Source organism: Paenibacillus sp. Marseille-Q9583 (genome assembly GCF_976954365.1).
The window spans coordinates 1-57,671 of record NZ_CDRJTB010000020.1; the positions used below are offsets into that span (position 1 = coordinate 1).

Below are 57,671 nucleotides of genomic sequence, written 5' to 3' on the forward strand. Positions count from 1 at the left end.
AATGAAAGTGGAATCATCAACCTTTGTGCTATTCGGCGCTACAGGAGATTTGGCAAAACGTAAAATCTATCCTGCACTATATAACCTCTTTTTAGATGGTCAAATTTCAGGTCCTCTTTCCGTGATTGGATTAGGAAGAAGAGAAGTTTCGAACGAAGCCTTCCGTAAGCAAGTACTGCAATCCTTACAGACTTTTTCTAGACAACCAGCCGTTGACTCACCGCAATTGCAGGTGTTCTTGGAGGCTTTTGAATATAGCGTACTAGACGTAGGGAATACCGAAGATTACTCCAAGTTGCTGGAGCATGTTAAACGTCGCGAGCAGTTGTTCAATATTCCGGAGAATCGGATGTTCTATTTGTCTGTGGGTCCTGAGTTCTTCCAGGAAATCGCAGCTAATATTCACTCAAGCGGTCTGGGTTCCACGAAAGGCTGGAAGCGTCTGATTATTGAGAAGCCTTTTGGCACAGATTTGAAATCAGCAAGAGAGCTGAATGATAGCTTGAATGCCGTATTTACTGAAGAAGAAATCTTCCGGATTGACCACTTCCTAGGTAAACCGATGGTGCAAAATTTAGAAGTTCTGAAGTATTCTAATCCAGTGCTAAGAGCGCTGTGGAAAAATAGATATATCGCGAATGTTCAAATTACGGCGAGTGAGACTGTCGGCGTTGAAGAGCGGGCAGGCTATTATGATAAAGCTGGCGCACTTCGTGATATGTTCCAGAACCATATGCTGCAGTTGATGATGATGATGGCAATGCAACTTCCTAAAGGCAGTACACCTGAAGAAATCCGTGGGAAGAAAATATACGTCATGGAGCATCTTATTCCAATTAGCAAAGATGAGGTTAATAAACATGTTGTCCGTGGACAATATACAGAAGGTGAAATCAAAGGGAATCCTGTTGCAGGTTATTTGAATGAGCCAGGCATTAACCAATCCTCGCAAAATGAGACGTTTATCGCAGCGCGTTTATTTATAGATGATCCGCTCTGGAATGAAGTACCTTTCTATGTTCGTACAGGTAAGAGAATGAAGGAGAAATCCACACGTATTGTTATTGAGTTTAAAGAACCGTTTAATGATAGTAATAACTTGAATAAAGGAAATGACGTACCGAATTTACTGATTATCGAGATTGGACCGAATGAAGCCATAACGCTACAACTTAACACGAAAGATCAGCTGCAAAAAGGAAAGCTTGAGCCTGTCCGCGCTACTTATGAAGCGGGTACTTCAGATGTTCCGGAAGCCTACGAAAATCTAATCTTCGATGCACTTCGTGGAGATGCTACCTTCTTCGCTCACTGGAGAGAAGTAGAGCTGTCTTGGCAGTGGGTTACACCTATTCAGGAAGCGATGGAAGAGGGGCTTATGCCACTTCATACTTATGCTTCAGGTTCATATGGTCCAGATGCGGCTATGGAGCTATTGGGTGAGGATCGCTGGTGGTTCGATGAGGCAGATCAGGAGACAGAAGTTCTCTCTGCTCAGGCAGAAGTTGCAGCAACAGAGGAATCTATACGGCCAGGGGCGTAAGCCCCTGCCTGTTTTTTTTACCAATTTTGGAGAAATTACATCATAAGAATCTATATATCGGAGGGGAATTACATGAAAGTAGGATTAGTTGGATTAGGAAAAATGGGCTTCAATTTGGGCCAGAACTTGCTGGATCATGGACATGAGGTTGTTGCATTTGATTTGAATGCACCTGCTGTAGAGGAAATGAAAGCTAAAGGTGCTAGTGGAGCAGTAACGCTCCCTGAGTTGGTCCAACAATTGGAAACACCTAGAATCATTTGGATCATGGTTCCACATCAGGTTGTGGACTCTGTCATTGCTGAGATCACACCTTTGTTATCAAAAGGAGATATTGTCATTGAAGCGGGGAATTCGCATTATAAGGAATCTATTCGCCGATATGAGCAATTGAAGGAATACGGAATCAGCTTTATGGATGCAGGTACATCCGGAGGGATGGAAGGAGCACGTAACGGCGCTTGTTACATGGTTGGTGGAGATCCTGAAGCTTGGGAGGTTGTGGAGCCCATCTTCCGTGATACGGCTGTGGAAAGCGGATTTTTATATGCCGGTAAAGCTGGTAGTGGCCATTTTCTAAAAATGGTGCATAACGGTATCGAATACGGCATGATGGCTGCCATCGGTGAAGGCTTTGAGGTGCTGGAAAAGAGTGAGTTTGATTACAACTTTGAGGAAGTCGCCCGGGTGTGGAATCATGGTTCTGTCATCCGTTCTTGGCTGATGGAACTGGTTGAACGTGCGTTCTCGAAAGATGCTAAATTGGATGAGATCAAAGGGATTATGCACTCCTCCGGAGAAGGCAGATGGACGCTCGAAACCGCATTTGATCTGCAAGCTGCAACACCAGTGATCGCGATGGCGTTATTAATGCGCTACCGTTCACTTGAGACCGATACCTTCACGGGTAAAGTAGTGGCTGCACTTCGGAATGAATTTGGTGGACATGCCGTTGAAACGAAGTAATTAATGTTAATCATTAGCCCGAATTTCCTCGCAATTCATTCTGCGGTGAGATTTGGGCTTTTGTTTTGCAAAAATTAATAAATGGAGAGAATAGATCGAGTACGACTTTAGCCTTTTTAACATATTTTAGAGTTAGATGGGGAAATTACGATAAGGGGGAGTTGACATGCGAAGCGGAATTCGAGAAAGACTTCATTTTCTGTATAAATTTCTGCATGCGCCCCGACAATTAGGAAGTGTTACTCCCAGTTCGCGCTGGCTAGCGAAAACGATGCTCGACATCATTCCGTGGCAACAAATGCATAATATAGCTGAGCTGGGTGCTGGTACTGGAGCCATCACAAGATTTATTCCAAGCGGGGAAGAGACCGGGATGAATGTGCTCCTGTTTGAGAAGGATCCTGAATTTCGTCATCAACTAAGACTTAAATTCCCTGACCGTATTTTTTTTAACGATTGCCTGCGGCTAAGACTTGCGATTCATAATAGAAGTTTGGAGAAGTTAGATTGCATTGTAAGCAGTTTGTCTTTTAGGAATTTCTCAGCCTCAGATCGGACGCTTTACATTGAGCAAATCATATCTTCTTTAAAAGAGGGTGGCTGGTTCATCACTTTTGAATATTTTCCTCAAATGAAGAAGGAATTAATGCAGCGTTTTGATATTGTGAGTGTTAAATGGGTGCTGTTAAATTTCCCGCCAGCGCTTGTTTATATTTGTAGGAAGAAGGCTTCTACACAAGTAAAGCAATCAGATCATATTCATTCTTCCATAGATGTAAAATCAATTTCTCGGGTTTCTACGGAAAGATAAGGATGAAAAATATAACAAATGCCGTCACCCATACTCACTGGGGAACGGCATTTTTAAATTAGGCTCAGTATGTTACTACCTCTGTTAATAGAGAACCTCAATATTGTCCTCGTTCAGACGTTTTAGCCAAGCTTCAGAAGGCTTACGGTCAGTGATCAAGAAATCAATATGGCCAAGCTCAACCAGCTTTGTAAAAGCGGTTTTATCGAATTTGGTGTGATCCGCCAGGAGTATGACCTTGTTGGCTTGTCGTAGCATGTACTTCTTGAGTTCACACTCCGGTTCGTTGGAATCTGTGATGCCTCGTTCCATATCCATTCCTTTGCAACTGATTACCGCTGTATCCACATTGTATCTTTGAATGGTGTCATGGGCTACTGGTCCCACCAGGGACAACGATCGGTAACGAAGTGAACCGCCAGTAGAGATGATATCCATCCCTGAATTTGAGAACTCATGCAAAATATTAATAGAATTTGTGATGATGGTTAGATTGTTTTTGTTTCCCAGCAATTTTAGAAACTCAAAGGCTGTAGAGCTTGGGTCTACCATTAATGTATCTCCATCATTGATTAAATCGAGCGCCTTCAAGGCGATTCCCCGTTTAATATCTGTATTCAGGGCATTACGTGTAACAAAAGGCAGATCCTCATTCGTATGGCGATTCAGCATAGCACCGCCATAGGTACGACTAAGGATGCCGTCCTTCTCTAGCTTCTCCAAATCTCTGCGTATCGTCTCTTCAGTGACCTCAAACATTTTACTAAGATCGGAGACTAGAACACGTTTATCTTGATGGACGAGATCTATTATTTTTTTTCGTCTTTCGGCTGCAAGCATAGGAATCACCTTTCCAAAGCTATATTTTACAATCATAGCGCTTAATATCTGTGTTTTGCAATAAAAACAACTTAAAAACATCTGTACTTTCCCATAATATTCACAAAACAGATATAAAACAAACAAAAACAACATAAATAATATTTATAATGTTGACAACAAAGATTTAGAAGCATACGATAAAGAAGGAAATAATTCCCTTAGAGATTAATCGAGTTAATGTGATGCAAGGCCGGCCCAGCTGCTATTCAGAGGCCAGCCTGAGGCGCAGCAGACGGAATACAACGATTATTGAACTCATTAGGAGGCTGGTCAAGCAATGAGCAAGCATGTGTATTACCTTCCATCGATCAATATTATGGGCAAGGGATGCTTACAGGAGATTCTATATGAATAATCATATCGCCGTTGATATTGGTGCCTCTAGTGGGCGGTTAGTACGCGGAATACTGCAAGAGGGCGTCCTCACCTTAGAGGAGCTTCATCGGTTTAGCAATCGTTTTATAGAACAAGAGGATTCTTGTTTCTGGGACATAGATTATTTATTCGAGCAGATTATTATAGGGCTTCAGAAAGCCAAGAAGCAAGGCATTACAGCGTGTACGCTGGGTATAGATACATGGGCTGTAGATTATGTTCTTGTGGATGCAGAGGGAACCCGTATTCAAGAGGTTTACGCTTATCGTGATCGTAGAACTGATAAGGCTATGGATGAGGTAGCTAAGCATTTTTCTCCTCAAACTATATATGAAAAGACTGGTATTCAACAGTTATCATTTAATACGTTGTATCAGCTTTATGTTCACAGTGAAGAAGAAATAGCCCAAGCGGATCAAATCTTACTCGTGCCTGATTATCTGTATTACAGATTAACGGGTCGCAAGATCAATGAGGTTACTAACGCATCTTCAACTCAGCTATTGAATCTAGAGAGTCAAGATTTCGACAATGACCTGTTGGATTTTCTGAATATTAAAAGAGATCAATTCGCTACATTGACTGAACCTGGAGTAATTATTGGCCCCCTCGATGAAGCACTAATTCAGGAATATGATCTTCCGGATTGCCAACTGATCTGTGTAGCCACGCATGATACAGCTTCTGCAGTGCTGGGTGCTCCTCTTCAAAGAGACTCAGCGTATATCAGCAGTGGAACATGGTCATTGCTCGGTGTTGAACGAACTCAGCCACTCAATTCTATGATGGCCATGAAGGCCAATTACACCAATGAATGGGGCGCATACGGAACCTATAGATTCCTCAAAAATGTTATGGGCCTTTGGCTCATCCAAGAGGTTCGCAGGCTAATGGACGATCGTTATAGCTTTGCGGAACTAGCAGAGCTTGCGCATGGAGAAGAAGGCTTCCGGAGCCTGATCTCCTGTAATGATCCAAGATTTCTCAATCCTTCAAATATGATAGAAGAGATTCGTAATGCCTGCGCAAAGAGCGGGCAGCCTGTTCCTGAGACGCCAGGTCAGTTGGCTCGCTGTATTTTTGACAGCTTGGCATTATCGTACCTTACTTACTTGGAAGAACTAGAAGAACTAATAGAAAGCCGAATCGAGGTTCTGCAGATTGTGGGTGGTGGTGCTAACAACAGCCTGTTATGCCAACTGACTGCTGATGTTATAGGCAGAGAAGTTAAAGCTGGCCCAACGGAATCCACAGCACTTGGTAATATAGTGGTGCAGATGATTAGCACGGGAAGCATAACTGATATTAATGAAGCGAGAGATATTATCGCTGAATCGTTTGCAATAAAGTCGTTCACACCACGCCCGACCGTTCATCTTGAAGACATTCTAATTCGCTGGAAAGAGCTTCAGTTGTCCAAAATACAACATCAAATCTAATTAAACTTACGCTATATGATTTTAGGAGGAACTATTGCATGGATCAGAGTATTATCACTAGCTATAATGAAGCCAAAAAATTATACGCAGCCCACGGGATTGATGTGGAGAAAGTGCTGGAGCGGCTCGCGCAAATTAAGATTTCCATCCATTGCTGGCAGGGCGATGATGTACAAGGGTTTCTTTTTAAAGATAAAGAACTAAGCGGGGGAATAGCAGTAACAGGAAGTTATCCCGGTCGAGCTGGCACGCCAGATCAACTGCGTCAAGATTTAGAAAAGGCATTATCTCTTATTCCAGGCAAGCACAAAGTAAATTTACATGCGATCTATGCAGATACAGATGAAAAAGTTGATTTAGATGAATTGGAGCCACGCCATTTCCAATCTTGGGTAGACTGGGCGAAGGAGCAGGGGCTGGGACTTGATTTTAACCCTACTTGTTTCTCACATCCTAAAGCTGCAGACGGTTTTACGCTAAGTCACTCGGACGATGAGATTCGTAACTTCTGGATTAAGCATTGTAAGGCTTCTCGGACGATTGCCGAGCATTTTGGTAAAGAATTGGGTCAACCTTGCGTGACTAACTTTTGGGTACCAGACGGATATAAGGATACACCAGTCGATCGTTTAGCTCCAAGAGTGCGGTTAAAAGAGTCGCTGGATGAGATTTTTAGTATGGAAATAGATCCTCTCTATAATATTGATGCTGTAGAAAGTAAATTGTTCGGAATAGGTTCTGAGAGTTATGTGGTTGGTTCGCATGAGTTCTATATGGGCTATGGTTTAACTCGCAGCAAAGCCATCTGTTTGGATGCCGGACATTTCCATCCTACTGAGATGATCTCAAATAAGCTATCTTCGATTCTTATGTTTAGTGAGCAGCTGCTGCTGCATGTAAGCAGACCCGTCCGTTGGGACAGTGACCACGTTGTAACTATGGACGACGAGCTGCTCGAAATCGCCCGTGAATTGGTACGTGGGGATTTACTCTCCCGAACGAATATCGGACTTGATTTCTTTGATGGCAGTATTAATCATATCGCTGCTTGGGTGATTGGGACACGCAATACCATTAAGGCGTTACTTCGCGCAATGCTCGAACCGGTGGAAGAATTGAAGCAAATCGAGCGGATAGGTGATTACACTTCACGACTAGCGCTTACGGAAGAATTCAAATCGTATCCGTTTGGGGCCGTGTGGGATTACTATTGTGCATCACAAGATACACCCGTTCGGGAGCAATGGCTGGCTAAAGTGAAGTGTTATGAACAGGAAGTCCTGTCTGCAAGATAGAGTGTTAGAGTGGATGTGGAGAGCGACATATACAAAGGAGAGATTGACATGAGTACATCTGTATTAGAATCCAAAGGGTATATTGCCAGTAGTGAGGCTCCATTTATTCAGGAAATGTCAGAGATTACCCGTCATATGTGGGAGCTTGGCTGGGATGAGCTGAATGGCGGTAATGTCAGCTATCTGCTGGATGAGAATGAGGTTGCTAAATATATTAACGTTCTAGAGCCACTACGCACCATTAAACTTACCTTCCCTGTAAAAGAATTAGCCGGCAAATACTTCATCGTGACAGGTTCTGGCAAGTATTTTAGAAATGTGATCAAAGACCCGGAAGCCAATCTCGGTGTGCTTCGTGTTAGTGCCAATGGTGAAAGCGTAGAAGTGTTATGGGGATTGCGAAACGGGGCTGTACCTACTAGTGAATTGGCTTCCCATTTCATGAGCCATATTGAGCGACTGAAGGTGGACCCTACGCACCGTATCGTACTGCATACACATGCTACGAATGTTATCGCGATGACCTTCACGCATGATCTGGATGAATTGAAGTTTACGAAGACGCTTTGGGAAATGTGCACAGAGTGCCTTGTTGTTTTCCCGGATGGCGTTAGTGTCATTCCATGGATTGTTCCTGGCAGCAGTGAAATCGGCCGTGAAACAGCAAAGAAAATGAAGGATCACCGCCTAGTCATCTGGCCGCAGCACGGGATATTCGGCACGGGCTCCACTATGGATGCAACCTTTGGTCTAGTAGAGACTGTAGAAAAGGCTGCTACGATCTACAACCTGATTGGTGGAAGAGAAATGAAGCAAAAGATCACAGATCAGCAACTGTGGGATTTAGCTAAGGCGTTCGGAGTAACTCCAAAAGCTGGTATTCTTGAGGTTTAAGAAGTTCGTAATGGGATGAAAACCGGGCATTCGCAGATTTTGCGGGGGTCCGGTTTTTTTATGATTTTTTCCTACATAAAGATCTTAAAAATTTGCATTTTCCATCTTCTGGGGAGATAATTAGCCTTACTTAAAGTAATCAAATAATCAATTGGAGGTAATATGTATGAACACTGAGCTATTATTTTCACCTATTCAAGTGGGGAATCTTTCGCTGTCAAACCGAATTGTCATGGCGCCGATGACTCGGGTATACTCACCGGATGGTGTACCAGGAAGTAATGTTGCCGCATATTACCGTAGACGGGCAGAAGGTGGAGTAGGGTTGATCGTTACCGAGGGTACAGCTATTAATCATCCTTCGGCAGTCAGCCACGCCAATATTCCCAATATACATGAAGAAGCAGCTTTAGAGGGCTGGAAGCAGGTAGTAGAAGAAGTTCACGCAGCTGGAGGTAAGATCATACCTCAATTATGGCATGTGGGAATGGCGCGAACTATAGGGGAAGGTCCTAATGTTGAAGCCCTTCCAATTGGCCCTTCGGGTCTGAATTTAGCAGGAGAACCTGTGACAGAGCCACTGACTACAGCTGAAGTTGAAAGCTTAGTCTCAGCATTTGCTCAAGCAGCAGCGAACGCGAAAAAAGTGGGTTTTGATGGTATCGAGATTCATGGTGCACATGGTTATCTGATAGACCAGTTCTTCTGGGAAGGAACGAACAAACGTACCGATCGTTACGGTGGCGATTTGGTTGGTAGAACTACATTTGCAGTAGAGGTTATTGAAGCGTGCCGTAAAGCGGTTGGGCCAGATTTTCCGATCGTGCTACGCTTCTCTCAATGGAAATTGGGTGCCTATGATGAGAAGCTGGCAAAAAATGCAGATGAGCTCGAAAGATTCCTTACTCCACTTAGCGATGCTGGCGTTGATATTTTCCACTGCTCCACTCGTCGCTTCAGCCAACCTGAATTTGAGGGATCTGAGCTTAATCTCGCAGGGTGGACCAAGAAAATCACGGGGAAACCATCAATTACGGTGGGTTCTATCGGTCTTCACAGTGATTTTTTTGCAGAAGACTCAGCTCAGAAGACAGAAGATAACATTAATGAATTAATAGAAAGAATGGACCGTGAGGAATTTGATTTGGTTGCTGTGGGCAGAGCATTAATTAGCGATCCGGCTTGGCCTGCCAAAGTTCAAAGTGGAGCAATAGAAGAGATCATTCCATTCACGGCTGAATCGACAAAAACTCTATACTAAAGGGATAGAACAGCGAGTTATGGACAGCTCTGTTTTTAGAATAATTTTCATTAAGCGCTAATATTATCATAGATATTAAAAAGCGTAATAGGTAAGGAGGATATGGGTTGATAGATATCACAGAAGTCTTCATAGATACTCTAGCACCGAACAGTGCAGCAATTAAGAACGGGCAAGGACTAGTTAAGAAGAGACGATTCGTACATTTGAATCAGTCGGAAGACGGCGTGGTTCTGTTTGGTGAATGTGGTGGTAGCGGTAGCAGCAACTATTATCCTTCTGCTGATTTTGTTGTTTCTGACAAACCGGTGATGCGTTGTACTTGTCCAAGTAGGCAGATTCCTTGCAAGCATGTCCTCGGATTGCTATACGCCTATGTAGGCAAGGAGACTTTCGTATCTGCAACGATTCCTGAAGATCTTGCTGTTAAACGAGAAAAGATGAGTAAGCGTGAAGAACGAAAATCTGAGCTTGCTGCGGAAGGGGCTATTGTTAAGCCCAAGAAAGTGAACAAGTCCGCACTTAAGAAAAAAGTTGGAGCTCAACTGGAGGGTTTGGCTGTACTGGAGAAATTGACCCAATCGCTTATACGTGCAGGACTTGGAACAATAGACGCTAAAGGTGTAAAGGATATTCAGGTGCACGTGAAGATGATGGGCAATTATTATTTAACTGGTGCACAAATTGAATTAAGACGATTAGCTTTATTGCTCTCTTCTTCTGACAATCGTGAGAAAACTTATTCATTAGCAATAGAGCAGCTAACCCGAATTCATGCGTTCATTAAGAAAGGGCGCGCTCATTTAACAATGAAGCTGGAAGATCCGGATATGTCTTTGAATCATGAATCTACGATTGAAGAATGGCTTGGTCATGCTTGGCAGCTAACGGAGCTTAAGGAATACGGTCTGATGAGTTCGGATGTAGAGCTGATCCAGCTTTCATTCCTCAGCTATGATGATGAAGCCAGACAGGAATATGTAGACCTCGGCTACTGGATAGAAAAATCTACAGGTGATATACATCGTACGCTCCAATATCGTCCTTATAAAGCAGCTAAATATATTCATGAAGAAGATAGCTTCACTGATGTTGCACTTATTCCTTCCTTCTATCGTTATCCTGGTGACCGGAACCGGAGAGTTCGTTTCGAGAATATGTCAACACGGCCTCTGACTAATCAGGATGTAGAGTGGATCGTTTCTAAGGCAGTTCATTCTTATTCCGACAGCTTCAAGCAGATAAAAAATCAGTTGAAGAATCCGCTAGCGGACAAGAATCCTGTGTTGCTGTTGCATGTGAATAAGATTAGCAAATCTCAGCAAGATCAGTTCGTCATTACGGACGAATCGGGCCAGCATTTGGCGTTAGACCAAATAGTAGCACTCGAGCAGGATACACTTGCACTGTTACAATACTTTACACTCGAAGAATTATCGGATACTACGATGCTGCTTATGTTTGAACATCAACTCGATACAGGACGATTGAAAGCACAACCGTTAACCCTTATCAAAGGGATGGAGATGATCCGTCTTTTATATTAAAAAAATTAAGAAAGTATAAGCTTCACATAAACTTTGGGAGGAATATCCATGAGTACAGCTTTACTACAAGAGCTTCATCAAGAAGTAAACCGGCTGTATATAGCTGGAAGTGAGCTCGCTGCTGAGGATTTCCGCTTAAAGCGGCTATTGCCACAGTTTCAACAGTTAGGTGAACGTGCTTCCATATTCAAAAGGTTAGGAGAGGGAATCGTTGCGGTCATTGAACCGGATCATTCCGAGGGATCTTCCTCTGCTCAGAACCTACAGGAGCTCAGTGTGCTGCTTAGCTCGGTGCTATATACACAGGGTGCGACTTCGCCTGATGGTGAACTGCTTGAGGTGGAAGTCCATCCGGTGAGATTGCCTACTCAGTTCTCATATCGTAAGCTGTCAGCGGTACAGACGGCATTAAAGACTCGCGGGGGAGGACGATATGAGATTATCAAGGAAGCTTTTGAGACAGGATTGTTTCAAGATCTTCGAATGATTCATCCCGCGTTAGCAGCCCTCCAAGATCCATATGTTGAGATCGCCGAGCTTGTGATGAAGCAGATACTGCCAGCTTATGGGCCTCAGATTATTCCGATCCTTATCGATCAATTTGATCCTGCTGGAGGAATAGTAGAGACGAGAAAGCTGTACGTGATCGCAGTATTAGGTGGTGATAGCGTTCAGGATCTGATCTATCAAGCTGCAGATTCAGGATCAGAAGATGTTCGAGCCATGGCTATTTCTCTGCTCGCAGGTCAGGGACAATATGAAATCCAATTACTGGCTTGGAGTACAGATAAGAAGAAAAAGATTCGCGAAGCTGCCTATAATGCGCTGGCTAAGAGCGACTCGGTAAATGCGGTGAACCGGCTGCATGAGGCATTTACGGGAAAAGATAGTGAACTAGTAGTTCCTGCACTGAGACAGTGTCAAGCCCAAGAGCTCACAAAACGACTTGTTGTAGAGTTATCAGAACTGCTTCAAACTGTCTCGGAGATTATGGGCGATACGAAGAAAAAAGACGGATTATGGATTAGGGTAGTCCAGTATCTTCGGGTTTTATCTTACAAACGCAGTCCTGAACTAGAGAAACTATATTTTAATGTTCTCGAGCAGTATCCATTATATATGAATCAGCTAAAGTGGAATTCATTGATCGAGGAAGCAAACTCCTATTTTAGACAGATAGATTCTATCGAAGCGAAACGTATATTACAACAGACACTTGAGCGTGATCTTGTCTACTATAGAAACAATAGAAGATATGTAAATGATGTTTTTAAAGACGCGTATCTCTACTTGTCACCAGAGCGTGTGTATGAACAATATGTTGAAGTTCTAAAGCATTATGCGCCATCTTCAACTAGCCATGCTTCTTCAATGGCGCAGCAACTGCTACGCACCATATCTGAAGTTGTAGTTCAACGATATCATGGAACTTATGATGCAGTTTGGAATTCAACTGTAGACCAGATTCAATATATGTATAAGGTCGAAATGCAGCCGCCCGAGGTACTGGCTATTCAATGGGATTCACGGTGGCTTGACGCTTTTATAGAGTTGGATCAATACGAACTGGTAAGCGCCTTTGCAAGGCCGGGACATGCCAAAGCAATGCAGTATTTGCTTCGTAAATTGACCGATAATCCTGAATTCCGCCATCGGTTTTCCAATATTCTCTTGATGGGCTTAGCACGTACAGGGATAAGTAAACAACGCTTGCAAGAAGCTCTCCTAGTAGCTTTGGAAGATGATAGAAATACAGAATGTCGATTAATTGAACCGTATACGTTTGAACAGCTATGTCAGCTTCCAGCGAGTTTTGCGAGTCGAATAATAACTGTTCTACCTCGATTTAGTGAGGTTGCAGAAGAACAACTTGAATATGTCATTCGTCTCATGCAAGGACCATCAAACCCAATAGAAGAGGTGTAGCTAACGATGAGTCAAGATCGATTACAAGATATTATGAGGCTTCCAGCAGAAAAATTGTTTGAGCATGAGTTGGAAGCGCTTCGTAAAGCGGACACTGGTAAGGTTCCAGCAGGATGGCAGATGTCGCCCCAATCTGTCCTGAAGTTTATCGTTGGCGGTAAAGCAGGGAGTACCGAGATAACACCTAAGTACATTGGTAACAAGCGATTAATAGAGATGGCGATAGCCACGCTGGTAACTGATCGTGCACTACTTTTAATCGGTGAGCCGGGTACAGCAAAGTCATGGTTATCTGAGAATTTATCAGCTGCTATTTATGGACAATCAGGACTTGTCGTACAAGGTACTGCGGGTACGAGTGAGGAGCAGGTGCGCTATTCGTGGAACTACGCAATGCTGCTTGCACAAGGCCCTACGCCGGAAGCGCTAGTGAAGAGCCCCATTATGCGAGCAATGGAGGATGGGGGCATTGCACGTTTTGAGGAGATATCTCGTTGTGCATCTGAGGTACAGGATGCGTTGATATCCATCTTATCGGAGAAGACGATATCCGTTCCTGAGCTAGGTAAGGAGATGAGTGCGCGCAAAGGCTTCTCGATCATTGCAACAGCTAATACGAGAGACCGTGGTGTAAATGACATGTCAACTGCCTTAAAGAGACGGTTTAATATTATTGTCCTTCCAGCCCCTGCGGATTTGTATACTGAAGTTGAGATTGTGAAGAAACGAGTTCGTGAAATTGCCTCTTCCTACGATTTGCAAGCGGCGCTCCCTGCAGACGAAGCTTTACATAAGGTCGTGACCATCTTCCGTGAGCTGCGTAGCGGGATGACATTGGATAAGAAGGAGAAGGTGAAGTCTCCGGCAGGCGTGATTTCCACAGCTGAAGCGATCTCGCTCTTAACGAATAGTATGGCGCTGGCTGCAAGCTTCGGTAATGGAGAACTGACGGACGAAGATCTGGCCGCAGGGCTGCAAGGTGCCATTGTGAAAGATGATGATAAGGATCAACTTGTCTGGAGAGAGTATCTCGACAATATTATGAAGAAACGTGGCGCAGATTGGCGGGGGTTATATACGGCTTGTAAGGAGATGAACTAGTGGATAGCGAAACTACTGGAGCAGGCGTGCATATTTTTGGGGTGCGGCATTTGTCTCCTGGTGGTGCGCAGCATCTATTGAGCTTCCTTCATGAAATAGAGCCCACAGCTGTGTTAATTGAGGGTCCATCGGATGCTACACCTGAGATTCGCCATGTCATCAACATGACAACCAAACCTCCTATAGCCATTCTAGCTTTTACGGAGGAAGTTCCTGTGCGTACAGCCCTATGGCCGCTTGCGCTATATTCCCCCGAATATCAAGCGATGAGATGGGCGGAGCAGCAAGGGGCTTATACAGCTTTTATAGATTTACCATCATCAGTGGTCATCGCGTTACAGGATATACGAACCAAAAGTAGAGATTCTGTTGAACAGAGCGAGGAATCTGAAGTTAACAATACAGTTGAGAAGGCTCCTGAAGAAGCATCTCTATATGATAGAGTAGCCGAGCTGGCTGGTGAGCTTGATTATGATATGTATTGGGAGCGCAATTTCGAACACAACACTAACAAGGGTGCATATCAGGAAGCAATTATTTCTTTCTCATCCCAAATGCGTCAGATTTCTGAAGAAAATGAGAGACATAACAACGTAATAGAATATGCACACAATACGATACGTGAAGCTTATATGCGTCGTCAGATTCAGGATACAATCGCTGCTGGCCATCAACCAAATAAGATCGTTGTTGTATGTGGAGCATACCATGCAGCGGCGCTTGCTGATCTGGCATCTAGTATGTCAGATGAGGAAATAGATGCTCTTCCTTCTCTAAATTCGAAGCTAACACTTATGCCCTACACGTACTATAAGTTATCTTCTTTGTCTGGCTATGGAGCAGGTAACCTCGCTCCTCATTATTATCAAATGATGTGGGAACGTATGATGAATGGCTCACTTGAAGACTTGCCGAATCATTATCTGTCTACCGTAGCCAGATACTTGCGTAATACGGGGACACACCGTTCCACAGCAGAAATTATCGAAGCCGTTCGCTTAGCTGAATCATTAGCTGCCCTTCATGGTGGAAGTGCTCCGACGTTAAGAGATCTAAGAGATGCTGCGCTGACCTTACTGGGGCGTGGAGAGCTTAGTGTGATCGCAGAAGCGCTTGCTCGTACAGATATCGGTACTGCTATTGGTGAGCTGGCAGAGGGCATCAGTCAGACGCCGATTCAAGATGATCTGAATCGGCAATTAAAGCGCTTGAAGCTTGAGAAATATAAAACCCCAGTAGCAAATGATCTTGAACTAGATCTCCGAGAGAACCGAAGAGTATCTTCTGAGGAAGCAGCTTATTTAGACTTAAATCGTTCCTTTCTTTTCCATAGGCTCAGATTACTTGGGATCGATCTAGTGAACATAAGAGCAAGTGGTCAGACTGGCGCAACGTGGGCAGAGCATTGGGTAATGAAGTGGTCTCCTGAGGTTGAGATCCAGGTCGTTGAATCTACGCTACTTGGGGAAACAATTGAGATTGCTTCAGCTTATGTATTGCAACAAAAATTAGATGGCAGCAGTACCATTGCGGAAGCGTCAGCACTTATTCGAACGGCTTATGAGTGTGGAATGATACACCAGATGGAAGCGGGACGGCAGACGCTTCAGCGTCTAGCTGTTGATACTCGAGATGTGGTGCAGATTGCTGCTTCCATTCATGAGTTATCTCTTCTGATTCAGTATGGCGATGTTCGACGGATCGATACCAAGCCGCTCATTCTTTTGCTTGAACAACTGTTCAGACGAGCCTGTCTGTTCTTGCTGGATGCGAGCCAGTGTAACGATGAGGCTTCAGGTGAGATGCTTAAAGCTATGAACATACTGAATCAGGCAGCTATTGCGCATAGTGAGGAAGTAGATGAGCTGTTGTGGATACAAGAGCTGAAACACTTGTCAGAGAGGGATGACTGCAATCCTCGTTTATCTGGAGTGGCGTGTTCTATTTTGTTGGAGCGTAATGCGATGACTGCACAGCAATGTTCAGAAGAAGTATCGAGGCGCCTGTCGCCAGGTATACCCGCAGAACTTGGAGCAGGCTGGTTCGAAGGGATGTCTATGCGTAATCGATATGTACTGTTGTCTCGATTAAGTCTGTGGGAACAATTGAATGAGTATATTAATTCATTAGATGATGAAGAATTTGTACGTGCATTAGTGTTTTTACGGCGTGCGTTCAGCACCTTTGAACCAAGAGAAAAGACGATGATTGCCGAACTTCTAGGGGAATTGTGGGGTGTGAACACCGAGCAGGCTGCTGAGATTCTGACGGGTGAGCTGAAGGAGGCCGAAGCGAAGATGATTGAGGATTTGAATGAATTTGACTTTGGAGATATATGACGATGAGTACATCCGTGGATTCAAGTGTTGTAGCTCGGTGGCGCCTTATTCTTGGACAGTCTGCAGAAGAGCAATTGACGGTTTCTAGCGGAAACACAAGTATTCACCTGTCTGAAGATGAACTCATTATGGACCAAGCTCTGGCTGCTATCTATGATGAGACGAGCGATATCGTAAATAGTGGTGCTGCTAACTCTTCGGCTACGGGACAAAGAGGGGCGGGATCAGGTAAATCTGCACCCCGGTTGGCAAAATGGTTAGGAGATGTTCGCAATTTCTTCCCAGAGGATATCGTATCGGTTATTCAACATGATGCGATGGAGCGGAAGGGCTGGAAGCAATTATTGTTTGAGCCGGAAGTTTTGGCAACAGTGAAGCCTGATATACAGCTAGTAGGTACACTGCTTTCGCTAAAAGGGAAGATTCCTGAGAAGACAAAAGATACGGCTCGCCTGTTAGTGAAGGCGGTTGTGGATGATCTTGTAAAGCGTATGGAGGAAGATCTGCGTCGGGCGGTGACGGGTGCACTGAATCGCAGAGAGCATTCTCCATTACCGTCACTTAGTGGTATAGACTGGACACGGACGATAAAACGCAATCTGAAGAATTATGATGCAGAGCGACAACAGATTATCCCTGAGAGATTCTACTTTTATGATCGGGCAAGACGCAGTAAGGAATGGACAGTCATTGTGGATATCGATCAGAGTGGTTCTATGGCAGAATCAATTATTTGGGCTTCAGTAGTTGGTTCTATTTTTGCAAGCATCCCATCGCTAAGTACCCGAGTAGTTGTATTTGATACAGAGGTCGTTGATCTGACAGAGCAATGTGCGAACGATCCTGTTGACATGTTATTCGGGATTCAGTTAGGTGGCGGGACAGATATACAAAAGTCTGTTGCTTATTGCGAACAGTTTATTGATCAACCGAAAAAGACATTATTTATCGTTATTTCGGATCTTTATGAAGGTGGGAACCAGGCAGGCTTAATCCGTCGTATGCGTCATTTGAAGGAATCTGGAGTTAGAACGATGTGCTTGCTGGCTTTATCTGATGAAGGCAAACCTTTCTATGATGAGCATGTGGCGAGATCTTTGACTCGCGATGGAACGCCCTGTTTTGCGTGTACACCAGCACTGCTGCCACAGTTAGTAGAAGGTGCACTAAAAGGACAGGATCTTACTGAATTAGCAAAGAAACTTGGTACAAAAGGAATATAACAAGAGTCGTCCTATTACAAGTTTCATAAAAAGTGTTATTCAGACAAGAACTGTGATTCATTACAGTTTTTGTGGCGTATATAAATATCATACCCCCCTTTATACAATATAATTTGGCCCTGTCGCTCGTCGGCAGGGTATTTTTTTATGGAAGTCTTTAGAAGAGCTATTATCATGACCTATTAAAATTTTCTTTTAGAGTATGTTCTGCTCTCACGCTGTGGTAAAATAGACCTGATTTTTTAAAAAAATACGCAAGTTAAGTTTTTGCTTGATAAACCTAAATCAGTGCATATTGGGATTGACATCTAAGATGGATGTAATGTTATAGAATGTGCTATAATTTTATATTAGGTTAAAACATCAATAAGCTACATTTTAGATAGAGGACGTGAAAACAGCATGACTAAGGGGAACCATAACTCACCGGACTTAAAATCCGGCAAGGGTTCGAAAGATTATTCTAGATATTTTGATTTTAGCGATGCGAAGGTAATTAGTGAAGAAGAAGGTAAGATTACTTATCGGATTAAAGGAAGAAACGTTCAAATTAATAGCCAGCCTGATTATAAAGAAGGAAAACGGCGTGGCAAGGAAGAAATAGAAGTGCATTATGATTTCGAGATTCCTGAAGAGATGCAGAATTTCGGAGTAGACAAATATTATCATATTACGACTTATGGCTGCCAAATGAATGAGCATGACACGGAAACGATGAAGGGCCTGTTGGAACAGATGGGCTACAAAAGCGTCGATGATCGGAATCATGCGGATCTCATTCTGCTCAATACTTGTGCGATTCGCGAGAATGCCGAGGATAAGGTGTTTGGAGAGCTTGGTCACCTTAAGAACTTGAAGATTGAGAAGCCAGGTCTTTTGCTGGGCGTGTGTGGCTGCATGTCGCAGGAGGAAGGCGTAGTTAATCGAATTATGTCTAAGCATGGATTCGTGGATATGATCTTTGGTACGCATAATATTCACCGTCTGCCACACCTCATTAAAGAAGCTGTATTCAGTAAAGAGCTTGTGGTGGAGGTATGGTCTAAAGAGGGCGATATTATTGAGAACTTACCGAAAAAACGTGAAGGCATGCGGGCTTGGGTAAACATTATGTATGGCTGTGATAAGTTCTGTACGTACTGTATCGTACCTTTTACACGAGGAAAAGAACGCAGCCGCCGTCCGGAGGACGTTATTGCTGAAGTAAGAGAGCTCGCGCGTCAAGGATTCAAGGAAGTGACTTTGCTGGGGCAGAACGTAAACGCATACGGTAAGGATTTTACAGACATCGATTACACCTTTGGTGACCTAATGGATGATATGCGTTTAATTGATATTCCGCGCATCCGCTTCATGACATCGCATCCACGTGATTTTGACGATAAATTGATTGAAGTACTCGGCAAAGGCGGCAACCTGGTGGAGCATATCCATCTACCGGTTCAATCGGGAAGTACTGCCGTACTTAAGAAAATGAGTCGCAAATATACTCGTGAAGCTTATCTGGAGTTAGTTCGTAAGATCAAGATAAGTGTGCCTAATGCGGTATTAAGTACCGATATTATCGTTGGTTTCCCTGGTGAGACGGATGAGCAATTCGAAGATACTCTTTCACTAGTGCGCGAGGTTGGGTATGATATGGCATATACGTTCATTTATTCACCTCGTGAAGGTACCCCTGCAGCTGCTATGGAGGACAATGTACCGATGTCAGTAAAGAGCGAACGTCTGCAAAGACTTAATGATCTCATTAAAGAGAATAGTCGGATCATTAATGACCGTATGCTAGGTGAAGTCGTCGAGGTACTGGTAGAAGGCGAGAGTAAGAATAACTCGGAAGTCCTTTCTGGCCGTTCCCGTGCGAACAAGTTGGTCCATTTTGAAGGTTCGAAGGAGCTTATTGGCACATTTGTAAAAGTGAGAATTACAGATACCAAAACATGGTACATCAAAGGGGATATTGTGGCAGAAGCTGCTGCTGTTCATTAATCATCACATACGAATGGGGAGATGGCTTGTGAGTACAGAGGAACAACGTTTGAATAAATATGGAATGAAGACTTATAATACCCGTGACTTGATCGTACGCGAGGATATTATGGGTAAAGCCAAAGAACTGGCTACATTGATCTCGACAAGTGAAGAAGTAAAGCATTTTCAGCAGGCTGAGCAAAAAATCCTGAACCACGAACGGGTACAAGGCCTGATTGCAACGATTAAGAAAAAGCAGAAGGAGATTGTTGCCTTCGAAAGCTTTAAAAATAAAGATATGGTAGCCAAGATCGAGCGTGAAATTGAAGTGTTGCAGGATGAAATTGACGGCATTCCAGTCGTGAACGAATTTCAGCAGAGCCAGAGTGACATCAATTATCTACTCCAGCTTGTCATTTCCGTGATTAGAGATACCGTTTCGGAAAAAATAAATGTGGAAGCCGGCACCGAGGCGCCTCCGACCACATGCGGATAACCCACACTCAGTTTAGGGGGCGGATGCAGATCCGCCCCTTTAAGTTTCACACCATACATAATCCTAATCTTTCTATGTCCAGTTATTGATTTTAGAAGTTAAGGTTTGGTACATTTAAAGATACGATTTAGTAAAATTATAGCTTCGGAAAAGGATGGGGCAAATATGAGCGAAAATGGGGAACAAACCTATAACGCCAAAAAATATCGTACACCGGACGGAGTTCCGGCCGACATCGTAATGTTTACACTGACCAAACGCGAACGTAAGACGGTCACGAAGACGCTTCCCTTACGTGAGCTTAAGGTAATGTTAATTAGACGAAAGAAATGGCCATGTGCTGGAATGTGGGCTCTCCCAGGCGGATTCTGTCAGGAGGATGAGTCCATTTATGCTGCGGCTACACGTGAACTCAAAGAAGAGACTGGTGTAGATGGTGGTCATTTGGAATATCTGGGCGTTTACAGTACACCAGGCCGAGACCCTCGCGGATGGATTATCAGTCATGCTTTTTTTGCCCTTGTAGAAGAATGGATGTTGGAGCAAAGACAAGCTTCGGATGATGCTGGTGAGGTAGGTTTATTTACATTGCAGGAAGCACTTGAAGAGCTGGAGCTCGCTTTTGACCACCATGATATTATCAAGGATGCATATTTGCGTATTCAACAACAAATGCTTCAGACTACGATCGCAAGACAGTTTTTACCTAGACATTTTACCCTTAGTGAGCTCTATCAAGTCATTCAAACGGTAGTGCCGGAATTTAAGGAACCGAATTTTATTCGTAAAATCACTTCAACACGTAGTCGTCAGGGTATATTAAAAGAAGTGAGAGATGAAGAGGGAAATGCGCTTAGTTCAAATCAATACTCCCAGCGTCCCGCTCAGCTCTATATGTTCACAGATCATGAGCCTTTGTTATCCATCTACACGTAGTGGCTTAAATCAGGAGAGGGGATTAATCTCATGAGAGCACTAATAGTGATCGACTTTACGAATGATTTTGTTAACGGAAATCTGCCGGTTGGCCAGCCAGCCGTAGATATCGAGCCTAGAATCAGCCAATTAACGTCGGAGTTTGTCCAAAGTGGCGATTATGTCGTTATGGCCGTGGATTTACATGAAGAGAATGACCCTTACCACCCGGAGAGCAAACTTTTTCCTCCTCATAATATACGAGGGAGTGAAGGACGTGAGTTGTTCGGAAGTTTGAAATCTGTGTATGAGCACAACCGCGATTCCATCTATTGGATGGACAAAACGCGTTATAGCGCTTTTAGTGGAACTGATCTGGAAATCAAGCTGCGGGAGCGTGGAATTACTGAACTTCATTTAATTGGGGTCTGCACCGATATTTGTGTACTGCACACAGCAGTGGATGCATATAACAAAGGTTTTGCAATTATTGTGCATGAGGATGCAGTTGCTAGCTTTAATCCAAATGGACATACTTGGGCGTTAGAACATTTCCGGGGAAGTTTAGGAGCAGACGTTGTTAAGGCATAATACTAGAACAGAACATACACATATAGCAGCGTAGATATTAGGAGATGAGGACTTGAGAAGAGAACTTGCGCTACATACGGATAAATATCAGATCAATATGATGTACGCTCACTGGGTGAATGGAACTCATAAACGGAAGGCTGTATTTGAGGCTTATTTCCGTAAGCTACCTTTCGGTAACGGCTATGCTGTGTTCGCAGGTTTAGAACGTATTGTTGGTTATATCGGCGGCTTGCGGTTTACCGAAGATGATATCCGTTATTTGTCTGAGCAAGAAGAGAACTATGCTCCCGCTTTTTTGGAGGAACTGTTGCAGTTTCATTTTCAGGGAACCGTTCATTCGATGAAAGAAGGCGCGTTGATTTTTCCAGATGAGCCATTAATCCGTGTGGAAGGGACCATTATGGAGGCTCAGCTGGTGGAGACAGCCATTCTGAACTTCATGAACTATCAGACGTTGATTGCTACTAAGGCTTCACGAATTAAGCAGGTGGCTCCGAATGACATCTTGCTGGAGTTCGGTACCCGGCGTGCGCAAGAAGCTGATGCAGCGGTGTGGGGGGCTAGAGCGGCCTATATTGGCGGCTTTGATGCTACTTCCAACATGCTGGCAGGCAAAATGTTTAGTATTCCGACCAAGGGAACACATGCACATTCCTGGGTTCAGAGCTTTGGCAGCGAGCAGGAGGCTTTTGATGCCTATGCTAAGGTGATGCCGGACGAAGTTACGCTATTGGTCGACACCTTCGATACACTCCGTAGTGGGGTGCCTAATGCAATCAATACAGCTAAGAAGCTTGAGGCACAAGGTAAAAAAATGGTCGGTATCCGTTTGGATAGCGGTGACTTGGCTTATTTATCCCGTCAAGCGCGTAAGATGTTGGATGATGCTGGCCTGGATTATGTGAAGATAGTTGCTTCCAATGATTTGGATGAGAACACGATCATGGATCTAAAGCTGCAAGGCGCAGCAATTGATACTTGGGGTGTGGGTACACAACTGATCACCGCCTCTGACCAACCCTCTCTGGGTGGCGTCTATAAGCTGGTGGAAATTGAGTCCGCTACTGGAGAAATGATCCCGACGATCAAGATTTCTTCCAATCCTGAAAAAGTATCCACGCCTGGCAAGAAGGACGTATTCCGGATTATCGGTAAAAATGGCAAAGCGCTTGCGGATTATATCTGCTTTCCTGAAGAGGAAGCTCCACGTAACGGTGCGCGGTTGAAGCTGTTTAATCCGCTCCATCCATACATGCATAAGTATGTCGAGCGTTACGAGGCATTGCCTATGCTAGAACCGATATACGTTAACGGATTTCAAGTGTATACTTTGCCGGATTTGAATGAGGTTCGCCGTTATCATCGGGAGCAAAAGGACCTATTCTGGCCGGAGTATCAACGTAAGCTGAATCCCGAAGTATATCGGGTGAATTTGAGTGAAAAGGTCTGGACTAGCAAGCAGCAGCTAATCGCTGAGCATATACGACCGGATATAGAGTAGATTTTGCAGGATTAATTCTGTCAACAGTGTTAACGCGGGAGAGTGATGTACCCGCGTTTTTTGTTTTTTCGGGAGTAAATAAGGAGGAGAACTTAATGGAAAAGGGGAAGCATGCTTTTGCGTCGAACAGGAACTTTAAGCCGGGTGAAATCATTACTTTCGGCACGTATTCACAATCGAAGGATGGTAAAGAGCTGCCGATTGAATGGCGTGTTCTCCATAACTCAGGTAGCGAACTGTTTGTTTTGAGCGAGTACATTTTAGAATGCAAGAGGTATCACGGCAAGAGCGCAGATATTAAATGGCGTGATTGCGTGGATATTACTTGGCACGACTGTGATTTGCGCGAGTGGCTAAACGATGAATTCTATAACAGCGCATTCAATGCTGCCGAGAAGGAATTAATAAAGACGACCCGTTGCTCAGATAACGGAGAGGGTACGCCAGATACAGAGGACAAAGTTTTTTTGCTCAGCGTTGATGAGATAAAAGCATTCTCAGAGATACACGGAAAAGACCTACGGCGTACGTTTGGCACGGAATTTGCTAAAATGAAAAAGCACGATGGATGCAGCTTATACGTATATGATAAAACGGATAAAGATAACTATATAATCAAAGACGGCGAAGAAGTTGGCTGCTCTTGGTGGTGGCTGCGAACACAGGGAAACAAACCTTCGCGTGCGTTTTTTATCGGACCGAGCTACAGTATTCGCAGCTATGCGAATGTCAGTGTAGCCCGTGACGGCGTCCGTCCCGCTATAGTAATTAATCTCCATGATAAAGACAATCGGTTTTGAGTGGCAATCATTAAAAAGAGGCGTGTCCCTCTCTTCGCTAATGTGAAGAACAAGGGATACACCTCTTTTTGATAAATCGATCCGAGCTAGAACTTTAATTCTTTTTCTTGAATTTTACGAACGACCAAATCGTAAGCATCAACAGAACTGCTAGGCATGTTCCTATACTGATACGATTCTGAACATCGAAGAGAAAAGAAACCGCGATAACAGTTAAACAAACAAGTGTAACAACGGTTATATAAGGGAATCCCCATACCTTAAAGGTTGGTTCTTTCGGATAAGATTTTCTCAGTTTAAGTTGTGACATACAAATGCTGATCCATACGAGAATAACCACAAAGCCTGGAACAGCCATTAGCAAACGGAACAATCCATCCTGGGCGAAGTACGCTAACAAGGAACCAATAACAAGAACAACGGCACAGAGCTTCAGACTGTTGATGGGTACACCTTTTGCAGAGGTTTTTGCCAAGCTGCGTGGTGCTTCGCCCTGTGACGCCATAGAGTGCAGCATCCGAGTGGCGCCATAAATACCAGAATTGGCAGCTGAGAGCACCGCTGTAATCAGAATAAAGTTCATGATGTGATCGGCACCCTTAAGTCCTGTTGCGGCTAATACCTGAACAAACGGGCTTGTATGCTCATTCAGTTGATTCCAGGGTATTAATCCACAGATGATTAGGATTGGTAAGGTATAGAACAGAATAACGCGCAGAATGAAGCTTTTGACAACCTTAGGTAAGACCTTCTCTGCATCCTGTGTCTCCGTCAAGGTTAACCCAATCAACTCTGACCCACCGTAGGAGAACATGACGACAAGAAGGGCAGAGAAAATGGGTGCCCAGCCTCTCGGGAGAAATCCACCATAGTCTGTAAAGTTGTGTAAGTAAGGCGTAGCCTCAGCCATAGGCAACAGTCCAAAAATTAATGAGCTTCCTAAGATAATGAAGATGATGATCATTGCGATTTTGATCCCGGCTAACCAAAACTCCGTTTCTCCATAACCACCTACACTCATCATGTTGATGCCGATAATTAAAGCGCCACTTGCAAGACTGAGCAGCCATAAAGGAACATCCGGTAACCAGTATTGCAAGAAGCTGCCTGCTGCCAGCACTTCAATCACACAAACGGTCAACCACATGAAGCAATATAACCAGCCCACGATAAAGGAGAGTCGTTCTCCAAAAGCCTCACGTATGAAGTCCTTCATATTCCTATTCGGGTACACCGTAGCCATTTCGGCTATTGCCCCCATGACCACTAAGAGTAGCAGGCCTGCTAATACATAAGTAAGAATAACCGCAGGTCCGGCAATGCTTATGGTCTCAGAACTTCCTTTAAAAATCCCCGTACCGATTACTCCGCCCATCGCCATAAAGCTGATATGCCGAGGAAGCAATTTCTTCTGTAATGATGCTTCGTTTGACTTCACAATTAATGCCTCCTAAGCTTTCTTCGAAAAATTACACCAAGCATCAGTTTATCCTGAAACGGACTAGTTGAAAAGTAAAAATAACACACATTTTTATGAAGAGACGCGACTTTTCACTGGAGTGTGATATTTATCATGCAGAATGTGATGAATTTAACATCTTAATTTTTAATTTTATTGCTAAATAAGAGTAGCTAAATAAGCTTAGGTAACACATGGAAAATGCAAGATTTGTCACTTCGCGACTTGCTAAATGAAGTTACAATCTTTGAAAAAGTCATAAGGATATTATACTGATGACATTCTGAAAGGGGCTATGTCGGTGGTACAGTTACCAAAAGTGAACGAACTCGGATTTTTTGAGATTCGTCTGGAATCAATTGGAGGGCTAGGCGCGAACTTAGCTGGTAAAATGCTTGCAGAAGCAGGCGTTGTCGGTGCTGGAATGAATGGAGTGAGCTTTTCATCCTATGGTTCTGAGAAAAAGGGATCAGCGGTAAAGGCACATATCCGTTTTTGTGATTTGAACACACCTATTCGTGACACTTCACCGGTAGAACGACCTCACGTCGTGGGTATATTCCATGAAGCGTTGGCAAAGACCGTCAACGTGACTAGTGGAATTTATGATCATAGCACGGTGCTAGTGAACTCGGCTAAGTCGCCAGAAGAATTGAAGTCCTCCCTGCACATGATGGCAGGAACTATAGCTGTTGTTGATGCTACATCGATCGCATTAGATGAGAAGAACCGCGTAAACATGGCAATGTTAGGCGCATTGTTCCGGATGTGCGATTTCTTGGATCCTGAAATTATGAAGGGTGTTATCGAGAAATCACTTGGAAAAAAATATCCGCAGGCTGTTCAATCCGCACTAACTACTTTCGAACGTGGATTTAATGAAGTTACTTTCATGCATTTCCCTTTGCCTGAAGGTGCGATTATGCCTGAGTTCGTTCGGTCCGATATTTCGGCCTTAGGTTATGAAACTCAGCCTATTGGCGGTACCATTACGAATCCTGGCAGCAGCTTTTTAAAGAATCTAAGCATTTCAAGATCCGGTTTATTGCCTCATTTCAAATTAGAGGATTGTATTCATTGTGCGCAGTGCGATACGGTATGTCCTGATTTATGTTTTGTTTGGGATGAGCAGCCTGATAAGAAGGGACGTCCGCAAATGTTCCTTCAAGGGATTGATTATCAATATTGCAAAGGCTGTTTAAAATGCGTAGAAGCTTGTCCTACAACGGCTTTGTCTGGCGAACGCGAGGAAGATGACTACGCTGAGAGCCATACGGTCCGGCATATTTTTGATCTTGTTACTGAGGCTTAATTAACGGAGGAAAGGTGGAACACATGTGGCTATTGATTATGAAAAAGAAGTAAGCTCTACGAAGGTAGAGCAGAAATTCCTATATGAATCCGGCAATGAAATGGCGGCTTATGCTGCCCATCAAATAAATTATCATGTCATGGGTTATTTTCCGATCTCCCCATCGACAGAAGTCGCTCAATTTCTTGATACCATGAAAGCGAACGGTCAGCATGATATTATGCTTATTCCATCAGATGGCGAACACAGTTCTGCAGGAATCTGTTATGGGGCTTCGACGGCTGGTGGACGTGTATTTAATGCTACCAGTGCTCAAGGTTATATGTTCATGCTAGAGCAATTGCCGGTACAAGCTGGTACACGGATGCCTATGGTAATGAATTTGATCTGCCGCTCGATTTCTGGTCCGCTTAATATTCATGGTGACCATTCTGATTTGTATTTTGCGCTAAATACGGGCTGGCCGATTCTGATGTGCCGTGATCCACAATCCGTTTATGATATGAATCTGATGGCACTTAAGCTTGCTGAGCACGCCAAAGTGCGTCTTCCAGTAATGGTAGCATCAGATGGGTACTTTACTTCTCACCAGAAACGTCGCGTACAGGCATTTACTCACCGTGAGGATGTTCATAAATTCGTTGGCCCACAACCACCGGTAGGCTTCACAGATACACTAGACCGCAATAATCCAGTTACTGTAGGTCCTTACATGAACGAACCTGATTATATCAACAACCGTTATCAGCAGTCGGTAGCGATGTATAATGCGGGTGAAGTCTTCGAAGAAATTGCTAAGGAATTCGCTGAATTGACTGGACGCCACTATCCAATGATCGAAGAGTATCGGATGGAAGATGCGGAAGTAGCCGTATTCTTGATGAACTCTGCGTCAGAAATCATTAAAGATGTTGTGGATCAGCTTCGTTTACAAGGGATCAAAGCAGGTGCAATTTCGCCGAATATGATTCGTCCTTTCCCGCAGAAGCAAATCGCTGAAGCGCTGAAAAATGTTAAGGCAATCACCGTAGGCGACCGTGCGGATTCGGTTGGTGGTCACGGCGGTAATATGGTAAATGAGATCAAGGCAGCCTTGTTCACCTATGGTAACACTACTACAAAGGTAATTAGCCGTATTTACGGGTTGGGCGGTAAGGACTTCTACGCAGAAGATGGTCATGCATTCTTCCAATTAGCACTCAACGCCGTTGCTGCAGACCGTGTTGAAGTTCCATTTGACTACTATGGTCACAATCCAGGTGCACCGGACAAAGCGCCACAGCGTCTATTGAAGCCGATGGACTTTGATTCGCTGAAGACAGGATTAATTACGGTTAAACAGGATGAAGCAACAGGGAAATTAAGTGTGCGGATACCCCCACTGCGCAGCTTGACGAAGAAACCTAAAAGGCTTGCTCCAGGTCATGGCGCTTGTCCAGGCTGTGGAATTTTCTCGGGACTGGAGACGTTCTTCAAAGGCATCGAAGGGGATATCGTAGCGCTTTATCACACGGGTTGTGCGATGGTAACAACTACGGGCTATCCATATTCTTCTCATAAATCAACGTTTATTCATAACCTGTTCCAAAATGGTGCTGCTACCTTATCCGGTGTCGTAGAAATGTTCTGGGAACGCAAACGCCGTGGTGAATTGGACGGACTTGGGCTTCAAGACGACTTCACATTTGTAATGGTAACTGGTGATGGCGGAATGGACATCGGAATGGGACCTGCAATTGGGGCTGCACTACGCGGTCACAAAATGATTATCGTAGAGTACGATAACGAAGGTTACATGAACACAGGTGCTCAGCAGTCCTATTCCACACCACTGGGTCACCGTACATCTACATCCAGCATTGGCAAGAATCAGCAAGGTAAAGTTACACAGCATAAGGATACTGCGCAAATCATGGCAGCTACTAATATTCCATATGTCTTCACAGGTTCCGAAGCTTACCCGCAGGATCTTGTGAAGAAAGCGGCAAAAGCACAATGGTACGCTCAGAACGAAGGACTTGTGTACGGTAAAATCCTGATCGCATGCCCACTGAACTGGATGTCTGAGGATAAAGAGGGTACCAATATCGTCTCGCTGGCTGTTGAATCTTGCTTCTTCCCTCTATATGAAGTGGAGCACGGTTCTACGAATATTACGTACAATCCAGAGGATAAGGGCAAACGTGTTGAGCTCTCCGCTTGGTTGAAGACAATGGGCAAAACCCGTCATTTACTGAAGCCTGAGAATGAGCCGGCTTTACGCAGCTTCGAGGCAGAAGTGGAGCGTCGCTGGAATCGTCTGAAAGCGAAACATGAGCATCCTGATTTGTAAAATATATTGATTCATAACCCGGCAGATTAGTCTGTCGGGTTATTTTGTATTTAACTTTATAGAACAGATTTGTCATTGACATAAAATACGTCAAAATATAGATGGGGTTAATTGGATTGGATATATTTTATATCAAAATAACAACTGGCTGACCGGAGTAGCGCACACGCAATCGCCGCGTTTTTGGACGGGAGGCTGGTAGTTCATGAAGGCAAGTTTTCCGTTTCTATTATCGCTAATACTGCGTATGCGGATGCTGTACAGGAGATTTAGGGGGGCAAGGGTTCGGAAGATCGGAAATTCTTATGAACAGAATTCACAAAGCGTCCTTCTTTAGATGGAAGATCTCTGAGGACATGATTCAATATGTAGCTAATTATCCGGATTCTTTTTTAAGGACTGAGTAACAATTTTGGTTCGTAAGACATGCATGAGTCCTCTAGGTGCCAAATTTGATGTGGTATTATATGGAGAATGTAGGAGAGAGGAAGAGTGATTTTAATGAGCTGGATCTTTTGGATTTGTTTTATTGTTTCTTTACTAGTGTCCTATTGGGATCAGCGAAAAACATTGAGATTAAATGATTGGGTGTTAATTATTGGGGCTTTTTTACTTTGTGAGTTCTACGTCAATTTCTTTGGGTTACTGATTCCTGTAGGTTTTATCATTGGATTGATTGTTATGAAAAAAAAGAAGCAGTTTCTTTTTTCAAAAGCACTTATTTTTGGGTTGATTAGTGTCTGTGTTATTTTCTATGGTCCTAAGATTAGTTTGAGTGAAATCCATGAGCTAACGAAGGCTAATAAATATACTGAGCAATTTAATCAGATTAAATCCATTTCACAATTTTCCGTCGAATCTGATATTAACGATGTACTTCGGACGTCAGCAAATCAATTAAAAGATAAAAATCCAAAGTCAGAAATATCTGTAGACGATCCTCATGTAGCCTTCAGAATATGGGTTCTCCAGCATAGAAATGTAGCTCTAAAAGATTTAGATTGGTTATGGTATGAGGCACCTTTAGAATTACATTATTATTGGCAATCTAATCGCCCAGATCAGCTAGTTACACTGGAATACGTTATTTTTAATGAGGTTGGATACATGGGTGTTTTTGAAAGAGAAAATACGACAAGTCCATACTATTTACGGAAGATTTTTGAGTTTGATCGGTTGAAAATAAATAACCCACAAATCCCTTGATCATATACAAATGGAGGTTAATCACTAAACTAAGTCTTAAGAGCCCTCTTCGAAGGAATTGGGACTCTGAAGTCCGAAACTCTTCTAAAAAGGCTGAAAACTAGCGAATAATGTCAACTGGGTCCGGTAGCCTCAGGGATTATAATCTAAATATACAGAGCAGCGAATCTATGAAAATAGAATACACAAGCAGTCAAATATTTTCTGCAGAAAAAAGCGAGAGAAGACCCAATGCATTTAGCACGAGTCTGTCTCTCATTTATAGGGGACTTTTAATAGCATTGTGAAGTAGAGTTATCTTCCACCTCTAGGCATCATGGAGTTATCAACAAATACATCTTTAACAGAATAGGTGTAGCAATGGCGAGGAACGGGTACACAGTGATGACGTCTTATGATTTCAATAGGATGAATCACATTTACTACTTGTGGGTGGAAGTGATCTTGATAAACCACTTTAGGTGGGTCTGTAACAGTTTGGGCCGGGCATTTTGGACAATCAGACATTTCCTTCAGCTCCTTTTGTGTGTGGACTTACCGTATTATACGCACAGAACAAAAGCCTGCTTGGTTGTTTGTCTATTGTGTTTAAAAATGGGTTTTTGCTTAACGCTTGTAAATTTCACGCATAACATGGCGAAGTTCCGGGATAATTAACCGTTCCATAGCCAGTTTTACAGCTCCAATAGAGCCCGGCATAGAAAAAATAGCGGTCTTTCCCATGGTGCCGGCGATGGCTCGACTCAGAATAGCGGCCGAACCGATGTCCTCAGTGAAGCTTAACATTCGAAAAATCTCACCGAAGCCAGGTAATGTTTTATCTAGCAAAGAGGCAACAGCTTCATAGGTTGTATCCCGTGGGGAAATCCCTGTTCCACCAGTCAGGAGTACAGCTTCTATTCCGGCATGGTCGACACATTTATACAATAGCTCACGAATATCCTGATAATTATCTTTAATAATGGTGCTGCCTATTACTTCATACCCGGCTTCTTCGAGCAAAGATTTAATCAAAGCGCCTCCGGTATCTGTTTCAATAGTTCTAGTGTCCGAGACAGTAATGATATAGCAGGAAACGGTCTGAGGCGCTTCTTTCCGATGTTCTTCAACAGATGACAAATGGCTCAACTCCTAAATTATAGATGTTATCATGATAGGGTATGGCTGAAGTAAAGACAAGCTGTCTTATATTCACAGAATGCAGCTGGAATTATGGGTGCCGCTTGCGTGCTTCGCGTGCATGTAGTACACTCGCTACACATAACCGTAATTTGCTGGGGAGCGATGAAACATGGAACAGGTCGTACCTGTGTATATATTGTCAGGATTTCTGGGAAGCGGCAAAACAACATTGCTGCAGCGTCTCCTAGATCATTGGAAAAATCAGGGTTTACGCCCGGCTGTAGTGATGAATGAGCTTGGGGAAGTGAATCTGGATGGATTGCTTGTTGAGCAAACTGTCCCTATGGCTGAACTACTTGGTGGATGTATTTGCTGTTCTATCCGAAGTGATCTTAGTACAGAACTCGCAACACTGATCAAGAAGGAGACTCCGGATGTCGTAGTGATCGAGGCAACAGGCGCTGCCAATCCGCTGGAAATTGTAGATGGCGTAACCGAGATTTCGTTGTATCAAAAAGTAGAACTGAAAAGCTTGATCACCGTCGTTGACGCCGCGCATCTTCTTGAACTGTATCGCGCACAGCAGGGGGCAACTTATCGTTTGATGCAGGAGCAGATTCGCTGCGCTTCTGTCTTGCTATTGAATAAAATTGACCGTGTAACCGCTGAAGAGGCGGAAGAGGTTAACGCTGTACTGCGGAAATGGAACGCTTATGCACCCATTCTGCCAACTGTGCGTTGTGAGGTGGAACCGGAGGAACTTCTGCGTGATGCAGGTGGAGTTCTTACGGATAAACAGCTGGAAGAGGTTGAGGACGCAAGCGAAAGCTTCATGCATGATGAAGATGAACACACTACTGGTGGCACACATACTAGCCACGATCATGTGATGGCGTACACACATTATTTTAAACGTCCAGTAAACAGTGAAGAATTCGAACAGTTCGTTAAGGAATTGTCGCGAGATGTTTATAGAGCTAAAGGTATTGTGACCTTTAATGACACCTCCAGCCGGTTTCTTTTCCAATATGCCTATCGTGAAGCTGATTTTATGAAAATCACACCACAAGGCGAAGTGCCTGACGTTGCCGTATTTATCGGCGAACATTTCTCATCAAATGAACTGCGCACTAGGTTACTGGAGATGGAGGGACGTACCTTCGTTCGTCCTAGTATAGTTAAGAGAAGTCTATAATCAGATCTCCTTGTCAGAAGTTGTAATGGTTCATTCCTAATCTTGTAGGTTAATAGTATCGCATACCCTATAAAAATACAGGAGGTTTAAGGCTATGACCCGAATTCAATATCAGGAGTGCATTGACGCTTGTTTAGAAAGTATGAATGCCTGTAATTATAGCTATGTCTCAAGCCTAAAAGAATATGATCTTGCTTCTCTGCGTGAAAGCATGCGGCTAGATCGTGAATGTGCGGATATTTGTTCATATGCCGTACAAGCGATGACTCGCCAAAGTCCGTTTGTAGCCGGAATTCTCCGTCTGTGTGCCGAAATTTGTGAAGCCTGTGCAGATGAAAGCAGTAAGCATATACATACACATTGTCAGGAATGTATTGATGCCTGCCGTAGATGTGCTGAGGCGTGCCGTTTGATTAGCGATGCGGTTGAAGTATACGCGTAAGGTTGTATACCCAACCTAACAATATAATAAGCAAATGACCAGACCATTGCTGTGAATGTACAGCATGGTCTGTTTTTCTTTTTAGCACAAGGCTAGATTAAATTTCGTTTCTAGAAGAGGAAATATGTAGGGAACTGGAGAATTAACAGTAGATATGAAGCGAACATAAACTTCTCCGAATCACCTGGATGATATCAGTTTATTATAGCTCTGGCAGGCCGAACAGAAGTGGAGGGGAAAGATGAAGCATACACAAGTACCAGAGAGTGAACAATCCAAGGAGTTATTTGCGTATTTTGGATTAGCAGTTTATTATGGTCAAGCTCTAGAACAGCAGTTGACCAATTTGTTATTGCTCACCAAATTATCACAAGGGAAGACGCCCACTGAAGCAGATCTGACTGATTTGTATCAGCGAAAACTCAGCAATTCACTCGGTCAACTCATCAAAGAAATCCAGCATCACTTTCCTTTCTCAGAGCAAGAAACCGCTCAGCTAGAAGAAGTGTGGAAGCAGCGTAACCATATCGTTCATGATTATTTCAAGGAACGGATACAAGAAACGTTCACCCCCGCTGGAAGGGCGAAAATGATTGAGGAGTTAAAACGATTCAAAAATAAAGCAAGAAGGCTAGAGATCAAATTACAAGGCTATTGTACAGAAATGTTCACGAAACTGGGGTTAGAAGAGGAGACTTTACACTAATAACCCTTCTAATCCGCACTCCTCAACAACCTCCGGTCTAAAATGAATCTTAGAAGCTCTAACGCAGCGTGACAGTGCAGATAGAGCTTCGCCTAATGCCGGAAGCATCTCTGGCGTTAGGTGTTCACCCGGTTCCCACCACCAATTCATAATGTTCAATGTTTGGCTCTTCTTATTCATCACTGGTTCAAATCTCGCAATAAAACGATCATTATATAATATAGGCAGTACATAATAACCATACTCCCGTTCCAAGGCTGGTTTATAGACTTCCCAACGGTAATGAAATCCAAATAATTGTCGGATCAGCTCTCGATCCCATATCAAGTTATCGAGTGGAGCTAAGACAGCCGCAAACGAATAACTTGAATGACTCTCAGCATCTTCAGACTCCTGCTGTATTACAGCTTCTAAAGTTAGAGCGTCCATGCTACGGATGTAGAGTGGAAGCTTAATACCCTCCACTAGAACTTCCCTGAGACTGTCCGTCATTAACAGTCTTTGAATCGCTTCAGTACGTTCCTTGCTCTTTAGACCAGAAATTCCAAGCCATCCATCGCCAGATTTATTCCATAAAAGTCCGATGCTACCTATTCTACGCAGCACATACCAATCATGAAATTGTTCATCAGTAGGGTTAGGGTCTTCAGTGTTTAAAAGATTATGAGGAAGCAGGCGTTCAGTGAAATCGTAATACCGACGGGTATGAACACGATGATGAACGACTACTTCCCCCCAAAAGTACATACTTTCCAAAGCGGCCCGGGTTAATCTAGCCGGAGCCCAAGCCCAATCCACCTTATCCTTACCATCTAGATCCAGAGAGGAGAGGGGACCGCGCTTTAATAGCTCTTCACGAACCTGTTCTACTGTAGCCATTACTGGCTCATTGGCCCGATGGTGTGTGGCTGATGCCTCTCTTCTGCGTTTAAAATAAGGCCAGTCCTCTGTACAATAAATGGACATGTTCTTGTCCCAGCCATCTATTAGAAGTCGGTCTTGATATAGTAGCTCTTGGGCTTGCTCAGGTGTGAAACCGGGAACTCGTGCTTGGAGGACAAGCTCATGGTTATGGCCTGCGATGTTAAGCGGATCATATTGGATACAGCCTACGTGACGAACATAATCATAAATACTAAGTTTACCTGCAGGGAGAGCGCTCCTAGTTAACTTTTGGTGAGCCAGGAGAAAAAGTCGGGCTTGCTTCTTAGTTATAGTGTATGTACGCATCAAATGCCTCCTTCACCTATATGTATTATTTTTCATTCTACAGAACAAACGTTCTAATATCAAGTATAGAAAAACCCTGAATCACTGAATGTGACTCAGGGGATCGATTACATCTTCTCTAACGATGGTTGCAAGCTGCCTAACGAAGGTCGGGAGGGTGCACCATTGTTATTATCTATGCTGTTAGAACCAGCACCTACTTGTAGCTGGTACATCCGGAAGTATCTACCGCCGAGTGCCATCAGCTCATCGTGGCTACCGCGCTCTACAATCTCACCATGATGCAGAACAAGAATCTGATCTGCACTGCGAATCGTGGAAAGACGGTGTGCGATGATGAATGTGGTGCGTCCTTTTTTGAGGACTTCTAATGCATCTTGAATGACGCTTTCTGTCTCCGTGTCGATATTTGAGGTAGCTTCATCAAGAATCAGAATAGCTGGGTCGAAGGAGAGCGCTCTGGCAAACGAAATCAATTGCCGCTGACCTGCAGAAAGGGTGCTCCCCTTTTCAATAACCGGTTCATCAAAACCTTGAGGAAGGTGGGCCAGCAATTTATCTGCTCCGACTTCCCGTAAAGCCCGTTCAACCCGTTCGCGTGAGATTCGTTCATCCCCCAGGCTGACATTGGAAGCAATAGTACCAGTGAAGAGGTAAGGGTCTTGAAGAACAATCCCCATGTGATTGCGTAGCCATTGCTTCGGAATATCTGTAACCTTCTGGCCATCAATCGTGATTTCACCTTTCTGTGGATCATAGAACCGGAATAATAAGTTAATTATCGAGCTTTTTCCGGAACCGGTGTGACCTACTAGAGCAACAGTTTCGCCTGGACGTGCTTCAAAGGAAATATCGCGAAGGACGAAGTCTTTTTTATAAGCAAAAGAGACGTTCTTAAACTCCACTTTTCCTTTATAGCGCGGCATGGAACCATCGGTAACATTCTCCCCAGGCTCATCCATAAGAGTAAACACACGACCCGCAGACACCATAGAAGTGTCGAGATTTGCAAGCTGATTCACCATACCTGTAATCGGTTGGAACAAACGTCCAAGCACATCGACGAAGGCGTATAGAACACCTAAAGATACAAATGTAGAACCCGTAATACTGCCATGTCCGAAATACCAAAGCACCATCACAAAAGAGAGACTGCGTAGAGAGTTCACCAGGTTGTGGGAGGTAAAGGCATTCAGATTCAGCATTTTATTCTGATATTTCAAATAGTCATCGTTCAGATGCTCAAATTCTTCACCAAGCTGCTTCTGACGGCGGAATATACGAACAATGGACATTCCTTGAATCGATTCATTAATGATAGCGTTGATCTCACTCAGACGTGAGCGAATGATCGTATTGTATTTTGTAGCGATTTTGCGGTAGAGCACGATCCAAAGAATAAGAATCGGGATGATGAACAAGCTGATCAGACCTAGCCGAACATCGAGCAAGAACAAGGCGATGTATACACCAGTAATATTAATAATACCAGTACTGAAATTAGAGAGAACGGCAATAAATAGATCCTTAATCGCCTCGGTATCATTAGTTACACGTGACACTACCTTACCTGCTGGCAAGTTGTCAAAAAAGTAAACCGGAAGTCGCTGGATATGCGCATACACATCTGTTCGTAGTTTTCGGATTACCTGATTCGCCGAAGATTGCAGCCAATAGGTTTTACCGAATTCGGCAAAGATCGAGATGACCAGGAAGATAGCGTACAAACCGACCAGCTGATAAATACCAGGAAGCTCAGGTTTGTAAAAATCAAACAGTTCATCCGCTGAAAGTTTAACCGCAGGATAGATGGCTTCATCCTGGCCGCGCGTGATATGCATTTCACCATTACTGAACTTTCTCTCACCATCGGACTGTGTTACGGCTTCATTGATAAAGTAGAAGCTTCGTCCCGATTGAAGAATGCGAATTTCTTGACCCTTAGCTTCCCCGGGTTCAAAACGGTCTCCGCGTTTGTAATAAGCGTTGTTATACTGAACCGCCTCATCTGGTGAGGTAGTACTAAAATAAGGCTTTTCGATGGCCAACATATGATTGTCAATCATGCTTTTGGCAATAAATGGACCTGCTAGTTCAGCCGCTACCCCGATGGAGAGGAGTAGAAGGGCTGCGATAAAGGTTTTTTTTGCGGTCAATGCGTATTCAAGCAGGCGTTTGCCTGTACTCTTTGTCAACGGTGACACCTCCTAAAAGTTTTGCTTAGTCATAGCTAGTATGTCTTTTAATCATTCGATAAATTATTCTCTACTTGCTGCCGGTCATACTGCTCGCGGTACCAGCCATTCATATCCAGCAGTTCTTGATGCGTACCACGTTCAACGATATGTCCGTTATCAAGTACGATGATCATGTCGGCATGTTGAACAGCAGAGAGGCGGTGCGTAGAGATCAATGTAGTCTTTCCCGAACGCTCTTGGCGAATATTCTCAATGATCTGAGCTTCAGTACGAGCGTCAACAGCGGATAAGGCATCGTCCAGAATCAGTACATCTGGATTTGCGATAAAGGCTCTGGATAAGGATACACGTTGTTTTTGTCCACCGGATAAGGATACTCCACGTTCACCAACCAACGTATCTAAACCATCGGATAATGTTCCTAAGTCATTTTGGAAGGCAGCAGCTGTGATTGCTTTCATGATCGTATCGTCATCCGCGTTGTCTAGACCAAATTGAATATTCTGACGTACTGATTTGGAGAACAGGATCTGTTCTTGAGGAACATAACCCATCCAGCTGTGTAGCTGATCCAATGAAATCTGTTGAATTGGAACTCCAGAGATGAGAATTTCACCATTACCTGTCGGATATTCACGAAGCAGCTGTTTGAGGAGCGTTGATTTACCGCTTCCTGTACGACCGACTACACCTAGTGTTTGCCCTTGGTTTAAGGTCAGACTGACATTGCTTAGATTGTCAATCGTCGATGAAGGATAACGGAAGGTCACATCGTTAAGTTCAATTCGGGTAGGATTTGCAACTTGAACCGGATTGGCCGCACTTTGAACATCCGCTTTGGAGTTTAGCGTCTCATCAATACGTTCGAGAGAAGCGCCACCACGTTGCATGATGTTAATAAGCTCTCCAATAGCGAACATCGGCCAAACGATCATTCCGAGGTACATATTAAAGGAGACAAGATCCCCTAGGGTGATCTGATTACGGAACACAAGATAAATTCCATAGGTAAGACCGATAATGTAGCTGAGCCCTACGCAGAACCGAATCGTCGGTTCGAAGAAGGCATCCACACGAGCGACGGCCATGTTCTTGTTGTATACATCTTCTGTAATATCCGAGAATCGTTTCTCATCGAGTCTTTCTTGTACATAAGCACGGATAACTCGCACACCTGAGACAGACTCGAGAACCTGATCGTTCATATCTCCGAACGCATCTTGAGCTAAGCTGTAACGATCATGGATCGCTTTACCATAAAAAATCATAGCTATTGCAATTAGTGGTAATGGTAAGACTGCTGCAAGTGTCAGCTTCCAGCTGACAAGAAAACCCATTGCGAATAGTACGACAGTGAGGTAAATTGTAGAATCCACCAGGGTGAGCATCCCGAATCCAACGGTAGCTGAGACAGCTCTGATATCATTGGTTGCCCGAGCCATCAGGTCGCCGGTTCTATTGCGTTCGAAAAACGACGGGGTCATGGTCATCAAATGATTCATAAATCTCGAGCGCAGCAGGCGCTCTACGAGGTTGGAGCCTCCGAATAATTTGTGCATCCATATGTAGGTAATCCAATAAATGACTAGCAACAAAATGAGGATCATACCGATGTACTTGGCTAACGATGCTGTAGTAATAGAACCGCGTACTATGTCGTCAATGGCATTGCCTAGCAGACGTGGGGGGAATAATTCAAGAACACCTACACCAATAAGTAAGATAAGGCCAATCAGGTAACGCCTTTTTTCTCGGCGAAAGAACCAGCCGAGATTACGGAGAACGGAGAACAAGTAAATCCCTTCCTTTCGAGTTAAAGTACTAGCTGTGATGTTGGAAAAAAGCGCAAGTGGTTATCTCAACAGCCAAGAAAAAACGACGTTGTCGTCCTTCAAAGATGACAACCGACAAAAAAGGCACATCATCCGAAAACGGACGATATGCCTGTAATTTACAGCTATCATGCGCACGGTGCTATACAGCACCAGGCATGTGAGAGACCTTCAAGAACTAAAGTTATACGATCAATTACACTCGCAGGGAACTTCAGGATGGTTTCACCACTTGGGCTGCTTCGGTATTCAGTTGATTTGAAATTCTAACAATAGTGATATGATATGGCTGTAACTTCGTAAACACCGCGCTCACCCCTTTCATTGATTTAATAATATTTTGGTAATAACTAGTAGACCGTTAGTTATGTTCAGAGTTTATCACTCGCTTCGCAAAGTTGTCAAACTAATTTTTGAGGAGCTTGGGAAAACATTAATTGTATAAAGGTATTTGAATATCGATTCATTTTCAGTATGATTAGACTATACAAAGGAGCTGAGAGAGATGAACATGGAAATTAGTCAAGCAGCGGCAGCTTGGTTTAAAAGAGAACTGGATCTTAAGAATGGAGACTATATTCGTTTATTTCCCCGCTATAGCTCGGGAGGTGGACTTCACCCTGGTTTCTCACTGGGTATCGGGACGGAGGCACCAGGACGTCCGGCAATACAAGTTGAACAAGATGGTATTGTGTTCTACATGGAAGAGCAGGACTTATGGTATATGGAAGGCTACGGCTTAACTATTGTGTATTCTGAGGCAGACGATGACATTGAATATAAGTATGAAGCCAAATCGGTGCCTGGCGGAGTACAGGTATAAATGTCTTAATTTTGTTTTTTACTAATGTGAAAAGCCCTTGCCAAAAGGCAGGGCTTTTTCTAGTGTTGATATAATCAGTGCGAATTGCGAAACGTTTCTTCCTCCATAGCAAAATCGAAATCGTCAATGTCGTATACTTGAACAGGGACTCCACCTTCAATAATGCGTTGAATCAGCTCGAATTGATCTGTAAGAATAGGCACCTTCTCACGTTGTGAGGACAATAGAAGCTCCGTTTCGATAGGATCGAACGTTTCGCCGTAGACAGCGGTATCCATGCTGTTAATAATGGTAATCTTTGATTGTCCGCCTAGTAGAATACCAGAGCTTTTTGCCCAAGGAACGGCCAGACAGCGGTTAATTTTTTTAGCATTAAGTGGCTCTTCAAAATAGGCAATGAGCTCACCAATCTTGAGTTTGACATGCTTGTCATCATCTGGACGGTTCATTAACGGATCATCACTGTCCCGCAGTTCGTATAATTCCATCACGGTCGTATAAGGCACTATATATTCTACAGGGCTGCTCGATATGAGAAGCTGGCCGTAAATCGCCATCATGACGGCTTCCGTCACAAATTGTCTAGACATCTTTATCCTCCTGAAGTTCGGGTACTGCTATCGTACTTATGGACTTAAAAATATAAAAACACTGTAGAGCGCAAAAGTCAACTGTACTTAGCAACTCAGTAAAGAGAAAGGACAGAATATCCCTGTGAAACAATGGAAATCATATTTTACTTTTGTACGGCCTTACATGAAATGGATTGTGTTTACGCTCTTTATAGGTATGATCAAGTTCAGCATCCCGTTGACACTGCCTATGATTCTGAAATACGTAGTCGATGATCTGCTGATGAACTCTGCCATGAGTGCCCAGGAGCGGGTATCGCAATTGATGCTCATCCTCGGAGGCGCTTTTGTTTTATTCGTAATTGTAAGGGGACCGGTGGAGTATTACCGGCAGTATTTTGCCCAGCTGATCACAAGTAAGATATTGTTCGATATGCGGAATAAGCTATACAGTCACTTACAGCGGTTGTCGCTGCGGTATTATCAGAATACAAAAGTGGGCGAAGCGATTTCAAGATTTATAAATGATGTGGAACAGACCAAAAATTTAGTAGAAGTCGGAATGATGAATGTATGGCTGGATTTATTTACGCTAGTGTTTGCGCTTGGTTTTATGTTTTATTTGAATCCAGTGCTGGCGCTAGTATCTATCGCTGTACTTCCGTTTTACGCCTTTGCGGTAAGTAAACTATATAAACGACTTAAGGTGTTAACGAAAGACCGTTCACAGGCTCTGGCTGGCATTCAAGGCTATCTTCATGAACGGATTCAAGGCATTTCGATCATCCGCAGCTTCACCATGGAAAAAGTGGATCAGAAGCAGTTCGAAGATATCAACGGTAACTTTCTCAAAAAAGCGATGGCTCAAACTCGTTGGAATGCAATTACCTTCGCAATAATTAACACACTAACGGATATTGCACCACTGCTAGTCATCGGATACGGTGGTTATCAAGTGATTCATGGTAATTTGACTGTGGGAACCTTTGTTGCTTTCTTCGGCTATCTGGACCGGATGTATGCGCCGCTGCGTCGATTGATTAATTCCTCGACAGTGCTCACGCAAGCCTCGGCTTCCCTTGAACGGGTGCTTGAGCTGCTGGAAGAGCCTTATGATATCGTGGATAAACCGGGAGCAAGACCTCTGACGAATGCACGTGGTGAAATTGATTTTCATAATGTTTGGTTCAAATACAATGAAGAGAATGATTGGGTACTGAAGGATATTAATTTAAATATCAAACCTGGTCAGACGGTCGCTTTTGTTGGAATGAGTGGTGGCGGGAAGTCCTCTCTCATAAGCTTGATCCCGCGATTCTATGACATAAGCAAAGGTAGTCTCCAGATGGATGGTCAGGATATACAGGGTTTGACGCAGGAGAGTTTGCGAAGAGCCGTTGGGATGGTGCTTCAAGATAATTTCTTATTTAGTGGGTCTGTACGAGATAATATCTTGTTCGGCAATCCTAATGCTACAGAGGAGCAAGTCCTCTCGGCGGCGAGAGCTGCCAATGCGCATGATTTTATTGAGCAGCTGCCGCTAGGCTATGATACAGAAGTGGGAGAACGTGGAGTGAAGCTGTCCGGTGGGCAAAAGCAACGGGTAGCCATAGCAAGGGTGTTTCTTAAAGACCCAAAGGTTCTTATATTAGACGAAGCTACGTCAGCACTGGATCTGGAATCAGAGCATTTAATTCAACAAGCGCTGCAATCCCTCTCATCGGAACGAACTACACTAATTGTTGCGCATAGACTGTCTACTATTACACATGCTGATCAGATCGTGGTACTTGAGAACGGTGAAATCACAGAACGTGGTACACATGAGGAACTAATGGGACTGGACGGAAGTTATGCGAGATTGTTTAACGTACAGCATTTGGATACATGATAAGATATAACATTATAATAAATTACTTAGGTGGTCTTCTCGGGAGAGAGGGCCATTTTTTTAAATCCATTTGAGTCTTTTTGAATATCACGTGCGTCTAAAAAATATAAGCAACATGAAAGGTAGTGAGAACTTGAATACAACAGAGCTGGAGGAAAAGGCGATAGCGGGTGATGAAGACAGCTTTACTGCATTGATAGACGGGATGCAAGAGCGTCTTTACCGTATGGCGTACTCCTATGTGAGGAATAAGGATGATGCGCTAGAGATTGTACAGGAGACCGTCTATAAAGCGTTCATCTCCATTCATAAACTGCAGCAACCTCAATATTTTAAAACTTGGCTCACAAAAATAGCCGTCAATTGTGCCTTGGACTTTATCCGAAAATCTAAAAAAATCGTGTATATGGAGAAAGATCCCGAAGGCAGCTACGCTTCAGAACCCATAGAGGATGTCATTGATCTCCAGGAGGCGCTAAGAGTCCTTGATAAAAGATCAAGAATGATCATTGTGATGAGGTATTTCGAAGACTTGCCCATAAAGGAAATTGCCGGGGTATTGGACATGCCAGAGAGTACAGTGAAAACCGTCATCTATCGGGGATTAGGGAAATTAAAAATTAATATGAAGGGGAGTGAGTACTTTGGATAATCAACTTGAACGTTTACAGAAAGCATACAACGATATTGAAATCCCCGAAGAACTATCACAAGCTTCTCGAAAAGGTATTGAAAGAGGAAAACGATATAAACAACAGAAAAGAGGAACAAAAATGAGCGGATTAAAATGGACAGGATCAGTTGCAGCAGCAGTTATCATTTCTTTTACAGTGGGTGTAAATACTGTACCCGCCTTCGCGGATAGTATGAATCAAGTGCCCGTTCTCGGTAAGCTGGTAAGTGTATTGAAATTTACGGATGGAAGTGCAGGCGGCGGCACGATTCAGGATGGAGTAGATGTCAATTTCATTTCGTTGAAACATCAGAAGAACAGTGATCAAATGATTTTAAACTTTGCAAATTCGGACAATACACAAGACCTTGCAAGCTCTTATAACGTAAAATTCACTGACAATCCTTATACAATGACCGTAACCGTGAGTGGGGCAAGGAACTTCTCAGCTGTTAAAGATCTTGAGACATTAAAAGAAAGCAAGTATGTTCAAGATGCTTATCCTTTAATTACATTGGATGACTCGATGATACGTTTCAATGTAACCTTCAAAGAGCCAGTTGCTTATGAAGTGAAGGAATATAAGGATCCGGCTCAGGTGGCGATTACATTGAAGGATAAGAAGGGTGACGTGGAAGAAGGAACTTCTATCTATTCACTTAGAACAATCTCAGAGCCTTCCGGTGAGAGTCAAGGCATGGCTGAAGAGATGTTATTCGGGTTAGAGAACGTGCGCGTATTAAAGGATCAGAAGGGATTATTCCTAGTGGAAGCTGGGTATTTCAATACAGAAGCAGAAGCTTTGGCCCAACTGAAAAAAATTCAAACAGAGCATGGGGTTAGTGATCTATTGTTTGTAGAAAAACGATCGTCTCAGGAGATTCCACAATCCATTTCTCAGGCTGAATAAAAATAAAATAGAGCAGCGATTCTCTCGATAGTGGAGAATCGCTGCTCTATTTTTGTGTTGAATGGTTGCTCCACCTTTTACATTTTGCCAATCAAGAGCGATAATATACCGGCTGCGATAAGCGGTCCTACAGGGACACCCTTGAACAATGCAACGCCAATCACTGTTCCGATCAGGAGACCCGCAACAACTGTGGGCTGGTTGGTCATAAGGATGGCTCCGCGCCCACCAAGGTAAGCGACGAGAATGCCGATCGCAATCGCTAGAAGAGACTTCCAGTGGAGGAAGGACTGACCGACCATCTGCAGCGATATTTTTCCGCTGGCCAAAGGCGTCATGACCCCGATCGTAAGAATGATAATCCCGATGGTTAAACCATATTTCTCAAGCCAAGGGAAGGTCTGCTGCAGGCCAAGAACTCTTAGCAGTAGTAGGACGACCATTGCTATTGTTACAGGGGAATTACTGCTTATAATACCGAGCGCAGCAAGACCAAGCAAAAGCAAAGAGGTCATGTCCATCTTAAACGTTCAACTCCTTATTGTGAGAACTGCGTTTCGCAAGAATGTGATCTGCGATAAGTTTACCATGCCCACGTCCTGTCTCAATAAATACTTCATTCGCATTGCGGCCTGAAGCGATTACTCCTGCAACATAAAGACCTGGAACATTACTTTCCATAGTTGAAGGATTAAAAGCTGGCTTATCCATATCGTCATCCATAACTACGCCGGCAGAAGTGAGAAGCACCCGGCTAGGCCGGAAGCCAGTTAAAGCAAGGACGAAATCATTATCTATGGATTTTTTGTCTCCATTATGACTCGTAACTATAACCGAACTAGCCGTAATTTCAGTAACACGTGATTCCAGATGTAGAGTGATTTTACCCTTTTGTACCATCCCTTCAAAGATTGGCCGAACCCAAGGCTTAATATTCGAGGAAATGCTCTCGCCACGATAGACCATATCGACTGTAGCTCCAACACGCATAAGCTCCAGTGCTGCATCTACGGCTGAATTACTGCCACCAATGACAGTAACTTTCATCCCTGTATATGGATGGGCTTCACCGAAATAGTGGGTAACTTTAGGAAGTTCTTCCCCTGGAATACCGATCATATTCGGTTGATCAAAATAACCTGTAGCGATAACGACATTTGCAGTGATACGTGTGTGATGCTCACCACGCATATTGGACGTATGTACAGCATAGGTTCCATCTTCCAAAGGCTCAATGGACGTCGCTTCTTCGTAAGCGGCGATATCTAGACCATACTGCTTCGCAGCCCGGCGGTAATAGACAAGAGCTTCATGGCGGTATGGTTTATCATTGGTCGAGGTGAAAGGAACGTCTCCGATTTCTAATAACTCAGCGGTACTAAAGAATTGCATATTTGTTGGATACAAATAAATGGAGTGTACGATAAAGCTTTTTTCAATAATGAGACTGGACAGTCCTTGGCGCTGGCATTCGATAGCTGCCGAGAGGCCGCAAGGACCTGCACCGATAATAATTACATCTTTCATACAGTGGGTTACCTCCTGATTGTTACTATCTTTTCTTTAAATCCTACCCTAAATTCATTCATTTTGCCATAAGCATAAGATTAAACACAATAACCATTGCAAGCATAATGTTGATTGTTATATAATTAGATATATATCTAATGTGTATCTAGTTTATGAAGGTGAAGGAGTGTGATTCCAATGCAGTTAGAAAAAATAGTGAACTATCATAAAGCTTTGGCTGACCCAACACGTCTTCGTTTATTGTTGCTTCTGTCACAAGGAGAAATGCACGGACAAGCGCTGGCTGAGAAATTGAATTTATCACAACCAACGGTAACTCATCATGCAGCGAAATTGCGTGAAGCAGCTCTAATAAAGGAACGGCGTGACAAAAATACAGTTTATTTTAAGTTGAATCCGGAATTCATTAGTAGTGGTGCTGAGGCTTCACTTCAGTTTATTTTTTCGAAAGGAGCGAGAAATATGGAAGAGAAATCACCTGAAAATAGTCTAAAGGAGTCTGTGTTGCGTAACTTTTTTTCGAAGGATGGTCGGCTTCGGCAAATCCCGGCACAATATAAGAAGAAACTGATCGCACTTCAGTACATGGTTGAGAAGCTAGAGCCAGGGGTAGTTTATAGTGAGAAGGAAATTAACGAGTTTATTAAGCAGTTCCATGAAGATTTTGCTACCATTCGGCGAGAATTTATTATGCATCAGTTTATGTATCGTGAGAATGATAAATATGAACTTAATCCCCAAGAAATTTGGATGCGTTGGGAAGATGTCAAATAATGATCATAAAGTTGTTAACATTTTGTGTCTGTTGGAAATATGCTGATTAAGAGGGAGGAATTCGAATATAATAGAATTGTAAGCGTTAACAAAGATAGTTTTTCGAAAGGAGACTTGTCTTATGTTTTTTAAACGCACAAAAAAACAACCCCAATCCGATCATATTACCGTTACCTTAACCCAAGTCAAGCAGGCGATCAGACAGTTTGAAGAAGATATGCCTGCGCTCATTAATAGAACAGCTTTAATCCTTGACGACAAAAGAATAGATTTGAGCAGACTAAAACGGTATTTAGGAGGAATTCCAGAGCAGAATTTCTATATGTCACGCGAGACCTATGAAGTTTTCGAGGAACAAGATAAGCTTGTTCCGTATTACCTTGATATGGTTCAGTCCGCTGTAGACAATTACATCAGTGATACAGGTCAGCTGCCACTTGTTGAAGATGCATGGTTACCTGAGGTCCATTATCGTTTGCTAGCCACAGAAAGTTATCTCAAAGAAACCCCTCCTTTCCCACTGTATATCACAGAAGAGGAAATGATGCTGACACATCGTGCGGAGCATTTTGAGTAAATGAATAAATCAAATATAAAGCCTATAAAGACTGTTCGGTAGAAGGGGAGACAGCTGTTCCTTTTTACAGAATGGTCTTTTCATTGTCTCCAAAGGCATAGTACAATAGATTTCTGTAAGTTAAATTTTATAATCAACAGCATATAAGGGGAATCGCTTGATGAAAGAAGTACAAGCTATATTATTTGATTTGGATAATACTTTAATGGATCGTGACCATACATTTCGCAGTTTTAGTACTCAGTTTGTTCAGGATTTTCTAGGACATTTGGAAGCTGAAGAAGCGCAGAAGGTAATAGAAGATATGATTCACAGAGATGCTGATGGTTACCGTGATAAGGACGGATTCTTCGAAGAACTAAGCGAGGTACTGCCTTGGGAAACACCAGTTACGGCTGAACATATTCGTGCGTATTATGATGCAAGTTATATCAATCATGGTGCTACGATGAAGGATGCTGTGGACGTTCTAAAGTACTGCAAAGAGCGCGGTTATATACTTGGTCTGGTTACCAACGGCAAAGTAGATATCCAGAACACCAAAATTGATACACTTGCCCTGCGAGAGTACTTCAAGGCTATTGTCATTTCTGGAGAAGTAGGAATTGCTAAGCCCGATCCTGAGATTTATCAACTTGCATTAGACAGATTGGGAGTTACTGCGGATCAGACATTGTTTATTGGAGATCACCCGGTGAATGATATCTGGGGTGCAGGGAAAGCAGGGCTACAAGGCATTTGGCTGCAAAGAAAACATACCTGGGACGAGCAATTGGATATACAACCTTGGAAGATAATCTGCGAGTTGAATGAGCTTAAGTCTATTTTGTAATTTTATCAAAATTTATAGTTGACATTATACGGCAGCGCCGTTTATGATAACAGCATCTTATTTCGGAAGGAGACGATGTTTTATGACAGTTTTAAATGTAATGAACTCAACTGTTGTGGATACGTGTCTTCCGGGAACAGCGGCTGCCGAATAAGTTATTCGTGCAGTTTAGCAGGTAAGCTCTATTACGCTTATTAGAGCCGCGGGAACCGTATTGGGTCCGGCGGCTTTTTTGCGTATATAGAATCGATAGGAATTGTAGTTAATTGTCTATTTCTCTATATATCGCACGGGAAAATGAACTTATCCTTGTCTTTAGGATGAGACATTTTTCTGATTATGTGTGCACTTTTTGTCCTTTTCGTCCTAGAAGAGTTCATGAAGTGTGACCGCCGCCGGAGTCTTAATTTCCAGCGGCTTTTTGTGTTCCCGGAAAACGCTAGCAGTACATGGTAAATAAAAACAAAAACTTAAACAGATCTTTAGGAGGATTCGAATGACTAACATACAGCAATATGGATGGAATGAAAATTGGAGTTTAAAATGGGATGATAAGTGGAAGGAGACGGAGGATAAACGGCTTGTACCCGGAAGAATTGTAGGCGATTTTGGCAGTAAGTATAGGGTGATGACTGATTTGGGAGAGACATGGGGGGAGCTATCAGGCAAGCTGAGACATACGTTTGTCGCTTCAGGTGATTTTCCAGCGATCGGCGACTGGGTGGCTCTTTCAATCCAAGATGGCGGCGAGCATGCGATTTTACATGGGATATTGCCTCGGCATAGTGTCATCTCACGCAAGGTAGCTGGTAACACACAAGAGGAGCAGATTGTTGCCTCGAATGTAGACACTTTATTTCTGGTCAGTGCTTTGAATGATGACTTTAATGTTCGGCGGATGGAGAGATACTTAATCATGGCTTGGAACAGCGGGGCCAATCCAGTCATTCTACTGACCAAAGCAGATCTTTGCCTAGATGCAGAGAGTAAAATTGCCGAAATGGAAAGCGCCGCTCCAGGTGTGCCAGTTCATGCGGTTAGTGCACTGCAAGATAATGGCCGTGAGAAGCTGCTGCCTTACATTGGGAGTGGACAGACAGTAGCTCTAACGGGCTCATCAGGCTGCGGCAAATCTACGATGGTCAACTGGTTATGTGGAAAGAATCTTCAGCTTACACAGGATGTAAGGGAAGGCGATAGCCGTGGACGTCATACTACTACCCACCGTGAACTGTTTATTATGCCGGACGGAGGGATCATAGTAGACACACCAGGGATGCGTGAGCTGCAGCTGTGGGAAGATGAAGGTGGATTAGACCTGGCGTTCAGTGATATTAGCAGCTTAGCTGCTGCATGTCGGTTTAGTAACTGTAAACATGAACGTGAGGAGGGCTGTGCGGTACTTGAAGCGGTTCATAACGGTGAGCTTGAAGAGAAGAGACTGCTGAACTACCGAAAGACACAGCGGGAACTGCTGTACCAAAGCACCAAAGAGGTGAAGCTCAAGAGAAAAACCACAGCTTCTTCTAAAGTTCATTCGACAAGGACTAGAGGGTACGGTTGGCGTAAAGAACTTGATGAGTATTAGAAAATCTTTATAGACAGCGACGGAGCCAAGAGTAGTGTTCCAATAGGCTAGATAGTTAAAAAAAGGGTAACCCTGAGCTCAGGGTCACCCTTTTTATTAAATTCTCTTATAGCTTGTATTAGAACGATGCTGCAGTTTCCTTAGCCAATTGTAATCCGTTCTCAATGATTTCAGCGGATTGTGCAGGAAGTTGGTTGTGACCTTCGATGATTACTTGAGTAATATCTTTGATACCCCAAAGGTTAAGGTTACCAACGATGAAGTTTACAGCCATTTCAGCACTTGCTGCAGGACCTTCGGAATAAATGCCACCTCTAGCGTTCAGTACGATTGCTTTTTTACCTGTCAAAAGACCAACTGGACCTTCAGCAGTGTAAGAGAATGTTTTGCCAGCTTGGCAAAGGTAATCGACATAAGTATGCAATACAGCTGGTACAGTCATGTTCCACAGTGGGAAACCGAATACTACTTTATCAGCAGCGATAAACTGTTCCAGATATTTATTAACTACAGCAGCACCTGCTGCTTCTTCAGCTGTTAGTTCGTAACCTTGAGCAGCTTTGTACATACCAGTGATCAGGGTATTGTCGTAGTAAGGAAGTTGCTCTGCGAACAAATCAAGTTCAGTGATTTCATCTTCTGGATTGTTAAGTTTGTAGTTCTCCAAAAATTCATTGTAAAGCTTAACACTTACGGATTGTTCTGCTGGACGGTTGTTTGCTTTGATAAATAAAACATTAGACATTATGATTGCTCCCTTTAATGTGTGTATTTAATATTAACTATAAATAATATAGCATGTATTTTTTTGTTTGTAAATTATTTTTTTGTAATTGTTTTTGGGGGGGGATGAGTATTTTATAAAGGAAGAAGAGTTTGAACAATAGAAATCCCGGTTAATAAACTTACAAGGAAACAGGAAAATATTCCCTATATCCACAAGGATCTGAATGAATTAAAAGGAGCGATGGACATGTCCATTGATCGGTTTATCATTAAGAAATTGGATAGCTGTCACGAAGAGCATACACGCCAAAATTTAGTGAGACTCTTTAAACTTCGAATACAGAAAGCTGAAAAAGCAGAGAATAAGAACTATAAGATTAGTTGAAATTGCCTCATACTCCTGTAATCATTCATTACTAAAGCTTCAAAACTTAAAAACAGCAAGTCTCTTTCAGAGACTTGCTGTTTTGTCTGCCAAAGGATAAAGAAAATTTACAAAAAAACTACCCCTCTATTAATAGAGGGATAGCGCCAATGAATCATTCTCACTATAACTGTGCAATATAGCCTCAGAGCCTTTAATTTCGATACTAATTAATGAATTCAGGCATTTCTGGATAGCATTCTTGCCCTTTTGAATTTTGAGCTCCAACGTACTGTTAAGTAATCTAAGTACTTTTTGAGTGGGCTGTTTATTTTCTGTTGTGAAATACACAGGTACAAGTTTGTTCTGAAATGTGATGAGCATTCTCATTTTGAAGACACCTCGCTAAAAGTATTTCATGTTAATGATAATACCCTTTGTTTCTTAATTTTACCTTAAAATTAGCTTATGATAACATAAAGATTGTTAGATTAATATACATATATATGAAATACAGGAAGGATACAATGATGTGAATGACAATGGATTGGCCGATTTAACGCATTTTTTATTTCCAGATGAAGTAATGGGGCAAGCAGTTCTGGATCAGTTACATACAGGTTTAAACGCAGAACGGATCTGTAGATTGAAATATAAAGAGAAGGAGGAAATGAAGGATCTGTGTCTGCAAATACATAAAGACCGGATATTAGTAATCTGCAATAGTAACCCCGAAACCCTGGCCTATGAATTAAAGGATGAAAGTGAAACGGAGAGCTTTTGTCTTCAGCTGTTCGAATGTGAGAACATGAAGGAGCTCTTTAATCACGGGATTCCGGCATTACTAATGTCAAAAAGAAAATTTGAGGAGCTGAATAAAAGCTCATGCTCATCCACCCTGCAAATGCTCTCAGATTGTTTAGCAGCAGAGACAGGGGATGATGTACATTCCATCCAACTAGCACGGGTGATGAAGTGCTTCATGGCGGAAGGAGAATTACGACTCTGCACGTCCAGTGACAGTGGATGGAGCTTCCAGAAAGCACGCTTCTTAGGCGATCATTCCAGTGGCTGGTTGTTACGAATGAGCAGTGATCCATCCAAAGACTGGCTTATAGCCCTCCCGATTACAAAAGCTCAATTATGTGGGTCAGTAACAAATTGGGTGTTACATTCTACCGCATTTCTCACTCCACAATAGCAGTTGAATAAGGAGGGAGGGTAAGTTGATCTGAATTCAAGATCGATTTGACAGCAATCGTCTTTAGGATCTTGGAGTAAGAGAAACCCTCGACATTGGGTTGTAGTACAATGGCTTGTTCTTCGCCAGTAAGGTTATGAACGACGAGCACCTGATCCTGTGTTGTTAGTCGTTCGTAAGCCATAACCCCGGGATTGCCAGAAGCATAGTCACGGATTCCGCCATCCCGGAGCGCAGGAATCTCATTTCTTAGCGCAATAAGCTCGCGATATCTTTCTAGCATTGAACCGCTGTCATTCAGCTGGCTCTCAACATCAACGTTTATCGCACCCGCATTATTACGTCCGGCCTCCCAAGTAGTCTGCCCCTCTCCTTGATCGGCTGCACTCCATCTCATAGGCTCTCGAAGTCCTTCATCTGGCTTCACACCGAGCATTCCAATTTCTTCACCATAATAGATAAAAGGATTCCCAGGCAAAGTTAACAGTAGGGCTGCTGCCATTTTTGCATGATTCGGGTTATTGTCTAATTGACTCATAACTCTGTTTTGATCATGATTCGTCAAGAAAGTAGCATCGGTAAATTGGTTATCGGATATTTTGGAATACAATTTATAGGTTCGTTCCAGCGTAAAGGCCGTCCCGCTGTCTTTTTCAGTTTTTACAGAGTTCACCAGTGTTTCTGCTAAGCCAAAGTTAAAGCTTGAGTTAAAAGCTTGATCTAAATAAGCTCCGACAGTGACAGCAGAATTCTCCCAGACCTCGCCAACTATATATGCCTCTGGATTTACTTCATTCATAGCCTTGCGGAACTCCTGCCACCAGGATACATTTTTAGCGGTAGTAGCTTCACTTTTATCACTCAAAAGATCTTCGTAGATATGCTTCGCAGCATCTAGTCGGAAGCCGTCCACACCTTGCTCCAGCCAAAACTTTCCGATGTCCTTCATTTCAGTACGAACCTTTACATTTTCGAAATTCAGATCAGGCATGCCTTCCCAAAATCCGCCCAGATAATGACTGCCGAGTATAGAATGCCACGCATTGCCACCGCCAGCAGCGCTGGCTCCATTTGCGGGACGACCTTGATCTTCAGCCCAGACGTACCAATCGCGATATTTGCTGTCACTGTTTTTAGCCGAGTCTACGAACCATGGGTGTTCTTTGGAGGTATGATTCACAACCAAATCCATAATTATTTTTATTCCTCGTTTATGCGCTTCTTTAATTAGCTCCTGCATATCCTCCATCGTCCCATAATCAGGATTAATCGCACGATAATCGGTCACATCATATCCATGATAGCTTGGTGATGGGTTGATGGGCATGAGCCAAATCCCGCCAATCCCCAAATCAGTCGTGGTTTCAGGATTCCCATCATTTAAGTAATCCAGCTTTTGGGTGATCCCTTTTAGATCTCCAATGCCATCGCCGTCTGAATCATAGAAGGAACGAACAAATAATTCATAATAAACGGCGGAAGGTTGTTCATCCGTCTTATTTATCACTTTTGCAGCTTGAGGTGTAGCGGCGCTCTGAATGGAGTCTGCTTTAGGGGAGGGCGTGGCAATGGATGTTTTGTTGCTTTGATTACCAGAACAACCGGACAGCAGTAATGTGGTTAGGCTGATGCCCACCAGAGAGCATATTGTGATTTTTTTAGTTTTGAATGTAGCACCTTTATACATATGTAATAACTCCTTCTATTGCAAATTTTCTGATTTCAAGAAATGGAAAGCGCTTTATTTCCTATAGTACTCGAATGTATCCCCTTTGGTAAAACGTTTGCACAGATACAAAAACAGCGAATTAATCGATATTTAACCATTATTTCAATAAAAGTCGCTAGTATCATGGTTATTCTTGGATTTTCCTAGGTTATTGGAGGTTTTAACCTTTTAGTAGGCATCTGCATATGCTTTAAGCAAGGGCGAAGGACCCGGTAAGAAAGGAGAATGAAGAATGAAGATTAGGAAAAAGCTGTCATTGTCGCTCATGATCATTACTTTATGCTTTTCAGTGCTTGCCGGTTGCGGCGGAAAGTCAGAGTTGGTAAAGGTGAAGATTGGTGAGGTCACCCGTTCTGTCTTTTATGCACCCGAATATGTTGCCTTATCACAAAATTTCTTTAAAGACGAAGGACTTGACGTAGAACTACAGACGATCCCCGGTGGAGATAAAACCATGACTGCACTCCTCTCAGGTGCCATCGATGTTGCATTGGTAGGTTCTGAGACCTCCATTTATGTGTATCAACAGGGTTCAGATGATCCGGTCATTAATTTTGCACAGCTGACTCAGAGGGATGGAACGTTCCTGTTTGCCCGTAAAGCTGACGGAGCGTTTAACTGGGATAAAGTGAAGGGTTCTACCTTCCTGGGGCAAAGAAAAGGCGGAATGCCACAAATGGCAGGTGCGTTTACTTTATCTAAAAAAGGAATAGATCCTACCAAAGACATTACCTTGATCCAAAATATTGACTTTGCTAATATTGCCGGTGCTTTTGCTTCAGGGACAGGCGATTATGTGCAGCTGTTTGAACCACAGGCTTCAATCTTTGAACGTGAGAACCGAGGGGCAGTAGTGGCTTCGTTTGGTGTGGAAAGCGGCTATTTACCGTACACCGTGTTTATGTCTAAGAACAGCTATATTAGTAAAAATGGAGACACGGTACAGAAGTTCACAAATGCGATCCAGCGTGCTCAGCTTTGGGTGAAGGAACATAGTCCTGAAGAAATTGCGGATGCGATAATGATTTATTTTGATAAGACAGATAAAGATATCGTGGTTTCTGCAGTCAAACGTTATAAGGAACAGGATACCTATGCAGCTAATCCAATTATAGATCAAGAAGAATGGAACAATTTGCTTGATGTCATTGATAATGCTGGTGAGCTTAAAGAACGCGTTCCCGCTGACAAAATAGTGAATAACAGTTTTGCTGAGAAAGCTGAGAAGAGCATAAAGAGCAGCACTTCAAAATAAGAGAGAACCAAAGACCCTAAATAAGATGTGTAAATTGAAGGAGGGGCTGACAATGCTTCCAGTAGTGCAATTAAAGGGAGTAACGCATGCCTATCTTGGCGACCGTGAAGCTTCACTGGCCGTTGAGGACCTGAACCTTAATATCGAGCAAGGAGAGTTCGTTAGCTTAGTTGGACCAAGTGGTTGCGGTAAGACGACTCTCCTATCGATTATTGCAGGACTGCTGCAGCCATCTCAAGGCGAAGTGTTCGTAAATGGAGAGCCCATTATGGGACCCTCACCAAAGGTTGGGTATATGCTGCAGCAGGATTATCTTTTTCCTTGGCGGAGTATTCTGGACAATGCCATTCTCGGACTAGAGCTGACTGGAAACTTGAACGAGGAGAGCAGAAAGCGGACGTTGGAGCTACTACGAGAGATGGGCTTAGAGGGCAAAGAGCACGCCTTTCCTACTCAGTTATCAGGTGGGATGCGGCAGAGAGTAGCTCTGGTACGCACCTTGGCAACGAATCCTGGACTCCTTCTACTAGACGAGCCGTTCTCGGCACTTGATTACCAGATCAAATTACAGCTGGAAGATTTGGTCTCTGAGACCTTACACAGCAGGGGGACAACTGCAATATTAGTTACTCATGATCTATCTGAGGCCATTGCGGTAAGCAGCAGTGTTATTCTTCTACAACGAAATCCAGGGAAGATCCGAAAAGTATTTTCAGTGCCAGAGCAAATCCGGTCAGCACCTCCGCTATTTGCACGTGATCAGCCAGGTTTTTCGGAGCTTTTTCATGAAATATGGAAAGAGATGGAGATTGCAGGGAGGGAAAGCTAATGAAGCATACGGAGCAATCGGGGTTATTAGCTTCCCGTGAACAGTGGCTACAACAATTGCATGGCGATTATAAAAAAACTAAGCACCGCTGGCGCAATCAGGTGATTGTTGTAAGGAGCAGTCTGTTACTGCTGTTTTTTGTACTCTGGGAAGCTGGCGCAAGAATGGGCTGGATTGATGAGCTATTATTCAGCTATCCAACAAAAATCTTCCGGCAGATCTGGGGAGATATGGTCAGTGGAAGCTTGTGGCCGCATCTGGGGATGACGGTAGGTGAGACTGCGGTAGGCTTTGTACTAGGAACGCTATTAGGGACACTACTTGCTGTGATCATTTGGTGGTCTCCTTTTTTATCAGCAGTGCTTGATCCGTATATGGTCGTATTTAACAGTATGCCGAAGGTGGCGCTGGGGCCAATTTTTATCGTCATGTTCGGAGCCGGATTCACTGCTATCGTTGTTACTACTTTATCTATAACGGTGATTATAACGACGCTTGTTGTGTACAATAGTTTTTGCAGTGTGGATCCGAATCTAGTTAAGGTGGTTCGTTCCTTCGGAGCTTCCAGAGTTCAGGTGTTCTTTAAAGTAATTCTTCCAGCCTCGTTCGGGGCGGTGGTCTCCACCTTAAAGGTGAATGTGGGGATGTCATGGGTAGGGGTTATCGTAGGGGAGTTCCTGGTCGCTAAATCGGGTCTGGGTTATCTGATTATTTATGGTTTCCAGGTCTTTAATTTCACGCTAGTGATGTCCAGTCTTTTGATTATCGCGGCCGTGGCTACAGCAATGTATCAATTAGTGGTATATCTTGAGAAGCGATTGTTATCCCGGCGATGAACCTTATGTAATATTGTGTCCGTACACAAAATCTTGTAACATGTCTATATCTTTACCTATTTATTGGGTTAGTGCTTGTAAGGAGAGATAAGGCTATGGGATTTCGTGTGATAAAAACAGCAGCAGCTACGTTATTATCGGTACTAGTTGCGTCTGCAGTGGGTATACCTAATGCGCAGAGTGCAGGCTTGCTGGCAATTTTGGGTGTAGAGGTTACTTTGAAAAGGAGTTTCCGAACGATAACGGCTCGTTTTTTAGCCTCGCTCGTGGGACTCTTTTTTGGCTGCATCCTATTCTGGCTTCTAGGGTTCCATTACTGGGTGCTCGGGCTGTATGTACTCGTAGGCTTTCCGATGATTGTAAAGTCTGGCTACAAAGAAGGAATTGTCACCAGCTCGGTTATCGTGTTTCGTGTGTTTGGACAAGCTGAACTATCGCTCCATGTCCTATTGCAGCAAATAGAGCTCCTGGCTATTGGGCTTGGTTCAGCAGGGCTGGTAAACTTGATTTACATGCCTCAGACTGGTGGGGTCATTTATGGGATCCGTAAGGAAGTGGATCGCTATTTTTCCGTTATTTTTACCCAGATGGCCCGAACGCTTCGAGATCCTGCGTATATTTGGGACGGCAAAGAATTAATTGACGCAGATAATACAGTGCAGCGGGGATTAACGGCAGCTACCCGTGAGATGGAGAATCATGTTATTCATCCTGATGAAGCATGGAATGTTTATTTCTACATGCGGAAGGAGCAACTGGAATCGATTCAAAGTATGATGCAGCTGCTTTCTCAAGTGTACCGCCATTTACCGCATGGGGAGATGGTTGCTGAGTTATTTGACCAGCTTAGCGGGGATGTGCTTGCGGAAGAATATACTGGACGAACTGAACATTTACTGGACGAGCTAACAAGAGAATTTGAAGAAATGGATCTGCCAGAGACACGTGAGGAATTTGAAGTGCGCTCAGCTATTCTTCAGTTATGCAGGGAACTGGCACTTTATTTAAAGATCGCTAAGCGGCATAAAATCCCGGTCAGTTACAAGCCGGAGAAACGTTTGAAGATTCGAAATAAGGCTTAAATTGAGGCTTTAATAAACTGAAGTATTAACTATCTCTGTCAAAATCACGATAAGATATGTATGAGCTAAAAGTTGATCACAGGATATGATTAACGATTTTATGGTGAGTTCAAATAATAGCAGGAAGTTCGGTAGTCGAATTTTCCGCATTGGCAGGTGAGGCGTATGGACAAAGTTATGGAATCATTTATAGGAAAACAGCTTATAGCTAATCTTTTTAATGACAAAGGAGTATTTGTTTTACCCGCATTGACTTTATTAAGTGCTGAGCATATACGATTAATCAATCAACATAAGATCACCCTAGAGTCTCATGACGTCGTACAGCTGGATAGCGCGGAATTTTTCCAACTTGCAATCGATGATTGCACAGCTGCGATAGAAAATATTTTTGAACAGCTTCGTCATAACAAAAACAAACGAATTCCTATGCTTGAAGTTAGAAATGAAGTCATTCCGTTTATTCAGCAGGTAAGCGAAAAAAATGACTTCTACGGCGTATTGGCTGCATTGCAGTCCAAGGATGATTATACATACAGACATAATGTAGCGGTTGGTATTTTATC

Annotated in this window: 50 protein-coding genes (1 of these 50 running past the window's edge); 38 read left to right on the forward strand and 12 right to left on the reverse strand. The window is 43.3% G+C overall.

The window, feature by feature from the left end:
- The first annotated feature begins 7 nt into the window (after window positions 1-7).
- The 3 genes from zwf (at window position 8) to ACWNM1_RS11770 (ending at window position 3,320) form a co-directional block, all read left to right on the forward strand.
- Window positions 8-1,543, forward strand: coding sequence for a glucose-6-phosphate dehydrogenase (gene zwf / locus ACWNM1_RS11760; RefSeq protein ID WP_449601114.1), 1,536 nt, complete (start codon window positions 8-10; stop codon window positions 1,541-1,543).
- A gap of 72 nt (window positions 1,544-1,615) precedes the next feature.
- Window positions 1,616-2,509 carry a phosphogluconate dehydrogenase (NAD(+)-dependent, decarboxylating) gene (gnd, locus tag ACWNM1_RS11765; RefSeq protein WP_449601064.1) on the forward strand — a complete coding sequence of 298 codons (894 nt, stop codon included), beginning with the start codon at window positions 1,616-1,618 and terminating at the stop codon, window positions 2,507-2,509.
- A 166-nt stretch (window positions 2,510-2,675) separates the two neighbouring features.
- Window positions 2,676-3,320, forward strand: a complete 645-nt coding sequence (locus ACWNM1_RS11770) for a class I SAM-dependent methyltransferase (protein WP_449601065.1) — start codon at window positions 2,676-2,678, stop codon at window positions 3,318-3,320.
- Between the two features lie 84 nt (window positions 3,321-3,404).
- Here the strand turns inward: ACWNM1_RS11770 and ACWNM1_RS11775 are convergent, their stop codons facing one another.
- A complete protein-coding gene (locus tag ACWNM1_RS11775) occupies window positions 3,405-4,160 on the reverse strand; it encodes a DeoR/GlpR family DNA-binding transcription regulator (RefSeq protein ID WP_042194054.1) in 756 nt (251 codons plus the stop codon).
- A gap of 389 nt (window positions 4,161-4,549) precedes the next feature.
- On the opposite strand from ACWNM1_RS11775, the gene rhaB reads away from it, so the two are divergent.
- The 15 genes from rhaB (at window position 4,550) to ACWNM1_RS11850 (ending at window position 23,879) form a co-directional block, all read left to right on the forward strand.
- Entirely contained in the window at window positions 4,550-6,016 is a 1,467-nt protein-coding gene (gene rhaB, locus ACWNM1_RS11780) for a rhamnulokinase (RefSeq protein WP_449601066.1), read from the forward strand.
- A 38-nt stretch (window positions 6,017-6,054) separates the two neighbouring features.
- Complete coding sequence (gene rhaA, locus ACWNM1_RS11785; RefSeq protein ID WP_449601067.1) at window positions 6,055-7,311, forward strand: L-rhamnose isomerase; 1,257 nt, start codon at window positions 6,055-6,057, stop codon at window positions 7,309-7,311.
- A 48-nt stretch (window positions 7,312-7,359) separates the two neighbouring features.
- Window positions 7,360-8,205 carry a rhamnulose-1-phosphate aldolase gene (gene rhaD / locus ACWNM1_RS11790; RefSeq protein WP_449601068.1) on the forward strand — a complete coding sequence of 282 codons (846 nt, stop codon included), beginning with the start codon at window positions 7,360-7,362 and terminating at the stop codon, window positions 8,203-8,205.
- Window positions 8,206-8,371: 166 nt separating this feature from the next.
- Complete coding sequence (locus tag ACWNM1_RS11795; protein ID WP_449601069.1) at window positions 8,372-9,466, forward strand: NADH:flavin oxidoreductase; 1,095 nt, start codon at window positions 8,372-8,374, stop codon at window positions 9,464-9,466.
- A gap of 107 nt (window positions 9,467-9,573) precedes the next feature.
- Window positions 9,574-11,013 (forward strand): SWIM zinc finger family protein, encoded by a 1,440-nt coding sequence (locus ACWNM1_RS11800; protein ID WP_449601070.1) that lies wholly within the window; start codon window positions 9,574-9,576, stop codon window positions 11,011-11,013.
- Between the two features lie 48 nt (window positions 11,014-11,061).
- Entirely contained in the window at window positions 11,062-12,939 is a 1,878-nt protein-coding gene (locus ACWNM1_RS11805; RefSeq protein ID WP_449601071.1) for a HEAT repeat domain-containing protein, read from the forward strand.
- A gap of 6 nt (window positions 12,940-12,945) precedes the next feature.
- A complete protein-coding gene (locus ACWNM1_RS11810; RefSeq protein WP_449601072.1) occupies window positions 12,946-14,040 on the forward strand; it encodes an ATP-binding protein in 1,095 nt (364 codons plus the stop codon).
- Window positions 14,040-16,379, forward strand: coding sequence for a DUF5682 family protein (locus tag ACWNM1_RS11815; RefSeq protein ID WP_449601073.1), 2,340 nt, complete (start codon window positions 14,040-14,042; stop codon window positions 16,377-16,379). The genes ACWNM1_RS11810 and ACWNM1_RS11815 overlap by 1 nt, the downstream gene beginning before the upstream one ends.
- Before the next feature lie 2 nt (window positions 16,380-16,381).
- Entirely contained in the window at window positions 16,382-17,602 is a 1,221-nt protein-coding gene (locus ACWNM1_RS11820; RefSeq protein ID WP_449601074.1) for a VWA domain-containing protein, read from the forward strand.
- 402 nt (window positions 17,603-18,004) lie between these two features.
- On the forward strand, window positions 18,005-19,591 hold the full coding sequence (gene miaB / locus ACWNM1_RS11825) for a tRNA (N6-isopentenyl adenosine(37)-C2)-methylthiotransferase MiaB (protein WP_449601075.1): 1,587 nt from the start codon (window positions 18,005-18,007) through the stop codon (window positions 19,589-19,591).
- A 28-nt stretch (window positions 19,592-19,619) separates the two neighbouring features.
- Window positions 19,620-20,069, forward strand: coding sequence for a RicAFT regulatory complex protein RicA family protein (locus ACWNM1_RS11830; protein ID WP_042188957.1), 450 nt, complete (start codon window positions 19,620-19,622; stop codon window positions 20,067-20,069).
- A gap of 165 nt (window positions 20,070-20,234) precedes the next feature.
- Window positions 20,235-21,005, forward strand: coding sequence for an NUDIX domain-containing protein (locus tag ACWNM1_RS11835; RefSeq protein ID WP_042128449.1), 771 nt, complete (start codon window positions 20,235-20,237; stop codon window positions 21,003-21,005).
- 30 nt (window positions 21,006-21,035) lie between these two features.
- Window positions 21,036-21,575 carry a cysteine hydrolase family protein gene (locus ACWNM1_RS11840; RefSeq protein ID WP_449601076.1) on the forward strand — a complete coding sequence of 180 codons (540 nt, stop codon included), beginning with the start codon at window positions 21,036-21,038 and terminating at the stop codon, window positions 21,573-21,575.
- 52 nt (window positions 21,576-21,627) lie between these two features.
- On the forward strand, window positions 21,628-23,079 hold the full coding sequence (locus tag ACWNM1_RS11845) for a nicotinate phosphoribosyltransferase (protein WP_076283476.1): 1,452 nt from the start codon (window positions 21,628-21,630) through the stop codon (window positions 23,077-23,079).
- A gap of 95 nt (window positions 23,080-23,174) precedes the next feature.
- The gene (locus ACWNM1_RS11850) at window positions 23,175-23,879 is read left to right on the forward strand and encodes a DUF6273 domain-containing protein (RefSeq protein WP_449601077.1); all 705 of its coding nucleotides are present in this window, start codon (window positions 23,175-23,177) and stop codon (window positions 23,877-23,879) included.
- A gap of 94 nt (window positions 23,880-23,973) precedes the next feature.
- Here ACWNM1_RS11850 and ACWNM1_RS11855 read toward each other — a convergent pair whose 3' ends face one another.
- The gene (locus tag ACWNM1_RS11855) at window positions 23,974-25,317 is read right to left on the reverse strand and encodes an amino acid permease (protein ID WP_449601078.1); all 1,344 of its coding nucleotides are present in this window, start codon (window positions 25,315-25,317) and stop codon (window positions 23,974-23,976) included.
- A 322-nt stretch (window positions 25,318-25,639) separates the two neighbouring features.
- On the opposite strand from ACWNM1_RS11855, the gene ACWNM1_RS11860 reads away from it, so the two are divergent.
- The 3 genes from ACWNM1_RS11860 (at window position 25,640) to ACWNM1_RS11870 (ending at window position 30,188) form a co-directional block, all read left to right on the forward strand.
- Complete coding sequence (locus ACWNM1_RS11860; RefSeq protein WP_449601079.1) at window positions 25,640-26,650, forward strand: 2-oxoacid:acceptor oxidoreductase family protein; 1,011 nt, start codon at window positions 25,640-25,642, stop codon at window positions 26,648-26,650.
- A gap of 25 nt (window positions 26,651-26,675) precedes the next feature.
- The gene (locus ACWNM1_RS11865) at window positions 26,676-28,982 is read left to right on the forward strand and encodes a thiamine pyrophosphate-dependent enzyme (RefSeq protein ID WP_449601080.1); all 2,307 of its coding nucleotides are present in this window, start codon (window positions 26,676-26,678) and stop codon (window positions 28,980-28,982) included.
- 492 nt (window positions 28,983-29,474) lie between these two features.
- Window positions 29,475-30,188: a hypothetical protein gene (locus tag ACWNM1_RS11870; RefSeq protein WP_449601081.1), complete on the forward strand. Its 714-nt coding sequence runs from the start codon at window positions 29,475-29,477 to the stop codon at window positions 30,186-30,188.
- Between the two features lie 606 nt (window positions 30,189-30,794).
- Here ACWNM1_RS11870 and ACWNM1_RS11875 read toward each other — a convergent pair.
- Window positions 30,795-31,307, reverse strand: a complete 513-nt coding sequence (locus tag ACWNM1_RS11875) for a MogA/MoaB family molybdenum cofactor biosynthesis protein (protein WP_449601082.1) — start codon at window positions 31,305-31,307, stop codon at window positions 30,795-30,797.
- 172 nt (window positions 31,308-31,479) lie between these two features.
- On the opposite strand from ACWNM1_RS11875, the gene ACWNM1_RS11880 reads away from it, so the two are divergent.
- From ACWNM1_RS11880 to ACWNM1_RS11890, 3 genes are all read left to right on the forward strand, one after another.
- Window positions 31,480-32,505, forward strand: coding sequence for a CobW family GTP-binding protein (locus tag ACWNM1_RS11880; RefSeq protein WP_449601083.1), 1,026 nt, complete (start codon window positions 31,480-31,482; stop codon window positions 32,503-32,505).
- A gap of 94 nt (window positions 32,506-32,599) precedes the next feature.
- Complete coding sequence (locus ACWNM1_RS11885; protein ID WP_042128424.1) at window positions 32,600-32,947, forward strand: four-helix bundle copper-binding protein; 348 nt, start codon at window positions 32,600-32,602, stop codon at window positions 32,945-32,947.
- A 241-nt stretch (window positions 32,948-33,188) separates the two neighbouring features.
- The gene (locus ACWNM1_RS11890) at window positions 33,189-33,653 is read left to right on the forward strand and encodes a hypothetical protein (protein WP_042188942.1); all 465 of its coding nucleotides are present in this window, start codon (window positions 33,189-33,191) and stop codon (window positions 33,651-33,653) included.
- Here the strand turns inward: ACWNM1_RS11890 and ACWNM1_RS11895 are convergent.
- From ACWNM1_RS11895 to ACWNM1_RS11905, 3 genes are all read right to left on the reverse strand, one after another.
- The gene (locus tag ACWNM1_RS11895; RefSeq protein ID WP_449601084.1) at window positions 33,645-34,883 is read right to left on the reverse strand and encodes a winged helix-turn-helix domain-containing protein; all 1,239 of its coding nucleotides are present in this window, start codon (window positions 34,881-34,883) and stop codon (window positions 33,645-33,647) included. The two genes, ACWNM1_RS11890 and ACWNM1_RS11895, sit on opposite strands and share 9 nt — an antisense overlap.
- Window positions 34,884-34,990: 107 nt before the next feature.
- Window positions 34,991-37,078, reverse strand: a complete 2,088-nt coding sequence (locus ACWNM1_RS11900; RefSeq protein WP_449601085.1) for an ABC transporter ATP-binding protein — start codon at window positions 37,076-37,078, stop codon at window positions 34,991-34,993.
- Between the two features lie 47 nt (window positions 37,079-37,125).
- Window positions 37,126-38,874 carry an ABC transporter ATP-binding protein gene (locus tag ACWNM1_RS11905; protein WP_449601086.1) on the reverse strand — a complete coding sequence of 583 codons (1,749 nt, stop codon included), beginning with the start codon at window positions 38,872-38,874 and terminating at the stop codon, window positions 37,126-37,128.
- Window positions 38,875-39,418: 544 nt separating this feature from the next.
- Between ACWNM1_RS11905 and ACWNM1_RS11910 the strand changes: the two genes are divergently transcribed.
- Entirely contained in the window at window positions 39,419-39,736 is a 318-nt protein-coding gene (locus ACWNM1_RS11910) for a HesB/YadR/YfhF family protein (protein ID WP_042188934.1), read from the forward strand.
- 74 nt (window positions 39,737-39,810) lie between these two features.
- On the opposite strand, the gene ACWNM1_RS11915 is transcribed toward ACWNM1_RS11910, so the two are convergent.
- A complete protein-coding gene (locus ACWNM1_RS11915) occupies window positions 39,811-40,326 on the reverse strand; it encodes a hypothetical protein (protein ID WP_042128412.1) in 516 nt (171 codons plus the stop codon).
- 124 nt (window positions 40,327-40,450) lie between these two features.
- On the opposite strand from ACWNM1_RS11915, the gene ACWNM1_RS11920 reads away from it, so the two are divergent.
- From ACWNM1_RS11920 to ACWNM1_RS11930, 3 genes are all read left to right on the forward strand, one after another.
- Window positions 40,451-42,199, forward strand: a complete 1,749-nt coding sequence (locus ACWNM1_RS11920; protein ID WP_449601087.1) for an ABC transporter ATP-binding protein — start codon at window positions 40,451-40,453, stop codon at window positions 42,197-42,199.
- 133 nt (window positions 42,200-42,332) lie between these two features.
- On the forward strand, window positions 42,333-42,851 hold the full coding sequence (locus ACWNM1_RS11925; protein ID WP_042194048.1) for a sigma-70 family RNA polymerase sigma factor: 519 nt from the start codon (window positions 42,333-42,335) through the stop codon (window positions 42,849-42,851).
- Complete coding sequence (locus ACWNM1_RS11930; RefSeq protein ID WP_449601088.1) at window positions 42,844-43,782, forward strand: DUF4179 domain-containing protein; 939 nt, start codon at window positions 42,844-42,846, stop codon at window positions 43,780-43,782. Before ACWNM1_RS11925 ends, ACWNM1_RS11930 begins: the two co-directional genes overlap by 8 nt.
- Before the next feature lie 77 nt (window positions 43,783-43,859).
- Here the strand turns inward: ACWNM1_RS11930 and ACWNM1_RS11935 are convergent, their stop codons facing one another.
- Both ACWNM1_RS11935 and ACWNM1_RS11940 read right to left on the reverse strand, forming a co-directional pair.
- Window positions 43,860-44,303, reverse strand: a complete 444-nt coding sequence (locus ACWNM1_RS11935; RefSeq protein WP_042188929.1) for a DUF441 domain-containing protein — start codon at window positions 44,301-44,303, stop codon at window positions 43,860-43,862.
- Between the two features lies 1 nt (window position 44,304).
- Entirely contained in the window at window positions 44,305-45,309 is a 1,005-nt protein-coding gene (locus ACWNM1_RS11940; protein ID WP_449601089.1) for a YpdA family putative bacillithiol disulfide reductase, read from the reverse strand.
- A gap of 180 nt (window positions 45,310-45,489) precedes the next feature.
- On the opposite strand from ACWNM1_RS11940, the gene ACWNM1_RS11945 reads away from it, so the two are divergent.
- The 4 genes from ACWNM1_RS11945 (at window position 45,490) to rsgA (ending at window position 49,083) form a co-directional block, all read left to right on the forward strand.
- Window positions 45,490-46,086, forward strand: coding sequence for a DUF2087 domain-containing protein (locus ACWNM1_RS11945; RefSeq protein WP_449601090.1), 597 nt, complete (start codon window positions 45,490-45,492; stop codon window positions 46,084-46,086).
- A gap of 121 nt (window positions 46,087-46,207) precedes the next feature.
- Window positions 46,208-46,663: a DUF3939 domain-containing protein gene (locus tag ACWNM1_RS11950; RefSeq protein WP_076283499.1), complete on the forward strand. Its 456-nt coding sequence runs from the start codon at window positions 46,208-46,210 to the stop codon at window positions 46,661-46,663.
- A gap of 160 nt (window positions 46,664-46,823) precedes the next feature.
- Entirely contained in the window at window positions 46,824-47,495 is a 672-nt protein-coding gene (locus ACWNM1_RS11955; protein ID WP_449601091.1) for an HAD family hydrolase, read from the forward strand.
- A gap of 496 nt (window positions 47,496-47,991) precedes the next feature.
- Entirely contained in the window at window positions 47,992-49,083 is a 1,092-nt protein-coding gene (rsgA, locus tag ACWNM1_RS11960) for a ribosome small subunit-dependent GTPase A (RefSeq protein WP_449601092.1), read from the forward strand.
- Window positions 49,084-49,201: 118 nt separating this feature from the next.
- Here the strand turns inward: rsgA and ACWNM1_RS11965 are convergent, their stop codons facing one another.
- Together ACWNM1_RS11965 and ACWNM1_RS11970 are read right to left on the reverse strand one after the other, a co-directional pair.
- Window positions 49,202-49,828: an FMN-dependent NADH-azoreductase gene (locus ACWNM1_RS11965; RefSeq protein ID WP_042188917.1), complete on the reverse strand. Its 627-nt coding sequence runs from the start codon at window positions 49,826-49,828 to the stop codon at window positions 49,202-49,204.
- Between the two features lie 495 nt (window positions 49,829-50,323).
- The gene (locus ACWNM1_RS11970; RefSeq protein WP_042128392.1) at window positions 50,324-50,563 is read right to left on the reverse strand and encodes a hypothetical protein; all 240 of its coding nucleotides are present in this window, start codon (window positions 50,561-50,563) and stop codon (window positions 50,324-50,326) included.
- Window positions 50,564-50,705: 142 nt separating this feature from the next.
- Here ACWNM1_RS11970 and ACWNM1_RS11975 point away from each other — a divergent pair, with 142 nt between their 5' ends.
- The gene (locus tag ACWNM1_RS11975) at window positions 50,706-51,374 is read left to right on the forward strand and encodes a hypothetical protein (RefSeq protein ID WP_449601093.1); all 669 of its coding nucleotides are present in this window, start codon (window positions 50,706-50,708) and stop codon (window positions 51,372-51,374) included.
- Here the strand turns inward: ACWNM1_RS11975 and ACWNM1_RS11980 are convergent.
- Complete coding sequence (locus ACWNM1_RS11980; RefSeq protein WP_449601094.1) at window positions 51,361-53,061, reverse strand: alpha-amylase family glycosyl hydrolase; 1,701 nt, start codon at window positions 53,059-53,061, stop codon at window positions 51,361-51,363. The two genes, ACWNM1_RS11975 and ACWNM1_RS11980, sit on opposite strands and share 14 nt — an antisense overlap.
- Before the next feature lie 274 nt (window positions 53,062-53,335).
- Here ACWNM1_RS11980 and ACWNM1_RS11985 point away from each other — a divergent pair, with 274 nt between their 5' ends.
- From ACWNM1_RS11985 to ACWNM1_RS12005, 5 genes are all read left to right on the forward strand, one after another.
- Entirely contained in the window at window positions 53,336-54,358 is a 1,023-nt protein-coding gene (locus ACWNM1_RS11985) for an ABC transporter substrate-binding protein (RefSeq protein WP_449601095.1), read from the forward strand.
- A gap of 52 nt (window positions 54,359-54,410) precedes the next feature.
- On the forward strand, window positions 54,411-55,187 hold the full coding sequence (locus ACWNM1_RS11990; protein WP_449601096.1) for an ABC transporter ATP-binding protein: 777 nt from the start codon (window positions 54,411-54,413) through the stop codon (window positions 55,185-55,187).
- Entirely contained in the window at window positions 55,187-56,023 is an 837-nt protein-coding gene (locus ACWNM1_RS11995) for an ABC transporter permease (RefSeq protein WP_341145561.1), read from the forward strand. The genes ACWNM1_RS11990 and ACWNM1_RS11995 overlap by 1 nt, the downstream gene beginning before the upstream one ends.
- Window positions 56,024-56,118: 95 nt before the next feature.
- A complete protein-coding gene (locus ACWNM1_RS12000; RefSeq protein ID WP_042188904.1) occupies window positions 56,119-57,105 on the forward strand; it encodes an aromatic acid exporter family protein in 987 nt (328 codons plus the stop codon).
- Between the two features lie 165 nt (window positions 57,106-57,270).
- Window positions 57,271-57,671: the beginning of an HD-GYP domain-containing protein gene (locus tag ACWNM1_RS12005; protein ID WP_449601097.1), read on the forward strand. It continues 622 nt past the right edge of the window; 401 of the gene's 1,023 nt are visible here — the first part of the coding sequence; its start codon is at window positions 57,271-57,273; its stop codon lies beyond the right edge, outside the window.

Excerpts from the sequence above, each read along its gene's own strand:
- gnd (WP_449601064.1), top strand. The coding sequence starts at position 1,616 with ATGAAAGTAGGATTAGTTGGATTAGGAAAAATGGGCTTCAATTTGGGC.
- ACWNM1_RS11770 (WP_449601065.1), top strand. The coding sequence starts at position 2,676 with ATGCGAAGCGGAATTCGAGAAAGACTTCATTTTCTGTATAAATTTCTG.
- ACWNM1_RS11775 (WP_042194054.1), bottom strand. The coding sequence starts at position 4,160 with ATGCTTGCAGCCGAAAGACGAAAAAAAATAATAGATCTCGTCCATCAA.
- rhaB (WP_449601066.1), top strand. The coding sequence starts at position 4,550 with ATGAATAATCATATCGCCGTTGATATTGGTGCCTCTAGTGGGCGGTTA.
- rhaA (WP_449601067.1), top strand. The coding sequence starts at position 6,055 with ATGGATCAGAGTATTATCACTAGCTATAATGAAGCCAAAAAATTATAC.
- rhaD (WP_449601068.1), top strand. The coding sequence starts at position 7,360 with ATGAGTACATCTGTATTAGAATCCAAAGGGTATATTGCCAGTAGTGAG.
- ACWNM1_RS11795 (WP_449601069.1), top strand. The coding sequence starts at position 8,372 with ATGAACACTGAGCTATTATTTTCACCTATTCAAGTGGGGAATCTTTCG.
- ACWNM1_RS11805 (WP_449601071.1), top strand. The coding sequence starts at position 11,062 with ATGAGTACAGCTTTACTACAAGAGCTTCATCAAGAAGTAAACCGGCTG.
- ACWNM1_RS11810 (WP_449601072.1), top strand. The coding sequence starts at position 12,946 with ATGAGTCAAGATCGATTACAAGATATTATGAGGCTTCCAGCAGAAAAA.
- ACWNM1_RS11820 (WP_449601074.1), top strand. The coding sequence starts at position 16,382 with ATGAGTACATCCGTGGATTCAAGTGTTGTAGCTCGGTGGCGCCTTATT.
- miaB (WP_449601075.1), top strand. The coding sequence starts at position 18,005 with ATGACTAAGGGGAACCATAACTCACCGGACTTAAAATCCGGCAAGGGT.
- ACWNM1_RS11835 (WP_042128449.1), top strand. The coding sequence starts at position 20,235 with ATGAGCGAAAATGGGGAACAAACCTATAACGCCAAAAAATATCGTACA.
- ACWNM1_RS11840 (WP_449601076.1), top strand. The coding sequence starts at position 21,036 with ATGAGAGCACTAATAGTGATCGACTTTACGAATGATTTTGTTAACGGA.
- ACWNM1_RS11850 (WP_449601077.1), top strand. The coding sequence starts at position 23,175 with ATGGAAAAGGGGAAGCATGCTTTTGCGTCGAACAGGAACTTTAAGCCG.
- ACWNM1_RS11880 (WP_449601083.1), top strand. The coding sequence starts at position 31,480 with ATGGAACAGGTCGTACCTGTGTATATATTGTCAGGATTTCTGGGAAGC.
- ACWNM1_RS11885 (WP_042128424.1), top strand. The coding sequence starts at position 32,600 with ATGACCCGAATTCAATATCAGGAGTGCATTGACGCTTGTTTAGAAAGT.
- ACWNM1_RS11890 (WP_042188942.1), top strand. The coding sequence starts at position 33,189 with ATGAAGCATACACAAGTACCAGAGAGTGAACAATCCAAGGAGTTATTT.
- ACWNM1_RS11895 (WP_449601084.1), bottom strand. The coding sequence starts at position 34,883 with ATGCGTACATACACTATAACTAAGAAGCAAGCCCGACTTTTTCTCCTG.
- ACWNM1_RS11910 (WP_042188934.1), top strand. The coding sequence starts at position 39,419 with ATGAACATGGAAATTAGTCAAGCAGCGGCAGCTTGGTTTAAAAGAGAA.
- ACWNM1_RS11915 (WP_042128412.1), bottom strand. The coding sequence starts at position 40,326 with ATGTCTAGACAATTTGTGACGGAAGCCGTCATGATGGCGATTTACGGC.
- ACWNM1_RS11935 (WP_042188929.1), bottom strand. The coding sequence starts at position 44,303 with ATGGACATGACCTCTTTGCTTTTGCTTGGTCTTGCTGCGCTCGGTATT.
- ACWNM1_RS11940 (WP_449601089.1), bottom strand. The coding sequence starts at position 45,309 with ATGAAAGATGTAATTATTATCGGTGCAGGTCCTTGCGGCCTCTCGGCA.
- ACWNM1_RS11945 (WP_449601090.1), top strand. The coding sequence starts at position 45,490 with ATGCAGTTAGAAAAAATAGTGAACTATCATAAAGCTTTGGCTGACCCA.
- ACWNM1_RS11950 (WP_076283499.1), top strand. The coding sequence starts at position 46,208 with ATGTTTTTTAAACGCACAAAAAAACAACCCCAATCCGATCATATTACC.
- ACWNM1_RS11955 (WP_449601091.1), top strand. The coding sequence starts at position 46,824 with ATGAAAGAAGTACAAGCTATATTATTTGATTTGGATAATACTTTAATG.
- rsgA (WP_449601092.1), top strand. The coding sequence starts at position 47,992 with ATGACTAACATACAGCAATATGGATGGAATGAAAATTGGAGTTTAAAA.
- ACWNM1_RS11965 (WP_042188917.1), bottom strand. The coding sequence starts at position 49,828 with ATGTCTAATGTTTTATTTATCAAAGCAAACAACCGTCCAGCAGAACAA.
- ACWNM1_RS11970 (WP_042128392.1), bottom strand. The coding sequence starts at position 50,563 with ATGAGAATGCTCATCACATTTCAGAACAAACTTGTACCTGTGTATTTC.
- ACWNM1_RS11980 (WP_449601094.1), bottom strand. The coding sequence starts at position 53,061 with ATGTATAAAGGTGCTACATTCAAAACTAAAAAAATCACAATATGCTCT.
- ACWNM1_RS11985 (WP_449601095.1), top strand. The coding sequence starts at position 53,336 with ATGAAGATTAGGAAAAAGCTGTCATTGTCGCTCATGATCATTACTTTA.
- ACWNM1_RS11990 (WP_449601096.1), top strand. The coding sequence starts at position 54,411 with ATGCTTCCAGTAGTGCAATTAAAGGGAGTAACGCATGCCTATCTTGGC.
- ACWNM1_RS11995 (WP_341145561.1), top strand. The coding sequence starts at position 55,187 with ATGAAGCATACGGAGCAATCGGGGTTATTAGCTTCCCGTGAACAGTGG.
- ACWNM1_RS12000 (WP_042188904.1), top strand. The coding sequence starts at position 56,119 with ATGGGATTTCGTGTGATAAAAACAGCAGCAGCTACGTTATTATCGGTA.